This window comes from Aeribacillus sp. FSL K6-1121, from assembly GCF_038003725.1.
In the GTDB taxonomy this organism is placed as follows: domain Bacteria; phylum Bacillota; class Bacilli; order Bacillales; family Aeribacillaceae; genus Aeribacillus; species Aeribacillus composti.
This window is the reverse complement of the sequence record NZ_JBBOPS010000001.1, coordinates 3,892,056-3,949,726: the sequence shown is the minus strand read 5'-3', so window position 1 is coordinate 3,949,726 and position 57,671 is coordinate 3,892,056. Positions and strand designations below refer to the sequence as shown.

Here is a 57,671-nt window from a genome sequence, read left to right as displayed (position 1 = left end):
TTCCACACAGATATGAAAGAATCATGAAAATTCTTTAAAAATACAAGAATTTCGATTATTTTCCTTTAGTTTGACTGAGTTTCTTTTGTGCTGATTCTCCGGAAATTCCCCAGTTTTCCGCAGGAAGCTCTTGAATCAGTACACGAATGGTGCTTAATGGCACATTTAAGGCATGAGCTGCTGCGTCCGATGTTTCTTTTATTAACGTCTCTTTTTGTTCTACTGTAAGACTTCCAAACAATTGAATTTGAATAATCGGCATGTTTTTATCCTCGCTTATGATCAGTTGTGCTTTTTCTTACGTCAATGCCTTGGCGAATGACTCCGTCAACTCTCTTCTGTGATAAAAAATTCCTTGACCGATTTTGTCTTCAGTCCATGTTATAGTTGGAAAATCAGGATAAGTAATGTAACCGCTCGCAAAAGCTTCATTGCGATTGCCTGAAGGATCAAAGAAATAAGTTGTTTGTCCTCGCGTAATGCCATGGCGTGTCGGTGTAACATCGAATTGGACATTATTTTTTGATAAAATATCTGCTGCCTTTAGCACATCATACCAATTGTCAACATAGAACGCGACATGGTGCATCTTCTTGTCCGGTCCTTTAATAAAGGCAACATCATGCGGTTTTCCATTTCTAGCATAAATAAAGCTCCCCACCATTTGTTCTCCATCTACTGTTGTAATTTTTTCACTAACGAACATATCCAGGACTTCAGTGAAAAATCTCGTTACAGTGTCTATATCATCTCCTGTTAATGCTAGGTGATCGAGACGATGCGGCGCAATTCCCCGCAGTCCATCCGGCCATGGGTGAGGATTCCAATCTCCTGTTTTCGTACCGACACGCTCGATTTTATGATACAATTCAACTTGGTGGCCTGTTGGAAGTTCAAAACGAATTGCTTCTCCTTCCGCAATTCTTGTTCCTTTTGAAACCCGTTTTAATGTACACCCGAATTGTTCAATCTTCTTTTCGTACTTGGCTAAATCTTCTTCGTTTTCTACTTTAAAAGCAATGTGATCAAGGCCAGGAGAGTCAGCCTCCTGAAGAATAAGGCTATGATGATCGAATTCATCCCACGCCTTTAAATAAACTCTCCCTTCACTTCTTCTCATCTCTTCAAGACCAATTACATTTGTGTAATACTTGACTGATTCTTCAAGATCCATGACTCTTATTTCAGCCTTGCCAACCCGCATAATAGCCATTTCAACCACTCCTTATATTGGATTTAATTTATGGAATAATTTTAACAATTTTTATTTTCTGATTATACAAACAATTGTGCTGTTTTACCTTTAAATTCTTTGCCATTTTCGCAATAATGTACTAAATTTTCATGTGGAGCTTCGAGAAATACTGAAAAACATATACTTATATGGTAAAAACGAAATCATTGATGATATGTTTGATAAATCCCTGCTGCTTTCAGTTCCTAATCGAAATTAATAAAAACGAAAAATATAATCGAAGTTTAAATTTGTAAAATATATGAAAATATTGGAATTTTTTATAATAGTGTGATATACTACTGAATGTTTGGAAATTTTGAATTTGTATAAAGTGGGGTAGAAAAATAATTTAAGTAAAAAGTATTTGTTTGTTCTTCTAAGTATTCCTTTAATATTAGTCTCATTTCCGGTTTATGGTTCTGCCGAATCAAACAATACTGTAGAAAAAAATAATTCTCTAGAAAACTACACATATTTATTAAAAAGTCCTAAACAGGCTAAAGAAGTTTTAGAAATTATGAAAAACCAATACCCGTCTTTGAATGTAACAGCAATCGAAGATATTGAATTAATATATGTAGAGAATTCTAAAAATATAGATGTAAATAAAATTGAAAATAAAATAATAGAATATATAGATGTACAAGGGGAATTACCAGATCTCATTTCCCCTTACGAAGATGCCGTTACACCAAATAGAATTCTAAACGAAGTGAAGCAATTAACACTCGATGAGTTTAAAGAATCTAATCAATTTGACACTAATATCGAGTTTCCATCACTAAATTCTGAAACATTTACGCCTTTTAATTGGTATTTAAAAGATGTGACAAGTGATTATAAGAATTTATCTATTGATACAGGGGAACATTCCACAATTGCTTTAATAGATAGTGGAGTAGATATAGAACACCCATTGATAAAAGAAAATATTGATTTAACATTAGCAAAAAATTATGTCACAAATGACATGGATATTACTGATGAATTAGGTCATGGCACAACTATTGCTGGGATAATGTCAAGTATTGCTCCAGAGACAACAATTGTTCCTTACAAAGTTATTGGAAATGAGGTAGGGAAATCAGTATGGGTGATAGAAGCTATTATTGATGCAGCTAATAATGATAATGATGTGATCAACTTAAGCGTCGGTACTTATTTTATTAAGTCTGAAAAAGAAGATAAGTTACTGATTAAGGCATATAAAAAAGCTGTAAAATATGCAGAAAGTAAAGGGGCTTGGAATTCCTCAAGGATACACACTAACTGAAGGAACAAGTTATGCAGTAGCACAAGTCAGTGCTACTGCAGCTCTTATTATTTCAGAGTATACAGAACGAACAGGTAATAAGCCTTCTGTTAATAAAGTGCTTAAATATCTAGAGAAGGGAAGTTCTGATATCGGTAAGCCTGGTAGAGACAATTATTTTGGAGAAGGAAAAGTGAATGCATATAGTTCCTTAATGATGATAAATAAATAAAAATTAGAAAAGAGACTTTCTCAGGTTCTTTATATATATAAATCATTTTTACTAATAATTGGTAATGATAATTACCCGTTCTAATTTAAAATATTGAGAAAAATAATTTGAAGGAGGCAGTTCATATCAATAAATTTAAAACTGTTGGTATCTCTATTTCTATCGTACTGATAATATTACTCTTTATTGCTTTTTTTGAATACATCATTTTAAGAATAATAGGTTTCCAATATAATTCATTATTGGATTTAGTATTGTTCTTTATTTTGTATTTATTCCTTGAAATACCTCTTGCTTTTATTACAGATGCAATACCAAAAGCTTTAAAATCTGTTGGCATACTTCAAACGAGTAAAGGATGGCTACCATTTATTTTGAATACAACTCTTACCTTTTTATTGATTGAAGTAATAGATAATTTTATGGCAAATATTGAAATCGAATGGCAAGGTTCACTCATATTTGCGATGGTTACTGGATTTATTGGTTGGAAATTAAGAAAAGATGAGGATGAACCACCAGATATTGATAGTGAGGAATTTAAAGAAATAGATAATAAATTTAAACCCAAAAAATAAATCATTAAACATATGTGAATGCTTTATACAAATCTAGGTAACATAAAGCCAACTATGGGAAGTAATGAAAACCGCCAACCCCTTGATACGCAAGGAATTGGCGGTTTTCTGTTTTGACTCGTTTATGCAGGATTTTATACATCGTTGATGGATCAAGGGTTTCCCCTTTTATGAAGCTCTAAATCTTGCATAAAAAAGGCGGATTTTATGCAGTCCTTCTCTCCCTTTTCCTCCTTACAGAACAGGTAAATAAATTATATCTGTCGAATGCTTCTAAAACGGATAGGAGAGACGCTCTATATCCCGTCCCATCCCACTAGGAGGTTGAACGAATGAAATCGCAAGAACAAGCTTACAGTACCAAAGAAGTGAGCCATACCTTAGGAATTGGCGATAGTACATTACGAAAATGGTGCCTAGCTATTGGAAAAGAACGGTTATACCTTCATCAAAAATGACCGTGTACAGCGATTATTTATTGAAAGCGACCTGGCAAACTAAGACACTTTCAAACCCTTGTTCAACAACACAACATGCAGTTAGAGAACTCCGCGATCGTTGTCGTTGACCGGTTTGGGAAAGGGGCGTTCGAAGAAGTAACGGGCCACGTTCCAGCTGAAAAACCAAACGAAAATCGTTCGTTCCCTCATTCGGATGATCACATTTCTAAATTATTGAAACACATCGAGCAGCAAGAAACATTCAATCAAGAATTATCCTTCCAAGCTAGAAATATTTCCATAGCCTCTCACTCCTCGTATACTAAGTTTCAGAAAGTTTTTTTTATCGAATTTCCAGTCCATGCAACAAAAATAGAGTATGAACTTTTCAATTTAAAATATTTATTAATTTCTAAATTATATAAAAAAGATAATTTATGTAAATGCATCTTAGTCTAATTCCAATAAAGAAGCGGCCAGCTCTTACTTCTAAAATAAAAAGGATGCCCTAAAGTTTTACTTTTTGGGACACCCCTAACTAATTGACTCGACCATTAAACTGTCATTTTCGCATGACTATTTTTTTAGATGCAATATTTCCCTTCATCTACAGTGTCTCTCCTATTTTAGCAATTAAAGTATTTTCAGGACGTTTTAGCCCTAAATGTTCTCGTAAAGTATTGCCCTCATATTCCGTGCGGAACAATCCCCGTTTTTGCAGTTCAGGTATCACTAAGTCAACGAAGTCTTCAAGTCCTCCGGGCAAATATGGCGGCATAATATTGAAGCCATCAGCTGCCCCATTTTCAAACCATTCTTGCAGTTGATCGGCAATTTGTTCAGGTGTTCCCTTAATTTCTCTATGCCCTCGTGCTCCTGCTATCCGTTGATATAGCTTACGAATCGTTAATCCTTCACGCTCAGCAAGGTCTTTTAACAGCTTAAAACGGCTTTTCCCTCCATTTATTTGTTCCAAATGAGGCAAATCAGGCAAGGGACCGTCGACAGGATACCCTGATAAATCAACACTTAACATTCCAGATAAAAGAGCAACTCCTGCTTCTTCAGGAATAAGTTCTTCCAGCAGCTTCTTATTCTTCTCAGCTTCTTCTTCAGTTCTTCCGATAACAGGAAAAACACCTGGCATAATCTTCAATTCATCTGGTGAACGCCCATATTTTTTCATTCTTCCTTTCACATCGGCATAAAAAGCTTGAGCCTCTTCAAGCGTCTGCCACGCTGTAAAAATAACCTCCGCGGTACGTGCGGCCAGCTCTTTTCCAGCTTCAGACGAACCTGCTTGGATCACAACCGGATGGCCTTGAACAGGACGGGAAACGTTTAAAGGTCCTTCTACAGAAAACCACTTTCCTTTATGATGAATGGCCTGTATTTTTGAGCCGTCCACAAATTGAGCCGATTCCTTATTAATCACTAAAGCGTCATCTTCCCAACTATCCCATAGCTTTTTCACTATATCTACAAATTCTTCAGCACGATCATAACGCTGTTCATGCGGAAGATGATGCTCTAAGCTAAAGTTATGAGCTTCTGCTTCCGTATTGGATGTGACAACATTCCATGCTGCCCGGCCTTTGCTCAAATGATCAAGCGAGGCAAATCTTCGCGCTACATTAAAGGGTTCATTAAATGTGGTCGACACGGTAGCTGCAAGCCCAATGCGTTCGGTCACAGATGAAAGGGCTGATAACAGAGTAAATGGTTCAAAAAGTGTATTCACTGTCTGCTCAAATGCCTTTTGATTCCCTGTTCTTACTGCATACGTGTCCGCCAGAAAGATCATATCGAACTTTCCTCGTTCAGCCGTTTGCGCAAGCCTTTTGACAAAATCAAAGTTCATGACATTATGAGCTTCTGCATCAGGATGCCGCCAAGCTGCGACATGATGCCCTGGGATCATGAAAAATGCACCTAATTTCATTTCGCGCTTATTTGCCGTCATTTAATTTTCCCCTCTTTCCTTTATTATTGATTTGTCTTCCAAGCAGAGAACCGTTTTTCCAAAGATACTAAAATATAATTTAATACAAAGCCAAGTATGGCAATGGTAATAATACCGGCATACATTTCGGGAATTTGAAAATTCATTTGAGTATAATTAATTAAGTATCCTAATCCTTCTTTAGCCCCTACCATTTCAGCAGCAATTAATACGAGAATGGAGGCTGTTCCCGCCATACGTATTCCGGTAAAAATAGTCGGAATAGATGCAGGCAAAATGACTTGATAAAACAATTTATATGGCGGTAATCCCATTGATCTTGCCGATTTAATAAGTAACGGATCGACATTTCGAACGGCACTAATAGTATTTAGCAGAACAGGAAATGTACAAGCGAATAAGACAATCGCTACTTTCGATGTTTCACCAATGCCAAACACTAATATAAATACAGGCAATAACGCTAATGCAGCTGTGTTTCGGAATAATTCCAGCACCGGGTTTAACAAATCGCTAACGATCGGGTACCAGCCAATCAATAATCCGAGAGGAATAGCAATAAGCAGCGCAATTCCAAATCCAATAAATGAACGTACAATACTCGCTTGAAAGTGAGCCAATAATTCACCTGAGACAACTAATCCCCACCAGCCTTCAACTACTTTTGAAAAAGGCGGAAAGAACGTCGGATCGGTCACTCCAATGCGAGGCGCCACTTCCCAAAATAAAAGCAGCAGGATAATAACGGCTGTTTGCTTCACAAGTTTTTGGATCCAGTGAAAAGAAAAACGGATATGTTTTCTCGTTTCATATGTAGTTTGAATGGATTTGCTAACACTAGCCAATGTCATCACTCCTTTTATTAAATTTCCTAAGCTGAATGCTCTTTTTTATGATCATTTTGCGATTTACTGACCTCATCCCGAAGTAAATCCCAAATTTGATGGCGAGTCTTTACAAATTCCGGCGTGGAACGCGCATCGTCTTCCTTTGCTTGGGAATGAGCTGAGTTTGTAATAATTTGTTTTATCGTCCCCGGACGTGAAGTCATTACAGCGATACGCTGTCCTAAGTACACGGCTTCATCAATTCCATGAGTAATGAACACGATCGTCTTCTTTGTTTTTTCCCAGATACGAAGCAATTCGTTTTGCAATGTTTCGCGTGTTTGAGCATCCAAGGCCGCAAACGGTTCATCCATTAATAAAGCGTCAGGGTCAAAAGCCAAACTTCTAGCAATAGCTACACGCTGCTTCATCCCGCCTGATAGTTCGTGGGGATAACGTTCTTCAAAGCCGGACAAGCCGACTAGCTCCAAAAAATGACGGGCGATTTCCGAACGTTCCTTTTTTGGCACACCTTTCGCTTTTAAACCAAACTCAATATTTCCCTTAGCTGTTTTCCAAGGAAACAAGGCGTACTGTTGAAAGACAATTGCTCGATCTAAACCGGGGCCGTCGATTTGCTTCCCATCTATTAAAATTTTCCCAGATGTTGGTTGAGATAATCCGCCGAGAAGATCAAGCAAAGTTGATTTTCCGCATCCTGACGGCCCGACTAACGTTAGAAATTCTCCATTTTTAACGGAAAAATGAACGTTCCTCAATGCGGTAAACTCTTTAAAGCTTCCTTTTCCCTTTTCAACATCCCGAATTTTAAAAATTTTTGTGACATGGTCAAATTGAATTTTATCTGTCACCTGTTGAACACCTCCTAAACATTTTTGTTCAAGCTTCCTTTAGTAAGGGTTGAATTCATTTGTGTATAAGTCATCCAGCCCAATTTCGCCTTTTTTCAACTCACCGCTTTTTATTAGCCAATCGATCCACACTTGAAAATCTTTCTCCTGTATATAACCTCCTTTCGAGCCGATTCCTGTACTTTTCCAAAATTTAACTGTTTCACCATCTTCTTTTCGTTTTCTTTTTTCAATAATTGCTTCATAACGTGCAATGACTTCTTCTCTAGGGGTTGAACGCGCCCATTCAATTGCTTTCGCTGTTGCTTCAACGAATTTTCTCACAGTATTCGGATTTTCTTTAATGAATTTCTCAGTAAAAACATAACTGCCCGCATTAAAAGCACCAAACAAATCATAATCACTAAAGAGCTTCCGAATCCCGCCCCTTTCTAATGCCCGGTCTCGCAGCATTCCGCCTAACACAGCTACATCAATTTGTTTATTACGCAATGCTTGTTCTGCATTGACTGGCGGAATCACCACTATCGTTACTTTTTTAATTTCTTCCTCTGTTAATCCATTTTGACGCAAGTATTCTTTTAACACGAATTCATGGTGTGCACCGAGAGTATTCATCCCGACTTTTTTGCCAATTAAATCTCGCGCCTCTTTAATCGGACTATCCTCTAATGTATAAAACCCACTGAACGTATCTTCATCGCTGCCGTAATAACTGATCACGGCTTTAATCGGGGCGCCGCTGGCTTTTAATTTAATAATTGCTCCATTAAATGCACCGCCAAAATGAATTTCCCCTGTTGCAGCTGTTTGGATATCCTGTGGTCCACTCGTTGTATTTCCAACCCATTCAAGTTTGATTGGATCTAAATAACCTAAATCTTCCGCCAATTCCGGGAAAGTGACTTGTCCAGGAGATCCTTGATAGCGCAGTGTCAGCGTCTCATATTTGCCATCACCTCCGGCTTTGCCTTCTTTTTCAGCAACTGTTTTGTTCTGGCAGCCAGCAGATAAAACAACTGTCCCTACTAACAATAAAATTCCTATCACTCTGCAATTCTTCAACAACTTCATCTTACTCCTCCCTTTTGATTTCAATTGAATAGGAAGAGGTGACTAACCCCCGACCTCTCACACAACCGCACGTACCGTTCGGTATACGGCAGTTCAATTAAGTCCATGCCAGCCCGCATAAAAAAGGTCTTTACATTTTCTGTAAAGACCTCCAGTGTACTGGTCGGCATATTCATCTATTAAAAAAATGCCGGAGACATTTTGCAGCAATGTCTCCGGTTGACCGGTGGGAACAATCAATTAACCGATATTTCCTATTGAATTAGTATCCATTAGTTATCCTTAATGTTACTGAGCAAATGAAAAATAGTCAAGCTAAAATTTACTGTAAAATATTAATTTTTTATAAATAAAAAATTTTTAAAATTTAATATTGACATTTTTTTCTTGCGAATCTAATATTTTTACTAAACCGATATGAATTCATAGGATTTACAACTGGAATAAAAAGCTGACCAGCCATCTGGAAGCCGGAGCTCATCTGCTCTGGCTTTCTTGCTTATTATCGGTTTATTAAAATGGCTCACTCAACGAGTAAGGAGGTGGGGCTTCTATTAAGTGCCGATGAAATTTTGAGAAAGATGAATATTCCGTAGAATCATAAACTTTCTTGAGGAGGCGATCTCTATGACTGATGTCAAACAAGTACAAAATGAATCAGAGATTATTGTCAAACCAGTTGCCGGACGAATTGGCGCTGAAATATCAGGCATCAAACTTTCCGATGAACTAGATGCTGAAACAATTCAATTTATTCGCGAAGCGATCTTAAAGTACAAGGTAGTTTTCTTCCGAAATCAGCATCATCTAGATGATGCGGGGCAGGAAGCCTTTGCACAGCTGCTTGGCAATCCTGTTGTTCATCCAACTGTTCCAGCAAAAGACGGCTCCAATTATATTTTTGAGCTAGACTCTGATCGTGGCGACCGGGCCAATTCATGGCATACAGATGTTACATTTGTAGATGCATTTCCGAAATTCTCCATTTTACGGGGGGTTGTGATCCCTGAAGCAGGAGGGGATACTGTTTGGGCGAACACAGCTGCTGCCTATGAAACTCTGCCAACAGAACTGCGGAATCTTGCTGATCAATTGTGGGCAATCCATACAAATGCCTATGATTATGCAGCACTGCGATATAATATATCTCCTGAAGCAAAAAAGCACTATGACGAAGTATTCACTTCCACTTTATATGAAACCGAGCACCCCGTTGTCCATATACATCCTGAAACCGGTGAACGCAATCTTTTACTTGGTCATTTTGTCAAAAAATTTGTCGGACTTTCCACCTTCGATTCAGCCCAATTGTTCACTGTCCTGCAGCAGCATATTATACAATTAGAAAATACAGTTCGCTGGAAATGGAGTGCAGGAGATGTTGTGATTTGGGATAACCGTGCAACCCAGCATTATGCAATAAATGACTATGGCGACGAACAAAGAGTTGTGAGAAGAATTACAATTGCAGGAGATGTTCCTGTTAGTATAGACGGCCGCCGCAGCATTACACGAAAAATAGAAAAATAGTCCCATCAGGATTTTTCTAACCAATAATTTATAAAAGCCTTTCAGTTAAAAAGTTAAACTTCAAAAATTTTTATAACCAAATAAAAACGGCATCTCCCTTATGTGAATATCAAGCTATATAAGTTCGGAACCGTTTTACGCAGAATCGTCATCCTCTGATGCGAACACTGCCTTTTATCTAATAACCTTGGAATCGTTTTTATCGCTAATGACTTTTGAAAATTGGGCATCCCCCCTATTGCCCGGAAAAGAAAGTTTATTTGCAATTGGTCGACCATAAAAAGAAATGGATTTCACAATCTATTCAACAATCGTTTGCGGCATCAAAGAATACGGAAGAATCCGTTCACCACGTGAAACAGCGATGCCGCAATTTTACCTTATTACGGAATTTTTAAGACATAAAACTTAAACAGTAGAATAACGATCTAACAGCTTCTTTTTATGTGAATGAAATACTTCTTCCAAAGGAATATTGTATTTGTTTGCAATCACTATGATGTTTCCTAACACATCTCCCAGCTCTTCGATTAATGCCTGTTTATTTTCCTCAACTGAACCTGTTGATTCGTCTGGTCTGTCTCTGCCAATTTCAAGCGCTCTTATAGCTCGGGCAACTTCCCCCGTTTCTTCGGCTAAAAATCCAATGCGGACAAAAATATCTAATTCAGCCCAGCCCCTGCTGTCATAATACTCCTTCACCCATTGTTGAAACTCATTGATATCCATTTTGTTCACCTGCCCTTTCTCTCTTAAAAGAGTCAACATGAAAACTCTTTTCTTGTCAATATTCAAATGAGAGAATTCAAATGACTTTTGAAAAGATGGTAATTATGACCATTTTATATTGTGGTACTGTCAAGAATTTTGTATAATCTAAAATGAATCAGTAAATAAACGGTAAATTTTTTTGAGTTAAGTTAGTTATATGAATAACTAATAAGGAGTGATCATATGGCAAAGCCGAATGTTATTAGTAAAAATGAATTAATTCGTTCCGCGAAGAAGTGTTTAGTCAAAAACGGAATTGAAAAGTTCACATTGAGGGCAGTCGCCGAAACGGCAGGGGTTACGCAGGGGACTGTTTATTATCATTTTCGAACAAAAGAACAATTATTATTGGATATTGTAAAAGATATTTGCGACAGTTCTTGGGACGAATTATCGAAAAGTGACGGCAACATCATTAAACAAGCGATTGAGACAGCGAAAAGCCGTTGTTCTCATGATTCTTTTTTTCATAAATTGTTCTTAACACTCGTCGTTTCAGGTTTTCATAATGATAAAATCAGGGAACAGCTTGAGGGGATTATTTTACAAGAAAATAAAGCTCTAGCGGAAAATTTATTAAAAATATGGCCTTTATCACCAATTAAAGGAATTTCGCTTGACACATGGGCGATCATTTTAAACGCTGTTGTAGACGGAATCGCCTTACAGGCTCTATTGTCAAAAAATTTTCCGGTAGAGAAAACATACGCAGAACTTGAGAAATTATTTATAGCATTGAGCGGCTTACAAGAGGTGGAGAACAAATGAAGGGATATTTGCACACAGCATGCTGGAGCGTTTTTGTTTGGTTTTTTGCCACAATGTTTTTTGTTATGTTTGGGGACAGCGTTCTTTTCAGACCGGGTACAGCGGAGTTTGCTGTCAGCCTCTCTTTGCTAATAGCTGGAACAGGGGTGTTATTGGCAGGAGCCACGTATTTATATGTATTGTTTGACAAAGCCGAAAATGCACCGCTGAAATTTGGATTCATCGGTACGATCGTTGGTTTAATTTTAGATACTTTTTCTTTATCCAACCACCAGCTGATTTTTCCTAAGCTTGATGAGCCGCAGGTTATCGCTTTTGCAGCATGGATGTCTTTTGCCTACGCATTGTATTTATTAATACCTGCCATAATAAATGAATTAATGAAAAAGAAGCTTAAAACCGAATGAATTAAAATGCAATCACAAAATGGGGGTGTCTAATAAGTCGTTTTTACGGCTTATTGACGCCCCCATTAATGTTTTAGAAATGTTGATATATCGTGGTTATCAATGACGATTTGACTTTCTAAGACAGCCCCTTTAGGGCATTGTATGACTGTTCGAATTTAAAGGGATTTCGTCTTATCAAAACGTAAGTTTTTTCTTTTCCTTATTTAAGTAATCCATGCTGCCGCCTGCCTAATAACCGAATCAACATTTAGAAGAAAGCAAGATAGATGTTGAGGACGTCTTTCTCATTAAAAAGAATTTCAAAATGTCCTTTTACGCTATTTATAAGCTGCCGTCTACCTGATAAAGCTCCGAAGAACCTTTTATTTTAACTTATACGTTTGGATCATCAATTTTATCATTGAAGCTAGACAAACTGTCCCAAATAAAACAACATATAAGAAGGCCGATTACTAAAATCATTCGTATTTAGAACAGCAAAAATTAAAGCTGTAAAAGTGAGAGCCAGCAAAAAATACAAACTATATTTACCCAATAATTTTGAAGTGAATCCTATTCCAACAACTAACAATAAGAATATGCCAATCTGGCAAAAAAAATTCCAAGCTCCTCACTTCTCGCATAAAGTTTAGAATTCCAGCTGATGGCACTTTTCTAATCTTTAAATTGTTTTTCTTTTACAGGAAAACCAAGTGCACGGATTAAGATATTTTTTGTACTTGGCAGCGACTTCCCGACCTGCGATTGCCAGCCCGGCCCACCAAACGATTTCGCCAATTGCAATCAGCGCCGGAACAGCCGCCGTTTTTTGAGTAAGAGTGAGCGGAAGCAATGGGACAACGGCGGCTAGTCCATACAAAATAAACGAGGCAATAATAAGAATGACAGCAATCTTGCGGAGATAGCCTCTTTTATGCCTATTCGGCTTTTGCTGTCCGCCATCCTCTGTCCTGTAAAAAAATTGTTGAAGCATTTTTCCATATTTTTTCATCATGATAGCATCAGCCAGCTTCGGCGATATGGAGTTAAGCTTGGCAAAAAGGATCGTGGACATCCCTCCCATAATTCGTACTGTCTTCTTTTTTTCAATTGTTTTAAGCAAATCCTCTGCCACTTTTTCAACAGGCATAATGGAAACACCCATTTTCCTCCAAAGCGGATGAAATGGTCTTTCAGCTTCAGTATCTGCAGGACTTGGCGAAAAAAAGGCAACCCTTGCTTGACTGCCTTCCAACTCCAATTCACGGTTTACAGCTTCAATAAATGTGAACAGCCCTGCACGTGATGCAGCATCGACACTATAATAAGGAAAAGCCAAGCGGCCATCTGCAAATCCCCCGATATGCACAATCGTGCTGCCTGTTTGTTCTCTCATATGCGGCAGGAATGCCTTCGTTATAAGAATCGCTCCTAAAAGATTGATATCAAGCGTGTTCTTCGCTTCTTCATAACTATGCTCAGCTAAAGACTTTCTCACGTCATAACCCGAAGCATTGACGACAATATCAATATGGGCCGACCACCTTTTTACAATATTTTTCAGTTCTTCAATCGATTGTAAATCAGTAATGTCAAAAACGGCTGTTGTTATATCTCCAGTTATTTGCTCTGCTGTGCTCTGCTGTCTTTTTAAGCTTTTCTTCATTCCTTCCAACTAAAAGAAGCCTTGCACCTTTATCGGCAAAAGCTTTTGCAAAGCTTGAACCTAATCCCCCTGAAGCGCCTATGACAATAACAGATTTACCCTCAAAACTCCTTTTCATGAACAGCTCCTCCATGTAAAAATGTATATGATGCATTAGCGATCTGTTTTTTGCAAATAACGAACGATTTCTGCCAATAAAGTTTCCAGAAATTCATATTTATGATCGCTTCCTAAACACTCTTTTATTTGCAAGTCAATTTTCTTGTAGAGCTTTTCATCACCTTCGACAATGTTCTTTCCTTTTTCTGTAACACTTACATAATAAACTCGTTTGTCCTCCTGCGATTGTATTTTTTCTATAAGGCCCATTTTTGACAGCTTTCTAATCATCGCTGAAACAGCCGGCTTCGTGAGGTTCAAAGCTTCTGCCACCTGAGAAAAATTGGGTTTCCCCATATAGTAAATAGTCGTTAAATAATAGTAGTCATTGCTGCTGAATTTTTTAATCTCTGCCTCCGTCAAATGCATATGTAAATTTTTAATCGATTCCCTCCACAAATAATTTGCAATAAACGCAATGCTGTCTTTAACCATAAAATCCCCCAATAAATAGTTAAATATATTTAATTAAATATATTTAACTATTTACCATTATTTTTTGTCAATCACAAAAAAATTTCCCCAAACATAAGCGTGGGGAATAGCACTTGTCGTTTCTCGTTTTAAAACATTATCTCATTCGGTTTCATATGCGCACAGTGATTGCATGATTCTTTGGCGGAGACCGAAAATTGGCTGGATAAAATTTCAGCTAGGAAAAAACTGTCTAAAACAAATTTTTTTTCATCACAATTCGATTGTTATTCACAGCATAACCATTTTTTCTGTAGAAGCTTTCTGCGAGTCCTCCAGTGGATGTTAAGAGGTAAATGCTTTTAACTTGTTTCTTTTGTAAATCTTTCTCTAAATATTGGAGAAGCTTGGAGCCATAGCCTTTACCTTGAATTTCATGATTGATGCATAATTCCGCTAAATAAAAAGTTGTTCCTTGATATGTTTTCTTGCTGTTCCCTGCTATAAAACCAATGGGAGTTCCATCGATTTCCCAAAAAAATCCTGTAAATTTCGGAGTATGCAGCAAATCTGTAAGCCTTTCTTTAGCCGTTTCATATGTCCAGCTTTCATTCCAAGGGTCACGATTAAAAACTTTCATATATAGTTCAATACATTGTTCCAAATGTTTTGCCGTCATTGGTGCAATTGTTTCTGCCACAAAAATTTCCCCCTATAGTAAATAGCTGGGGAGTGCATCCTGACTCCCGTCTGTTCGAAAACACTCCCCATTAAACTATTCGATTTGGTGTTGCCAGCACAGAAAACTTTCTCTGTTGTTTTTGCTTACCATTTTCTATCTATTTTAAATCTTAAAATCATTTTAATAGAAAATGGCCTTCATGTCATTTGCGAATTCTAGTCTTTTCGGCTAATTTTGTTTATGCTTCCGTTTCATTTTGTACATCTTTCGTAAAATCTTCAGAATTTAAATAGCCTGGTTCTAGGATAAGTTCCTCATCATCATAAAAAAATCCAGCGAACGGATACCGCTGACGGACTGGCTGCACAGCCTATGCTCATAATTAAGAAGCTTAATAAAGAAGGTGAGGCGAATTTTTCCTGCTGGCAGCTCTGCCTTTTTCCTTTCAAAACACAGCCAATTCCAAATAGCACAAGAAATATCTCAATGAATCTCGGAAAAAATGGCGCCTGACAATATATTTTTGCTATAAAAATCAGGGAAATGGCAAGCGTCGGCGCTAAGGCACATCAGCTCATATATAAGGGTGATAGAGTTTTGCTTTCATTTACCGATAAGAGGCCGAACAATACAGTGGTGAACCCGTCGATTTTTTCTCGGAAATAAACTTAAATGTCATATGTTAGCCGTTATCCCTCTTTGCGTTTTCTAAAGTCTGCTCGACACTTTGTAAATGCTTCTCCATGCTTTTCCTTGACCTAATTATGTCGCGCTTTTTGATCATTTCGACAATTTCTAAGTGCTCCAGCCACGAATGGTGCATCCGATCAGGTATTTTAGATGTCTCCACCCTGATATTGTTAAAAAGGCTAGTGAGACTGTTCATTATCCGATAAGCAATTGCGTTCTTGGAAAGCTCCGCAATTCTAATATGAAATTTGTGATCTCGTTCAGACAATATCTTTTCATTCACTTTATTTTCGCTGATTAATTGTACAGTCTCTTTCACAAACTGATACAAAACGTCAATTTCCGAATCGGATGCCCGTTCAACAGTCCATACTACCGCTTGCGTTTCAATGAGCATTCTTATTTCAAATAAATCTGCAAATTGGTCGCTTTTGACAAAGTAATGATTGGCTAATTGAGCTAAATTATTCGTTCCATCCGCTACAAAAACGCCATTCCCCTGTTTAATTTCAATAAATCCGAGCGTAGAGAGAACTTTGTAAGCTTCCCTTATTGTATTTCGACTCACATTTAATTTAAGAGAAAGCTCTCTTTCTGACGGCAGCTTTTCCCCGGGTTTCAACTTATTTTCTTGAATAAGTGATTTCAATTCTTCAACAATCTTATTCGGAACAGTGGAACGATCAAAACGAATATTTTCAAACATAATGATCACCTGTGGTAGGAAATTCCAAATGCAACTGATTAGCCAGCTGCACTAAATCCTTTTCAACTTCCTGAGATAAATGAATACCACAATGTAATTTATGAATATAAGATTGTTCTCTTCGTTCCCCAGGGTACAAAATTGTATGGACTTCTTCTTTTTTAGGAACAGCTTTCATTTCCAAAAGCATTTTTTGCAGAAGAGAGGTAAATTGATCGACAGGCATAAATTTTTCTATATCGATTAAAATAAAAAAATGCCCTACATTTGCTATTTGGCCGTTATCGTCATATATATTTTCGACATATGGGCCGTAAGCAGCACCTGTTAATATCCCTGTTAATATTTCCACTGCCAAAGCCCAGCCATACCCCTTTACTCCTCCCGAAGGAAGAACGGCTCCGTTTAATGCTGCTGCAGGATCTTCCGTATCATTGCCTCTTTGATCGATTGCCCAGCCTTTTGGAATGGCTTTTCCTTCCTTTGCCGCTTCTATAATTTTGCCTCTTGCAACGACGCTTGCAGACATATCGATAATAACATCCGGTCCGTTTTTGACTGGAAAGCCAAATGCTATCGGATTCGTTCCAAAGAAAGCTTTTTTGCCTCCCCAAGGCGGAATCCCAGGCGGAGAATTTGTCATCACAATTGCTGCAAGATTTTCATCGCAAGCTGCCTTGCAATAATATGATGCACATCCAAAATGGTTGCTTTTTCGAATGGCGATGGCAGCAACTCCCGTTTCTCTTGCTGTTTTGATTCCCTCTTTAATGCCATAATATGATGCAATCTGGCCCAATCCGTTATCTCCATCGACAGTTAAAATGGATAACCCTTTTTTTTGTATTTTTATGGACGGGGTCGGATTAATCCGCCCCTCTTTTAAACGTTTTGAATAGATCGGCAATCTGCTGATTCCGTGGCTTGTGATACCTTCAAGATCTGCCCTTATTAATGAATCTGCTACAACTTCAGCATTCTCTTTTTTAACGTTTTGCTTCACCAAAACATCTTCAACAAATTTTTTTAGAGCTTTCGCATCATAAACAGTCAAACTTCACTCACCCTTTAAAAATCAGATGAAACTAAAAATAGTGATTCTTTTCCCTCAAGTACTTTCATAATTTCATCTGAAATAATGTTAGTGATTCGTTCTTGGGACTCTTCTGTTAATCCAGCAATATGCGGAGTTACAGTAATCTTGCTGCTGTTTAATAGAAAATAGTCTTTTTCGACCGGCTCATTCTCAAGTACATCTAAGTAAGCACCAGCTATTTGCCCGGATTCCACCGCCTTGAATAAGGCGGATTCATCAACAATTCCCCCGCGAGAAGTGTTGATAATAATTGCATTTTTTTTCATTAAGTTAAATTCTTTCGTACTAAGTAAATTTCTTGTTTCATTCGTTAGCGGAACATGAATGCTTACAAAGTCGGACTCTTTTAAGACCTCTGCTAATTCAACCTTTGTAATCCCCGTTTCAGAAAAAGGATAATCGAATTCTCTTATATAAGGATCATAGCCGATCACTTTCATTCCAAATGCAATGGCTCTTTTAGCAAGCCTGTGGCCAATCTCTCCCGTTCCGATTAATCCCAATGTTTTCCCGTATATCTCATTTCCCGTAAATAATTTCCTATTCCAATTTCCTTTTTTAACGTCTTCTCCGGCTTGTATGATAGGCCTCGATGCCGTTAAAATAACGGCCATAACATATTCTGCTACTGAAACCGAATTGGCATTTTTGGCGGAGACGATTTTTACATTACGTTGTTTTGCTGCAAGTAAATTTATATTATCAAGCCCGACTCCTAATCTGCCGATTACCTTTAATTTTTTCCCTGCATCCAGTATTTCCTGATCAACAATTGTCTGGTTTCGAACGACTAATGCGTCTGCATCTATTATTTTGTTTATTAATTCCTGTTTATTTCTCCATAAATCCGGATTGTATTCGACCTCCGCTATTTTCCTCATCCTGTTAATCCCGGATTCAGGCATATATTCAGAGATTAGTATTTTCATTACTTTCCTCCGCTCATGCACTGCGATAAAGTTTCGTCAAAACAAATTCTCTATGCCCTAATGTTTCCGCTGCAGTTAAACGTCCGTTTATTGTTCGGATCAAAATATCAAGCAGCAAATCGCCAGCCTGCTGGAGATTATATTCCCGTTTCAATAATCCTGTAACGTCTACATCGATATGCTCTGACATAGTAGAAACTGTAATTGGATTTGCCGAAAGCTTAATAACGGGTACTATTGGATGACCAATTATATTGCCTTGACCGGTAGGAAAGAAATGTACGACTGCCCCTCCAGCTGCCATTAAAGTAATGCATTCAGCTGCTGCAGAGGAGGTATCCATAAAATTCAATCCCGCTTTTACTGGAGCCTCCGCAGGTCCTAAAGCATCAACCACCGGTTTTGTGCCTGTTTTTTCGATATTGCCGAGCGCCTTTTCCTCAATTGTTGTGAGGCCGCCTCTTATATTTCCTTCTGTCGGCTGGCTGCCAAGCAGATCAACACCTTTTGATGCGATTTCTTCAACATAGTTTTGATAAAGGCTTAAAAATTTTTGTTTTACTTCTGGAGTGGCACAACGCTCTGCAATTAAATGCTCGCCGCCAGTTAATTCGGAGGTTTCACCGAACAAAACAGTTCCGCCTTCGTCGATTAAACGATCAACTACATTTCCTACCGTAGGGCATGATCCTAACCCGGTTGTCGTATCCGACTCTCCGCATTTAATACTTACTAAAATTTCTGATAATTCCACAGGCTCTCTGCGAATTTCAGAAGCATCCTGCAGAAATTTTTGTGCTGTTCGAGCTGCTTTTTCAATCGTAGACAAATCGCCATAACGTTCAATTGAAAATCCAGCTACCGGCTTGCCTGTTTTTTGTACCTCCTCAACAATTCGATTTGTCCAGTTAGGCTCAATACCAATCACAACAACAGCTGCTACATTTGGATTAGAACAGTTACCGATAATCGTTTTAAAAAACAAGTCTAAATCCGGCCCATATTGTAATCGCCCGTATGCATGCGGGATCGCTAAAGTACCAGGAACAATTTTAGCAACCGCTTCTGCTGCCGCATTAGAAATGTCATCGACAGGCATGATCACTACATGATTCCGAATACCAACTCTTCCGTTCTCTCTGCGATAACCCCAAATTTTATTCTCCATATTTCCACCTCGCCGTTTTTAAATTATGAGTATGAACATAGCTCCCTTTATAGATTTTTTTTGTAGTTACACCAATCGGTACGCGATATTCAATTACTTTGCTGTTTTCATCCAAATCCACTAAAGCAATCTTATGACCAAGAGGAATAAAATCTCTAGACTCTACTGAAACAACTGAATCGTCTTCTAAGATGACCCCTTGGATTTGCTCGCCTGCTTCAATGTCTTCTATTGCGACTCCCACAGAATCGCCGACATTATGTACTAAAAACTTGTGTGACACTATGAACCACCCCTCCATTTCCTTTTTTACAACGCATTTGGTTCAGACATTCAATGGTCCAACCAATTTCTTTAAATTAAATAAAAACAGGCCTTGCACGCCTGAAAATATATTATTTCCAAGCATTGCAAGGCCCTTCAGTCGTCTGATCGAACCTAAATTATTCCTATTGATTTACTGCGGTTTAAAGATTACCATGGATTGAATTTTTTGTCAATATTTTTTCAAAAAAAATCAATTAAATTATGTTCAAGATTGGCTCCGTTCCGGGAATAATCATTCAAAAATTCCACTCTTGCAATCTTTTCAACAACTCGAGAGCCGTTTATGGCGAATCATTAAGTTATGATTTTCATAAAATGGCGAAAAATCGTTACCGTTCCAGAGCCCGTTCCGCCTTGCCCAGCCGCCTTATATGCTTGATTCCGATGGAAGTAATGAAAATCAGCTGATAGAAAAGGTTCAGGAATAACAACAACGGCGCAGGCTGTAAAAAGAATAAAAGAACGTCTTCAAACGGCCTTGTGAATATGATAGCTGACCACAAAAAAATGAAATACGTATATAAAATCCAAATAAAGATATGAAAGGCAATCCGCACAAAAGCATAGAAGGAAAGCAAATTAATTTTCAATTTCTTTAGTTGATCTATTGCATTTTTCCACAAATTCGGCTGATTCAATAGATCAACGATCATCCAGTAGCCGTCTCCAGGAAGCAGCGGGAAAATCGCAAACAGCATTCTAAACATATGAACAATAAGAAAGGACCAAATCCATGGTGAAAGCTGTGCAAAGCATAAGCCGATCACTGATGTTAATCCGCATACAATCAAATCTGCCGTAAAGCCCGCGATGTTGATCCGCATGCGCTGCCATTTTGATAGCTTCCAAGCTTCATTGCAAACAATGCTAAATAACGGGACAGGCCCGGACCATTGAACAGAAATGGAAATGTTCCCTGTACGCGGCATTGTTAATAAGTGCCCAAGCTCATGGATGAGGACTGAAAATGTTAAAACTCCGGCGATGATCCATTGACCTTTTAGATCAGTGACGAGAAAAAATGGAGTGTTGATCATGAACAAAACGGTGCTGATGATCGAAATCAAAACAGCACCTGCGGTAATCCAGTTAAACCATTTACGCTCCAGCCAAGGATTGTAATAGGTTATGAGCGGCTTTTGATCCGGCTCAAAATCAGATTGTTTTTCTTCAATAAGGGAAAAGGCTGCATCCTTATCGATGCCTAACTTTTCAAGAAATAGTAAAATTTCCTTCTCCGATACTTCCATTTTATCTGCAATAGAAGATATAGGCTCTTTGTTTGCCAACTGCTCCAACAATTTTTTTGAATAGTTATCTATTTGCAATAAAAGTCCATCCGGTCGTTCAATCCAGTACCGATCTTCTTTTATCTTTCCTATTTTGTATACTAACGGTTTTTGAAATGACTGTGAGTAATTCACAAATACTCCCTCTCCAAACGTCAGTTTCTCACTTTCAGTTTATTTTCCTCTTTAAGAATGGCTTGTTTGATCAAGTATGAAGCCAGCTGGGAAACAATTGAAACAGGGGCAACCCGATCGAATCCTTCGAACATTGGGCTTGGATTACATTCAATGCATATAACAGAACCGTCTGGACGTAGTTTTAAATCAATTCCGCTGAAAATAAGCCCTAATGTTTCGCATGCCTCTATACATAACTGAGCGATCTCTGGCGTTATCTCAAAGGGTTTGACTTGATGGGCGCCTTCACGATAATCAATTCCTTCTCCCTCAATGATAAATGATGCGATGACTTTTCCGTCCAGGACAAATACACGTACATCCTGGCCTTGTATGTATTCTTGGAATTGCACCGGTGCTGTGCTCAATGCTTCTAATCTTTCAGGTTTTTTATCTTCCTCTGTCAATAGACGGCACAATGCTCCTCCAGCAACGGGTTTATAGATGACATCGCAGTTATGGCTGAATTCCAAAACTTTTTCCGGATTGCTGGTTACTAACGTTTTAGGAACGGGAATACCTGCTCTTCTTAGACACTCAAGGTGATAAGGCTTTGCAAAATGAATGAGCAGTGTATCAACAGGATTGACGATGAGTCTGCCGAAGTAAGAGGAAGATTTTAACCAAGACAGCCAAGCAGCATATCTCTCCCGCTCCGCCGCATATGCCAAAAATCCATTCTCCTTGATTTGTTCCTTTATTTGAGAAGTATCGAATGCAGGAGTAGGAACAAATAATGCTCTCAAAAAGTAAACGTTCGTTTCCGATAAATCACGGTTTTCATAATGGCTGTCTTCACCGCCAAAGCTTAAGGGGTAGGGGACATCCGGCGAATTATCTAAAATGAATGCTTGGGCGCCTTGTCGAACCAATTCCTTTTGTAAATAAAGACAATGCCTTTCAAATTGTGAACCGATAATACCAACAGATACTTCCGCCATTTCGCACCTCCGATGAAATAAATGAGAATTTTCCGAATTTTAGCGCCCCAGAAAACATTCTCTGGGGCGCTTGTCCAACTTTTGCAAAACCTATTTTATAAAACCGCCTTCTTCGCCAAGTGCATATGTGGTAACAATTGGTCCGCCTTCTTCCCCGATAGCTTGAGTTGTATATCCTCCTTCTTCGCCTAAAGCTAACGTTGTGGCATATCCCGGATCCACAATAGGGCTCACAAATAACGGAGAGCTAGATTGCCTTACTTCCAATTCTTCAATAAACAATTTCTTTTTCATTTTTGATTCCTCCTATTCAAAATATTAAAAAAATTTTCTGTTTAAAAATAACATATTTACCTTTATCTTCCTATAGATAAAATGTCCTATTCTGAATAGTGCTTAAGAATGAAATTGAGAGAACAAATAGGTCTTTTTGCTAAATCCTCCACCTAGAAAAGTCAAGTTTATACATTTCGGCTTTAAAAAATAAGAGAATCACTATGTTTGATAGACACTCTCACACACGGTACAGCGGTTTTGTTGTTTAAAGCGCAATTGAGTTCAGACACAATATCTATGTCTTGAATACCTACATGCTGGAATGTAGGCTTCCGATTTGGACAAAATATATCGATTTTAAATAGTTTTTAATAGTCCTAGTTTTATTCCTTTTACCACTGCACCAACTCTTGAGTACACATTCAGCTTTTTAATAATTGATGAAACATGGTGTTCGACCGTTCTTCTGCTTACCATCAAAATATCACTGATCTCTGCGTTCGTTTTATCTTCAGAAATCAGCTTTAAAATTTCTAACTCAGTTTTGGTTAAATAGTGATTCTGATATTCTATTTTTTTTCTAGGAATGATATTGTTGCCCAAAAAACTTTGTCTGATCGCATTTGCAAGTTCTGCAGCAGAGTTTTCCTTCGTAATGAACGCATAAGCACCGGCATGATAAGATGCGTCAATATATTCATCATCGTTATAAGCTGATAAAATGACAATCTTCAGATTCGGATAGCTTTCGATTAATTTCTTTGTCAACTCAATTCCATTGTAGCCTTTCATTCTTATGTCCATTACCACAACATCCGGATGATTTTTTGATATTGCTGCATTGATGCCGGCAGGGTCGCAAATGGTATTTACAACTTCAAGATCTGATTCGTGTTCTAATAATTGTTTGATTCCTAACAAGACTAGTAAGTGATCATCTACCAGTAGTACTTTAATTTTCATTTCAATCATCCTAATCTCGGCAAAGTTATCAGGAAGTTACAATGCCCAGTTCTGACTGCATTTAAGCGTAGCCATCTTCGTCGAAGATTTTAGATCGTCACTCACCCTAATTGATTTTTCCGGAAAACTCAATATAAACACCCTTTTATTTTTAAAGCATTTTATAAGTCTAAAAAACATTGAAGAGAACAGATGTGAGAATAATTCACAAAATTTCCATCAAAAGAATTTCAATTAGAACAGAATGTATTTAGACTAGCTTCACTAAAATCAGATGAAAAAATTAGCGATTATAGACTAAAAGCGTATACACATCTCGAAAAAAATAATCTTCGTTTCCAAATCATTTTCCTCTAAAGGCGCAACAGTTTAAAGATGCCTTTTTTCAAGCTTAGAGCTAAACAAGTGTTTTTTTCAAAAACTCATTTACTTTTCCGTTAACTGTCCGTCTGTTTTTCATATATACACAAGTGAGAGAACACATCCAAATCCAATCTTTTCTTTTGCGAATGCAAAGTTCAGTGAATCCTATCGATTCTCGCTTTTTATCCCTCCTTCAACTAGTATTTATAGTAAAAATTTTACACTAAATGACAGTTTTTTTCATTGTTTTTTCTAAAAATAGGTATTTTCCACATCATTTTTTGTGGAAAATACCGATGTTTTTTTAGAAGATTTGTAATATATTTTGAATTAAGAAGAAGAAATTGTAAATTCTACCAAAAATATATCAATTCTTCTCTTCTCTCTAAAACTTTAAACAACAAGCCGGAGCATTGTGATCATATGAAATATTGACATTGTTTTTTAGCAAATAAATATCTAGAACTCATTAAATTATGTAAGCAGGTGATTTGATAATGCGTCTTGAAGAGCAAGAGCAATTGGTAAGAAACCCTAGTCATGTTTTTATCAAAAGGATATTTTATCCATTTAAAATCATTTATTCGCCGCAAAAAACTTTATTGAACATACATAATGAAAAAAAACTAGGAATACTAGCTACTTTGACATTAGTTATATTGTTTGCCGCAATAAGTATTGTTATAAGTCAAAATTTATTACAATCCGAATATATAGCAGATCTTTTAGGAAACAATCCATCACAATCGTTTAAAAATGCTCTTACTATTTTTGCTGCAATTATGCAAGTCTTCTTATTTTTCGTTAATATTCTTTTACTTACAGCCTTAATAAAAATAGTTCTCTCCATCGTAAAATTGAAAGTAAAATTCAGGGAATTATTGAGATTTGTCATCATCGCTCAATCCCCTGTTGTTTTGGGGCTTGGTATAAAATACGTGTTATCTGATCCGTCTCAATATCATATTCCTGTCACCAGCTTGGCCTACCTATTTTCAGGATTAAACATGAATCAATTTCTGCAAATATTTTTATCGAAAATTGAATTATTTAATTTGTGGTCATTATTTCTAATTTGTTTAAGCTTAACAATTGTTACAAAGCAGTCTTTAACAAAGATAGTTTCCATATTATTTCCAGTAACAATTATATTTAACACACTAATTGAACTTATTTGAAAGGAGGTGAATTATAATGTTGGAACTTGATCTTTTAGTTGCTTATGGCATTAATGAAACTACTGCAAATACTATTGCTGCATTTTTGGACGCCGGTTTAGGAATAGCTTCATTCTTGACATTGATAACCGGAGCAGGTCTCACATTAAAAGCCTTGCAGATAGCTCTAAGAGCCGGAGGCAAAAAAGCTGTAGTAGCATAATGTTTTTAGGATAGGATAGAGAGCCGTTAGTCTTTCTCTATCCTACCTTCTATTTAATTTAAGAAAAAGTTAGCGAGTGAGTGATGTTGAACTATTTTTCCCGTCTACGAAACACTTTTATCCTTTCTGCCATTGTATTTGGCATAGGTTTAATTATTGGGGTCATGATAATTTTTTCGACTTCGCCTCAAATGGAGGAGGCAGCTGAGCTCCAAAGAACTTATAAAGCTGGCTGGTACTCAGCGTATTCTATTTTTTTAAATAATATACTTGTTTGTCTAGTTTTAATGCTGGGTTTATTTACATTTGGGATTCCTACGTTTATTTATTTACTCTTTAATGGCATATCTATCGGAGCAGGTCTAACTCATCTTATTTTATCTGATCAACCTTTATTAAATATATTTTTAAAGGTTATACCTCATGGAATATTTGAAATCCCCTTTTTTTTATTAGCAGGAGCTATCGGCTTTTTAGGATTTACATTTTATTTTAATAGAAAATATGGGTTGAAATTTTTATTAAAACATGTCGTAATGGTAATTATAGGAATCCTTCTAGCTTCCATTGTAGAGGGATTGATTACATTAAATTTATGAAAGTCGGGAGTCAAAATGAGAGCAGCATGGATTAAATGGAAGATTTATATAAGATGGAAAAATCAATGGGGTAAATTTTTAAATAGAAGAGGGTATTCAGGATATATATTTGCGATCACAGCTTTTTTTCTTGATGTCATAGAGGCTATTTTTTATTTTTTTTCTGCATATGCTCTATTAAAATTGGTAATTATGAATGAATTTTTACATACAGCAACGACAGGTGCGCCATTTTTGGACTTTTTATTGCAAAAAATTTCCCAAATTAACAACAATGTTTATATTCTCTGGCAGTTTTATTTTGTATATGTAATAGTTTTCTCTGTTATTGTTGGCATAAAAGCTTCCAAGTGGAATTTAAGCTCAATGGACATGGAGTGGCTGTTGTCACATTTTAAATTGAGTTTAAGTAAAGCCAACTCTATGGTTATTTTCGAAACAATCTGCTGGAACATAAGAAGTTTCATCATACATATTTTAACATTGCTTTTTAGCTTATCATACGCAATCGGTTTAAACATATCTATGGTAATTGGATTAACACTGCTCAGCTTTTCTTTATATTTGTTTGTCAGCATTGCTGTCTCTTTTTCGCACACATTTTATGTATACAAGTTTATAATAGAAAAACCTTTCGTAAACAAAGTAGCCAAAATTGTCATATCAAGAATGATCATATTTTCAATAGGCTATTTTTTCGCTGCAAAGTTTACAGGATGGATTATTGATATTCCCTTTATTAAAGAAAATCCCACATCCGAGTCATTTGAAAAATGGTCTAACAAAGGTTGGGAAATTCTGTTTGACAGTGTAACGACGATCAAAATCAATTTAAGCTTTTTTGATATTTTCACTGCTGATTCTCTATATACATATATTGGCACGATATTGATGTGTATGTTTACTATGGTATTTTACTTGTTATTTATCATTCTTTTTAAAGAAAACCCCAACAGGCGATCAGCGGAGTATTTTGATCGGCTGCCTTCCCCGTTATTAAAAGTGCCGTTTTTAAAGAAAAAAGCTTTTACGATTCTTTTATTTATTAGATCGAGCTTTTTTCAAAAGAGGCTTCCGTATATGTTTGGCGATTTCGTTTATTGGTTTTCTGTTGGCATATTTAGCGGATTGCTCGCCAATTTAGATGATGAGTACAAAGTGCAGCAATTAGTACTTTCATTTTTTATTTTGTACCATATTTATTTTTTGGCGGAACGTCATTATCAGCATTTTATAGGGGGAATGGCCTTAGAAAGTGATGGCACCAATGTCTTAATTTATTTAAATGCTGGAAAAAATCTTTGGTATGTATTTAAACAAAAGTTTTTTGTTTACATCATCACGTTAATTCCTTTAATCATAATAGGTGATTTCATTGTTTATATACTCACTCCCATTTCATTAACTACTATTATATGGTTGCTCTCAATGCAAATTTTAGCTTTAAATGCTTTTGGCGCTTTAAATTATATTTCCAGCGCCTTCTATCCTCATTTTGAATTTCGAAACGCTGAAGAATTGAATGAATTTGGCGATAAAAAAATGGTCGATTCTATCTTAGATGCAATGTCTTTATTTATCATACTTCCTAGTATGACAATCCCCATGGTTTTATTTATCATGGGTTATTTAACAAAATCACAATATTTGTTCATCAATCCTATTTTTCTTGCTATTTATCTATTCGGAATGCTCTTTATATCACTTTTATTAGTAAAAAGAAAGCTAAATAAAAAACAATTTATTTATTAGGAGTGAAAATCCAGTGGGAGCAGCATCTTCTGATTATTTATTGAAAGTCCATAATCTGACCAAAATTGAAAATGGGAAAAAAATATTAGATCAAGCAACGTTTGAAATTGCTGAAAATAAAATTGTCGGATTTCTCGGGCCAAATGGAGCGGGGAAAACCACAACCTTTAGAATTTTATCTGAATTGACCGGCTACGATGATGGAGAAATTTACGTCAATGGTGTAAAACTGTCAGATCTGGATCGAAAAGAAATCATGTTACTTCCTGATGCCCCATTATTATTTTCCGTGCTGACCGGAAAAGAATATTTAAAATTCATGAGCGAGTTATTAAATTTTGATATAGACAGTCCGGAAATTAAAGAAATGCTCCAGTTATTGGGATTATTAAATTCCTTAAATAAGCAAATTTTCAATTATTCGCTTGGGATGAAAAAGAAACTCAATCTTATTCCATTATTAATGAAAAAACCGAAGCTGCTTTTGCTAGATGAGTATTTATCAGGAATTGATCCTGTCAGTATGAAAGATATTAAAAACATCTTAATTCAATACGCACAAAATGGATGCAGTATTTTTATGTCTACACACCAACTAGAGGTTTGTGAAAGATGTTGTGATTCAATTATTTTAATTTCCAATGGGAAAATATTAAAAAATAATATATCTATTTCCGAGATCAAAGAGACAGCTAGCAGTCTTGAGGAATATTATTTAAATGTATTTTCAACTGAGGAAGGATGAGGAATGTGTTCAAATATATTGGGGATATACTTCTCTTTATACTTTTTGCATTTGCCTTTTATTACGCAATTAAGGGATGGAAAGAAAACCGAAGCGAAAGTATATGGTATCTCATATTTAGTTTATTTATTTTGGGAGGAATCATCGTTAGATTCATATTTTAAATCGCTACCATTGCAAATAAATCCGATGTTTCCACCACACTAACAATGTTCAAAAATGATAAAGTACATAACCCTTGGAAAAGGTGGTTCCTATTCGAAAAGTTACACTTAATCGAACAATAAAATGAAGTTCTTATAAAGTTAAGAAAACCATGGGGAAAAATCTTTCATGCACCACCGATCAAACGAAAAACTTTACGTTGAGTGGTAGGTAAGCTAACAAGGCTGAATTAGCTAACTGTCTTCCTGGCTGAAAAAGCATACACAGTGGCTCAAAATCAAATCGCAGTATGTTCCCGTCTGCTTCACCTTAATTCATTAAGGAGACGATACAAGTCAAGTTTCAATGACTTTCGGGACAATCCCATTGTGGAAAAAGAATCCTTATTTTAGTCATAAATATTCACTATGATTCGGCAAGGAAATAATACTGTTTTGTTCATATCATAATTCAGAAACTTTCAATCTCCCTGGGGTTCTTCCTGCGAGAAATAAATTACTTAATAGTGCCAAAATGATTGTTCCAATTGTTAAAAAAACGACACCATGCCATCCGTAATTTTCCCATAAAAGGCCGGGAATCCAACCGCCAAGGCTTCCTCCTAAATAGAAAAACACCAAATATAAAGACGTAGCAGCTCCCCGTGAATCGGCGGCCATATCTGTCACATAAGCTGTTGTTGCTGATTGAGAAGCAAAATTTCCGAGCGTCAACAATGATGATCCCACAACAAGCGCAGGAATCGTTGGCCAAAGCGTTATGAAAATACCGATTCCGCCAAGAATATGCCCCATACTCATTGTCCAACGCCGGCCAATCTTATCAGATATCATGCCGGCTATAGGAGCGGAGAAAATGCCGAACGCATATGTAGCATAAAGCAACGAAATTTGTGTATTGCTTAACTGAAAAGGAGGTTGAGCAACATAAAAAGGAATATATGTGAAAAAGCTAATAAATGCGAAGAATTGCGAAAAACCTATAGTGAATGTACCTATCAGAGCAGGATTTTTAAAATGTATGCCAAAACTTTGTTTCTTCCTTTCTCTTTGATAGTTAGGTTTAGGGAGATATTTCCAAACTAAAAAAGCAACGACCATGGAATACACCGCGATTATTGAAAAAACAGTCCTCCAGGAAAATGTGTCGGCTATCGGTCCAGAAATAACCCGTCCCAGCAATCCGCCCGCCACATTAGCACTTACATATACTCCCATCACTCTTCCACGTTGATTTAGAGGAAATTCTTCAGATACATATGCCATCATCACAGCCAAGATGCCAGGTATGATGAGACCATACATACATCTCCAAAATAAAATTGATGAAAATGATTCACTAATGTAAATCATCATACTCGGAAAAATTAATAATATACTTGCAAAAAGAATAACTTTTTTTCGATCCCATTGGTCCAATAATTGAGCAAATACAAAAGATGACACGGCTAATGAAATAATGGTAATCGAAATAGCTGAGCTTGCCGCTGCTATCGATATATTAAATTCTTGAGTCCACAACGGGAGTAGAGGCTGTGGTGCATAAAGAACAATGAACGCATTTGCTGTAGCTACAAAAATAATGAATAAACGTAACATATAGTGACTACTCCTCCGCTATCTTTTATTGTTGAAGTCATCTTTTTAAATGTTTACTGAGAGCATCGGCCGGTTCATATTCAATAATGCAGCCTATACAATGAATGACATCCTTATATGGAAAACAAATTACCGAGGATGAGAAGAGTTCTTTTCGTTTAACAAAAAAGAAACTCTTTTAAATAATTCGAGATACGAAAGAAATATCCTTCATTTTTTTATCCTCACGCCTCTTTCAATCTATAATCGTTCCAAATATATAGAAAAAAGAACAGCCAACCATATGAATGCGGCTGCACTTTCGAATCCTATTTAATAGAATCTACTTTTTTCGAAAATACAAATTCAGAGTCGCCAACGCCACTTATTCTATAAATCGTATCATTTTCCTCAAGAACAATATTGTCTCAGCCAATTCACTTGAAATAACCGTTACTATCAGAGCCTGTATCAACCAATATCCGATTGTATTTGATAATTGAATTTTGAGCCACTCCGATCTAACTTTGCAACTGGTAAATCTGCATAAATCTTGATGTCAAAAAAGCTTCCTTGTCTTATAATAGGCATAGGGGGTCAACCTTAAGTCGATAGATTGTTTGGCCGCTTACTTATTTCGACATTTTCGGGAGTACTTCTTATTTAGTGCTTAGAAATCTTTGAGTCTGGAGGATTAATATTTATAAAATTCATTCAATTTATTATTTTTAGTATTGTTCAAAATTAATGTAATATTAATGATGAAGAGAAAGGTAAAATTACAATACTAAACTCATACACTTGCTTAAATGCCTTGAACAAGAAACTTATTACAAAGCTTTGATTTATTTAGACTGCTAGCTTTTATCAGTATGGGAAACTTATTTGATATACCCAAAAACGGTTAATTCCAGTAAAAATATCCAAAGTTAAGGTAAAAGAAAGTCATTCCAAAATTATCTAGGTAAGCTACCTTTTATCACGGATTCAGGTATCTATAGGATATATGGGTAAAGATATATTTTAAACATTACAACTGCTTATAAAATTCTTAATAACCCAAAAATCTAAAGGAAGAAGGGAAAGCATTGAATTACTTAGTAAAGCAAAAAAGATTTGTAGCTAATTTGTTTAAAGCTAGATTCCCATTTATATATATTCCAACTTGGGAAGAGCAAAGAGCACTAGCACTTATTAATGACATTGCCTATGATCAACAGTTGATTAAAACAACAAGAAAATTATTTACTTGGAAGATTACGGAAGGGATTGTAGGAGAGGGTATACGCAAAGACGATACGAAGGTTCCTGTAAAAGCATTAGAATTTATTGAAAAGTATGATGAGCCCGCTATTTTTGTACTGCAAGACTTCCATGTTTATTTTGGTGATCAAGGAAGATTACCAGATCTTCTTGTGATAAGAAAACTACGTGACATTGTAATGAGTTTAAAACAAAGTGTTAATCCAAAGAATATTGTATTTTTATCTCCAATTCTTAAATTACCGCAAGATTTGGAGAAAGATATTACAATTGTTGATTTTCCTTTACCAACCTTTACTGAAATGAAGCAACTGCTTGATGAAATGATTGAAGTAAACCGACAAACAGGAAGAATTGAAATTAACTTAAATGAAGAAGAAAAAGAAAAACTCGTAAAAGCATCATTGGGTTTAACACTTTCGGAAGCCGAAAATGCCTTTGCACGGGCAATGGTTGATGATGGAAAATTATCAATCAAGGATGTTGAAGTAATCCTTCAAGAAAAAGAACAAATCATTAAGAAAACAGGGATACTAGAATTTATATCGAGTAATCTTAATATGGATGAAGTCGGTGGATTAGAAAATTTAAAACGTTGGTTGAAAAAAAGAGATAAATCTTGGTTAGAGTCTGCGCAACAATATGGTTTACCAGCTCCAAAGGGTGTGCTCATTACAGGTGTTCCAGGTTGTGGTAAAAGTTTAATAAGTAAAGCGATTAGTGGAATGTGGCAGCTTCCATTACTGCGATTAGATATTGGAAAAGTGTTTAGCGGCATTGTTGGTAGTAGTGAAGAAAATATGAGAAAAGCGATTCAAACAGCTGAAGCCATTGCTCCTTCCATCTTATGGATTGATGAAATCGAAAAAGGATTTAACGGAACTAGTTCATCTGGAGATAGCGGGACAAGTTCTCGTGTTTTTGGACACTTTTTAACTTGGATGCAAGAAAAAGAAAAATCCGTATTTGTAGTTGCCACTGCAAACAATATATCGGCACTTCCTCCTGAAATGTTGCGAAAAGGTCGATTTGATGAAATTTTCTTTGTTGATTTACCAACACATAGAGAACGTATTGAAATCTTCCGAGTTCATTTAAAGAAAAGATTAAATAACCCAAGCGTAAAAGGTAATTTTGAAATTAGTACTGAAAACCTGGAAAAATTGGCTGACATGACGGAGGGGTTTGTAGGAGCAGAGATTGAACAAGTTGTCATAAATGGATTATTTGAGGCATTTTATGAAGAACGAAGTGTTCAATTTAGTGATTTTGAAAAAGTTTCGAAATTAATTGTACCACTTGCGGTGACACAGGCTGAACAAATTAAAGAGATTCGTGAATGGGCTAGTGTTAGAGCGGTTGCGGCTACGCCTAGAGAAGATCGAGCGGAGTATTGCGAATCAAATAGCTCTAACATGGATATGGATATTAAGTCCACTCGTGGCGGTCGTGCGATTGACTTTTAATAGAAGTAGGTGAATGAATTGAGCATTGAACTTTTGTTAGTTCCAATTGGTATTGCAACAATTAGTTCGATTAAAGCCTTTGCAAATCAAAAAAATGATTCCTTTATCATTCCAACGATTATGAAGAAAGAAGATTTACTTCAAAAATCTATTGAACAGTATGGTTGCAAAGTGACAAAATTGACTGAACAAAATTACCAAACGACAATTGAAGATCTTCAAATTTATTTTCAACTAACTGAACAGGGGTATTTTGAAGCGATATTTAACAATAGTGTTGACACACAAGCTGCCATGGAATTTATTGAAAATTTACAGACAGAATACAAATATCTAATACAACAAGAAACTTATCAACATTTACTTAAACAAGCAGCAGAACATGGCCTACATCTGGAATCGGAAATTATGCAAGAAGACCGAACAATTGTTTTAACTTTTAATGTCAACAATATTTCTAAATAGGTGATGCTATGGGAACCAAAAAAATACAGATCAAATTGACAGAAGACGGTAAAATCTTTGCGGAAACAATTGGCATGAAGGGACAAGAATGCATCAAGTATATTGACCTTTTGGAGAAACTACTCGAATCGGAAACAGTTGATTCAAATTATAAAGAAGAATATTTTCAATTTGAAGAAACTATAACTGAACAAAATAAATTGAAGCTAAAGGAGGAGTGAATGATGCGGAGTATAACCGAGAAGGGGATAGGTTGGGAATTACGTAACTCCATCTGGATGCTATGGGTCTTTTTCCCTTTTGCTTTTTTTAATTACTCAACTTTCTCACAGTAAATTGGATTTCTAAGCCTTACGGTTAATGGGTTTGTTGGTTGTTTCGAATACTTCTTGACATAAAAATTTGCAAAAAAAAAACACCTCAACTTTTGGTATAGTTTAATTGTCCAGAAAAAACATTACCAAAAGCAGGTGAGGTGTCTCTTATTATGATAACGAATAACAGACTGAACAATCAACTACCAAAAGAAGTAAAAGCTATATTTGATGAACTTGAAATCTTAAAATATTTAAGGAAAGTGGGAATTAACAAGGGTTTCGGTTATTCCTGCGCCTATTTATTCCAGCTAGTTTTTAGTTTAGTTTTTGAAGGCAAAAATTTGTTTCGACTTCTTCAAAGTAAAAAAGCTAAAGATTTGCCGGAAAAAAACGCTATTTATCGCTTCTTAAATAACCCTCAATACAATTGGCGCAGGTTTTTACTTGTTTTGAGTACTTTCACCATTATGAAGGTAAGTAGTTTAACGAGACACGACCGTCCGAAAGTGCTGATCGTGGACGACTCATCTTATGAACGAAATCGCAGTAAAAAGGTTGAACTGCTTGCTCGCTGTTTCGATCATTCTTCTCAAAAAATGCGTTATTACAAAGGATTTCGTATGCTTACACTCGGCTGGTCAGATGGTGCTACATTTTTGCCTATTGATTTTGCTTTATTAAGCTCTACGAATTCCCAAATCAATGGGATTGATAACCGAATCGATAAGCGTACATCCGGTTATAAGCGGCGTGTCGAAGCTTTACAAAAAGCGCCGGAAGTTATTCCCAATATGATTAAACGGGCACTTTCTCAAGGAATCGATGCCTCATACGTTTTAATGGATACATGGTTTACCCAACAGCCTTTGATCAAGTCCATTGTGGATCAAGGGTTGGATGTTATTGGAATGGTGAAGGATACAAAACAAAGATATCAAGTGAACGGTGAATGGGTGAGCCTAAAAAAACTATACCAAACAGCTAAACCATCACAACATCAAAAGGGTATTTTGCGCTCTATTCACACAACGATGGCAAATGGCGTACCTGTTAAAGTGGTATTTGTCCGTAATCGTAATAAAAAGAGACAGTGGCTAGCTATTTTGAGTACAGACTGTACTTTATCGGATCAAGAAATCATTCGTATTTATGGGATACGTTGGGATATTGAAGTATTCTTCAAAACAGTCAAATCCTTATTGAAACTCCAAAAAGAGTTCCAAGGAAGATCTTATGATTCCATGATCAGCCATACCACTATTGTGTTTACAAGGTACATTGTTTTGTCTTGGCAAAACCGAGTAAGTACAGATTATCGAACATTAGGCGGCATTTTTTATGAACTTTGTGATGAAATCGATGAACTAGATTGGGCCTTTGCACTTCAACTACTCATTGAAATTCTTGAAGATGCACTTCAAAATGTAAATCAAAAGATTAAAAAATTCATCGAAAGTCAATTACGTAAATGGATTGTAGTTTTGCCTAATTATATCAAGGCTTATTTACCAAAATTGAGCTGCGAAAGTTGAGTAATTATATTTCTTTTTTCTATGCAGCTTTCAGAGTAAGACAAAGAAAATGGTTTTTTGCAGGACTCATATATACTTTACCTTTTATCATATTTTTAATTGCAGAAGAAGGACATTTCTTATTTGATATCGCGTTTGCATTAGCACTTATTAGTTGGGTTTCTTCCATCTTTCATGTTTTTAGAATTAGACCTGAATATTTACTCCGTCTTGAATCACAGCAAAAAGTACAAGAAAAAAATTTAAAGCAATTAAAAGAAGCTATTGCGAAAGAACATATCCTTGAATCGAATGATGAACAGCAAGTGATTTCTCCAAAGGAAGAATTTATAAACCCAATGCAGCCATCAATTGAAAACGAAAGCGTAAGTAAACGAATCGATGTCAATCATGCTTCAGCAGATGAAATTGCAAAGGTACCTGGGGTTGGATTGATTTTTGCGAAAAAAATACTTGCAGAGAGAGAAAGGGTAGGATTCTTTCAAAATTTCGAACACTTTATCCAAGTTCTTGGGATTAAGCCTCATGTAGCTGAAAAAATGAGACCATATTTACAGTTTAATACAGACGATAATAATCAAGGAAATCAAAAGAAAAAAATGGAACGAGGAAGAGTTGTGGACTTTTGATGGAACTGTACATACATCGTTATATTCCAGTTACTGAAGTGGAAGGACCAGGTAAAAGATTTGCAATTTGGGTACAAGGTTGTTCAATTCGTTGTAAAGGGTGTGCCGTTCCTTGGACTTGGGTAAATGAAAACGGTACAAAAATGAATGTGGAGAATTTATTTGAATTCATTAAAGATAGTAAAGAGCAAAACGAGATTGAAGGCGTCACATTTCTTGGAGGAGAACCGTTTGATCAAGCTGAAGCCTTAGGGGAACTAGGAAGAAAAGTGAAACAGCTCGGCTTAACAGTTATGACATTTACAGGGTATTTATATGATGATTTGAAAAAACAAAAACAAAATCAACAGCTGCTATCAGTGACAGATTTGCTAATCGATGGACCTTTTATCGAAGAAAAATTAGATTTAAGCCGTCCTTGGGTTGGTTCATCCAATCAAAACTATCATTTCCTCACGGACGTTTATAAACATTTAGAAACGAACTTTCATCAATTCCAAAATAAAATTGAAATTCGAATTTCTCAAAATGGTACAATCTCAGTGAACGGAATGGCAACGAAAGATACATTGAAAGAAATATTGAATCAGCACACTTTTAAACGTATCCGATCAAATACTTAATTTTTATTTGTTAGGTGCACTTGATAAAGAAACAATAGATAATCCCCTACCTTTCAGGTACCGTCAAAAATTTTGTGTAATACAAGATAGATAGGGGGTCTCTGAAATGGATTTGGAATGTTTCTCCACACGGGGCTGTCCAGAAAATCAAATCCCCATAAAAAACAAAAAATCATAAACATCGATATATCAACGTTTCTAAAACATCAAAGGGGGCGTCAATAAGTAGTAAAAACGACTTATTAGACACCCCCATGTGGAAAGTGGGAATCCTCCTATTTTTTTGATTTGCATTATTTAGTTCTTCAAACATTTGCTCGAGGGCTGCTTGTACTTCGGCCAATCCTGGCAACTTTCGCTCTGCCCATTTCTCATTAGCTGATACAGGATTAATTTACCAAATCCTCAATCATAAGGTTGTGGTTGCTAGGTCATTTTCGCCTAGGCAATCGACTACTTTTCGTATACCAACCGGCGGCAGATGTTATTGCGAAGCTTTATAATACAGGATGATAGGCTTATTTTTTTCATTGTTGCTTTATATAAACTAATTTCACCAGTTGTATGTTCGGAGTCTGCGGAATCAGCCACAAGGATTTTCATTTAATGATATAGTCCAAATCTCTTCGTTATGTCTCATTAAAACAACAGCAAGAGTGCCAAACTGAGTAATATGATCCCAGTAAAATAATTTCCTTTTTACCATTATGAGTAACAGAAATTCCTTCTGAATTGCTCACAACCTCAACGTTATTTCCTTGCCATCGACCATGGATTTCAGCCCCGACATAATAATAGAACCTTCCGTAACCGCGATCACCATAAGTCCCGATAAATTGTTGAATCGTATGATCAACGGTTTTATATGTAACGACGGCAATAACATTCGCTAACCATTCCACTTTAAATTCCCCATCTGTTTTATAGGGAAGCCTTTCTTTTGGGCGAGACAGAATTCCGTAATAAGACCTCAAGTAAACGGCATCCCCACTCTCCGTATTTTCTTTAATTGATAATACATGTTTAAAATCAGGCGATATACTTATGATATTTTTAACTTTTTTACCCTTTGCAACAAACAATCCCTCATTGACTACTTATTCCATCCAATTTCTGGCTGACGCGCCTCAAATCCTAGGATATTTTACTTAAAATAGAAAGTTTTAGGTAGATTATTTAAATTTTTCCTTATAATCATTTAACTATTTATTTATTAAATGATCTTCAGACAAATATTCTATAATCGACAATAAATACGAACGTTTGGTGTGTCCTAATTTTTATAATTCCTCCATAAGCGATCAGGGGCTGGATCTCCCGTTAAGGCAAAGTGAATGAAATCCAAATGATTTCGAAATCAAACCATTGTGTCTTGCCTTCTTTCTCTTTCTCACAACTGCTGCTTTCACCTGAACTTTGTAAATAAAGTTTAACGATGATGATCATGTATCTCTAAATCCATTTTCATGAGCATTCCCGCGTCGTAGAGCAGAAGGTTTATCGGGAGATGGCTGAAAATTGCCAAGGATGCCTGATATTCGGGATGGAGGAAAAAATCCATCAGCACACATTGTGATAACAAATCCTGGTGTCCTTCAAATTTTTTCAAAACGGGTTTCTGATAGGGACCGGATACTTCCACCTTCTGGGGAGAGGTGTTCAGTCCTTCTCCCGTTGCTTTTAACACCGCTTCCTTTCTTGTCCAATAGGAAAGGATGCCTTTCAGCCTTTCCTTTTTCGGCAAATTGCTGAGGTGAACGGCTTCCTTTTCGGTAAGAATTCCTTCTATCATATGTGTGGTGTCATAAGAAATGAACGGCCGGATCCATTCCACATCCACTCCCACCAAAGCATTTACTGTAAAGGCAACCAAAATGATCTCCCCTGAATGAGACACAGACCAGTGCAGTTTGTCATCAGGCAGCCGAGGCCTGCCATGGGGCTTCTGGCATTTGGGACATGTCCTGTCTATGGGCACTTGATGCGGCGGCATGTTCAATTGTTCCGCCAACACGAGTCTGCTTAGTGCACAGCCGATAATGAACTGGATCCGGTCTTGCTCCTTTCGAAAGGATAGCGCATATTCCAGCTCTGCATTACTAAGCAGCTGAAAATGCCATGGCTGAAAATCAGTCGTTTTGGCCAAATAAACATGGCATGTGTCATTCCATAAATGGGGAACAGAATGGATCACTTCCCATTGTTGCATGTCTTTTTTCTCCTCCCCTATACAGCCATTTTTCTCCATGCATCAATCACCATCGTTCTTTTTCCTCATATAAAAGTCGGCCGCCTTTATTGATAAAAAAAATTAATGTCCATGAGAGCTTTTAAATCTTAGCCTACTTTTGCTCTCACTATGAGCAAACATAAAGCAGTTGGAAAAAGCGGCACGGTAACGGATCACAGCAAGTTTTTTTCATTTTTACAACCGCTTCATGGACATTTCATTCTTTGCCACACCCATTGGCTGTAAGCACGACTGCCATTCTCCATCGTTCCTCATACCGGCATTTTGCTTTCCTCTGTCTTTCTAATTACTTCACAATGCCATGGGTTTGCTGTTTCAAACTGGCCGGGCGCATGTCTGTCCAATGGGATTGAATATACGCCAGGCAATTGGCGCGGGTATCTTCTCCAAAGACGATCCGCCAGCCGGCGGGAACGTCTATCGGAGCAGGCCAAAGCGAAAACTGCTCTTCCTCATTTACTAACACAAAAAAGGACAACTGTTCATTTTCGAACGGATTCTTCATTTTTTTCCTCCTTCCATTTCTGGATGTTTCCGTTTTCCTGCAAGAAATCAGCCAGTATGCGTCCGATTTCCGCCAGCGGGCCTGGTTGACACATATCTTTATGACGGCAGCTGATCGGATATTGAATCAGCTTCCCGTCCACGTAGTTCTGCCATGTCTCTGGATCGATGGGGTCAAACCAGTCCGGGATGATGGTTGACCGGAAGAACAGCACATCTCCCCGATAGCGGCGCGGTACATATTCGCTTAAAATTTTGACGGAATTCACGTACGTATTTTTTAAATCTAAAATAGTTGATTCTTCCAAACTCGCCAATGCACTGCCTTCCTGCCGCAGCATGGCAATGGTATTCTTCAGATTGAGCGGTTTGCCATCCATGTTGTCCGGATCATAACCGCCTAACGCGAGGAGGGCTATCATCGCTTCTTCCTCATCGGGCGCCTGGGAAATAGGCAGCAAATGGCTCGGATAGGCATCCAGCATCACTAAGAGTCCCACTTCATCACCTTGTTCCTGCAGCTGTGCCGCCATGGCATGGGCCACATTCCCTCCGAGGGACCATCCCAGCAAGTAGTAAGGACCCTCTGGCTGTACAGTTTTGATTTGCCGGATATAATCTGCGGCCATGTCATCCAGTGTCTCCGGCAGCTTCGCTTTTTCCCCGATACCACGGGCTTGCAGTCCATAGATCGGATAATCCGGCCCCAATGTATTCATGAATCCGGCATAGCACCAGCTGAGTCCTCCCGCCGGATGCACGCAAAAGACCGGCGGACGGCTTCCGGATGTTCTGAGCGGCAGCAGCACATCGAATGATTTCTGACTGCCTCCCATCTCAAGTTTTTCCGCAAGGCTGCGGACCGTCGGCGCTTCAAATAAAACTCCAATATTCAGTTCCAAGCCAAAGGTTTCCCGAATCCGGCTCATCAATTGAACCGCTAAAAAGGAATGTCCCCCCAGTTCAAAGAACCCGTCATCAATCCCTACGCGGGGAACTCGAAGCACCTCCATAAACAATTCACAGAGCATTTCTTCTTGGGGAGTTCTCGGTCCGCTCTTCGCCAGGTCGATGCTGATTTCCGGTTCCGGTAATGCCTTCCGATCCAATTTGCCGTTAGGCGTTAACGGGAGGCGATCCATTTTTACATAAGTGAAAGGAATCATATAATCCGGCAAGCTTGCTGCGGCATGTCTTCTCAATTCGTCCGGTTCCACGTCATGTTGAGGCACCACATATGCAACAAGCCGCTGATCTCCCTCCTGCAGCTCCCGTACCACCACCGCCGCTTGGGCAACATCCGGATGTTTTACTAAAGCTGCTTCAATTTCTCCCAATTCAATCCGGTATCCGCGGATTTTCACTTGATGGTCGGATCTTCCAATATAATCCAAGGAGCCGTCTTCACTCCATTTCGCTAAATCCCCAGTCCGATACATGCGGCTTCCCGGCGGGCCGAAAGGATTTGCCACAAACCGTTCTGCTGTCAATCCGGGCTTTCCTAAATATCCTCGCGCCAAGCCCGCACCGGCCACATACATTTCACCGACAACGCCCGGCGGCACCGGCTGGAGATATTCATCTAACACATACACGTTTAAATCAGGAATACCCGCGCCGATGAAGCTATTTCCTTCCATGGAGAGATGGCTTCGGTTCAGTGCAAGATAGCTGACATGAACAGTTGTTTCTGTTATGCCGTACATATTAATCAGAGTTGGCTGTTGATCACCGTTCCGTTCATACCAATCTTCCAGCCGACTGAGCTCCAGCGCTTCTCCGCCGAAAATGACGTAGCGCAAGGCCAGCTGTTTGGATCGATTCGGATATTCCTTGTCCGCCTGCATCAGCTGATAAAAGGCGGAAGGGGTTTGATTCAGCACTGTTACCTGTTGTTCCACAAGCAGCTGCAAAAATTCCTTCGGCGAACGGCTGATTTGATGGGGTACGATGACAAGACGACCTCCGTATAAGAACGCTCCCCACATCTCCCAAATCGAAAAATCAAAGGCATAGGAGTGAAATAAGGTCCAAACATCCGCTGCCGTAAAATGGAACCAATGGTCCGTTGATTGAAACAGACGAATGACATTTTGATGCGGGATGAGCACCCCTTTCGGTTTTCCCGTTGAACCAGACGTGTAGATGATATAGGCTGTATGAAGCGGCGACAATGGTTCTGTGCGCATCGAATCATCCGGATTAATATCCGGATAGACGGCTAAAAGATGTTTGGTCCGTTCTTCATCAAGTATCAGCCGAGGAATTTCTTTCCCTTCCGGCAGTTTTGATGCGGCATCTCTTCTAGTGATCACATACATCGGCCGAGCATCCTCCATCATATATTCCAGCCGTTTTTTCGGATAATCCGGATCTAGCGGGAGATATGTGCCCCCAGCTTTCAGCACGGCAAGGATTCCGATGATCATGTCGAAGGATCGGGGTAATGCCAGTGCCACCGTTTTTTCAGGACCGACACCTTTTTCAATCAGGTAATGGGCAAGCCGGTTGGCCTGTTCGTTTAATTCCCTGTAGCTCAGTACAGCACCGTCATAAACTGCGGCAATGGAATCGGGATTTTTTTCCGCTTGGTTTTCAAACAATGCTGCAAGACAGTCTGAAGACATTACAACAGACTGACGACTTTTTTCCAAAAAGAGCGTGCGTTCTTCCGGCAGAAGCAAATTGAAATCACTGATGGGCCGGTCTGGATTTTCCGAAATGGCCGCAAGAAGCAGCAAAAATCGTTTCGCAAAACCTTCCACGCTTGTATGACGAAATAAATCACAGCTGTACTCAAACAGACCGGTCAGCCCGTCCGGAGAACCGTTTTTGGTCCTGTGTTCCTGAAGCTCCAGCGTTAAATCAAATTTCGCCGAACCGACATTTTGAATCTCCAATTTGCTTTCAAGACCCTCCAATTCCAGCTTCGGTTCCGGCGTATTTTGGAAGACGAACATAACCTGGAATAACGGATGCTTCGATTTTGATCTTGCCGGATTCAACACTTCTACCAGCCGTTCAAAGGGCAGATCCTGATGTTCATAGGCGGATAGATTAACCTGTCTCACCCGTTCCAACAGTTCCCGGAAGCTTGGATTTCCTGATGTGTCCATGCGGAGAACGAGCGTATTGATAAACAATCCGACAAGATCCTCAAGCGAATCGTCATTTCTACCGGCAATGGGGCTGCCAATCGGAAGATCCGTTCCTGCCCCCAGCCGTGTAAGGAAAACCGCAAAAGCTGCCTGAAGAACCATAAAAAGGCTTGCTTTGTTTTCCCTTGCCAGTTCTAACAGACACTGATGAAGATCTGAATCGATTGAAAATTTTACGATACCGCCTTTATAGCTGGACTCTTGCGGACGCGTATAATCCGTCGGCAGTTCTAGTTCTTCCGGTAAATTCGCTAATGTTTTTTTCCAGTAATCAAGCTGTGTGGCAATGAGACTTTCTGGATTGCTTTCATCCCCCAGCAGCTGTTGCTGCCAAAGGGCATAATCCGCATAGGTGACCGGCAACGGGTTCCAGGATATTTTTTCATTCCGGCAGTGTGCCTGATAAGCTTTAGCCAAGTCACGGGTTAAAGGGGTCAGCGACCAGCCGTCAGCAATGATATGATGCAGCAAGATTAAAAGTACATGCTTGCGAGATCCGAGTCGATACAATTGGACTCTGATTCCCGGTTCATTGGCCAAATGAAAACTGTATCGGACCGCTGCCTGCAATTCGTCGGCAAGCTGACTTTCACTAATGTCTTTCTTCATCCATAAAGGCCCAACTTGATGGGGTTGTAAAATCACTTGTTTGGATGCTCCGGCATCGTCTGGGAAAATCGTCCGCAACGGTTCGTGCCGCTCAATGACATCATATAGTGCTCTTTTCAGCGCATTTTCATTGAGATCACCCGTTAAAGAGACGACCACCGGTATGTTATATGTAGGGCTTGGACCTTCCAAATGATATAAAAACCATTGCCTGCGCTGGGCAAAGGATAGGGGAATTTCCCCATCATGAACTTGCGGTAAAATAGGCGGCTTTGTTTGTTCTGCCTCTTCCACATGTTTCACAAGTTCTGCGACCGTCGGTGATTCAAACAATTTGCCGATCGGAATGTCTGCACCGAACACATCCCGAATACGGCTTAACAGACGGGCGGCCAATAGTGAATGTCCGCCCAATTCAAAGAAATGATCATCAATCCCAACGGAAGACAGCTCCAAAACTTCTCCAAATAACTCACATAAGATTTCCTCCTGGGGCGTTCTTGGCTTGCGCCCTTTTGCTGTGATGCCGGTCTCGGGCGCCGGCAGCCTTTTTCGGTCAATTTTTCCATTGTGAGTCAACGGAAATTCATCTAGTACCATAAAAGCGGATGGCACCATATAATCCGGCAGTTTTTTACTGACAAATCGGCGGAGTGCCGTAACATCAAAGCTGTCTTTCCATCTTTCATGAGGAATAATGTAGGCGGCTAGCCGCTGATTCCCTTGATAATCTTCATAAACCGTTACAACGGCGCGGTCCACACCTTTAAATGCCGATAGCACCGTTTCGATTTCGCCGATTTCGATTCGGAACCCCCGAAGCTTAATTTGATGGTCGGTCCTGCCGATATATTCCAACGCCCCATCCTTCCTCCATCGGACCACATCCCCTGTTCGGTACATGCGGCTTCCCGACGGACCGTAGGGATTGGCTATGAAACGCTCGGCGGTTAAATCCGGACGACCTAAATATCCCCTTGCCAGCCCGTCACCGGCAATATATAATTCACCAGCGGCTCCGGTCGGTACCGGCTGAAGCCGGTCATCCAGTACATACACTTGAGTATTCCAGATAGGACGGCCGATGGAAGGCACTGCGTTGTCATCGGCATGAAGATACGAATAGGTGGACCAGATCGTCGTTTCCGTCGGACCGTATAAATTGATGACCTCTGCAGAAAGATGTTTTAGCTCCTTGGCCAGCCCGCTCGGGAGCGCCTCGCCTCCTGTTAAAACCCGAAGGTTCGATATGCATTCCGGATTATGTGATACCAGCATATGCCAATGGATTGGTGTTGCCTGCATTATCGTGATGTTTTCCTTTATTATCATCTCCGCCAAGGCCTTCGGATCCTTTGCCGTTTCTTTCTCCGCCATGATTAATGCGGCGCCGCAAATCAATGGCAGATACAATTCCAATGCCGAAATATCAAAGGAAACCGTCGTAATAGTAAGGAACCGGTCCTGTTTCCCTATCCGCACCGTCTCCTGCATGGCAAACAAAAAGTTGTTGAGGCTCTGAAAGGGCACTACCACCCCTTTTGGTTTTCCGGTAGAGCCTGATGTATATAAAACATAAGCGGGATGATTGGCTGAACGGCTTATGTCTACATTGTGATCAGGCTGATCCCGCAACGTTTTTTCCGTTTCCGGATCATCCAGCAGGATCATAGAATGAGCCGGAGCATGGCCAAGTTTTTCTTTAGCAGCAGAGGTTGCCACAATGCGGACAGGGTTCGTATGTTCCAGCATATATTCGATACGGTCTTTTGGAAAATCAAGATCCAGCGGCAAATAAGCCGCTCCGGTTTTCAATACGGCCAGCATCGCCGCCACCAAAGATGCGGATCGGGGGAGGGCCAGCGCAATGAATGATTCCGGTTTGGCGCCTTCTTTCATGAGCAATCGGGCCAGTTTGTTCGCCCTTTGATTTAATTCTTGATAGGATAGCACCTCATTTCCACAAATAATGGCCGTAGCATCCGGATGATCGGCTGCCTGTTTTTCAAAAAGCTGCAGAAAATGCTCATCCGGCATGGAACGCCAAGTATCGTTCCATGCAGTCAGTACTTGATGCCGTTCCTTTTCAGAAAGAAGGTTAATCTTTCCGATGCACATATCCTCTTTCAGTGATGCCACTGTTTCCAGCAAATGCACAAAACGGGTTTGATGGGCCTCCAGCTCATCGATCCGATACAGTTTCGGATTTGCATCAAAATCGATGCGCAGCCCGTTTCCATCCGCTCGATCATATACTTGAATGACCAAATCATCCACCGGTCCTGCAGCTAAATTACGGGGAATACCGATATGGCCGTCGAAGCTTAGGTAATAGTCAAAAGGCATGAGATTCACTTGAGGGCCGAACAGCCGTTGATGTTCCCCTAAAAGCTTCAAATCCCGCCGCAGTTGTTCATGCCGGTATTTTTCATGTTTTTTCGCTTCAGCCATTTCCTTTCTGACTTGACGAAGAAGATCGGACAGTAAATCATCCGGATCGAGCTGCAAACGGAGAGGTACGATGTTCATCACCATGGCGGGCACATTCAAGGCCACAGATCCTAATCGGTTCATCATAGGCAGCCCGAGGATCACGTCCGTTGTCCCCGTAAACCTATGAATGTATAGGGCTGCCGCCGCAATGAACATTTCATGCCATCCCGCGTTCAGCCGTTGAGCAGATTGTTTGAAACGCTCTGTATCGGACGACGATAAATGGAACGTTCTCCGAAGAAACGTATCCGAAGTCCGTGCCGTTTTCTGGCATAGGCTGACCACATCGGGTTCATCTTGAAACCGATCCATCCAATAGAATCGATCCGCTTCATACTGCGGGGACGCTTCATACTCTTTTTCTTCCTCCAATATCTTCTGGATGGAGCCGAATGCTTCCCCTCGAATGGATCGTCCGTTTACAAAAGCCGTGTAAACTTGAGCGACTCTTTGGGCAATCAGCGAAAAACCAAATGCGTCAATGGCAATATGGTGAATGCGCTGATACCAATAATAGTGCTCCTCGGAAATTTTGAATAACGCTTCGGTATACAGAGGATCGTTTGTCAAATCAACAGGCGTCGATAAATCTTGTTTCATCCACTTTATTGCTTCTTCATGAGGATTTGCTCTATTGCTCACATCAACATATTGGAAAGGAATCTCCTTCGACGGGGAAATTATTTGAAACGGTCCGTTCTCATTTTCACTAAACCAGACATGCAAAGATTCCACTTCCGAAAGGACCTTTTCCAGTGCTTTTTCAAACAGAACAGGATCCACCGGACCTTTGATTTCGATATATTCACCGGTGTTAAAGATAGGGTTGCCAGGATCCAGCTGCTGGGCAAACCAAATACCTGCTTGAGCTTTGGATAAAGGCATGTATTGATCTTGACAATGTGACATGGATATGCCTCCTTTATTACGAATCTTGAAGGGATTCGATCATACTCGCTTTGGACAATAATTCCCACCATTCTGACAGAAACGGACGGACGGCAAGGCGCGCAAAGGTGATCTCCGCCCCTGCTCTTCTCCATTTCTCTACTAACACCATCATGCGGACGGAATCCAATCCTCTGTGGAACAAGTTTTCATCAACGGAGATATTTTCCGGTTCTTCCTGTATCAATTCCGCTACTTGTTTCCGCATCTCTCCTAAACTCATTGGCAACGAATGCCGAGGGGCTGACTGTTCTTTTTGAAGCAGGTCCAATGCATGTTCGGTAGTCAGCGTGTACGCGCAGCGGCTCGCCGCATATCGTACGGCCATTTTATGCTCCTCAAGGGAAAAATCGGCCACCGCATCGGCTACAAAAAACGGCTGTATGTCCTGCATATAGGCATCCGCAGCGGTTAATAAGCATCCAATATGGGCATACACACCACAAATGATGAGCTGATCCCTTTCATGCTTTTGTAAAATTTCTAACAAATTAGTTCGTTTAAATGCGCTGTATCTCCATTTAGTCAGCAAAATATCTTGATCCCCTGGGGCAATTTCTTGACGGATAGCCATTTGATCAAGATCTTGTCCGATCCCGTCTCCCCAAAAATCTTGGAGAAGACCCCTCTGTTCTATTGTTTGGCCCCCGGGCTGGGCGGAGTAAATCACCGGTATGCCCCACTCTTGGCACACCTTTTTCAGCCGCTGAATATTCTCGACTAATTCTTTGATCGGGGAAGCATTTGGGGTAAATTTGTCTAGAAAATAATTTTGCATATCATGAATCAAAAGGGCTGAACGCTTCGGATCCAGTGTCCAGGATACTCTGTTTTCGATTAATTCCGAAAGTTCAGGTATCGAATAAGACGGAATATGAGGGATTGCCATTTCATCACTTCCTTTCAACAAATTCACTAGGTTGTACCAGTGGTGACAGCTTTTCTGCAACAATTTTCCTTAATGCCCGTTTATCAATTTTTCCTACCGGGGTTTTTGGAAAGGAATCCACGAATTCAATCCGGTCTGGAATCTTAAAGGAGGCCACACCTCGTTTTTCCAAAAATAACTTTAGTTCAGCTGCTTCCAATGCGGAATCACTAGGGATGACGAAGGCACAGGACCGTTCACCCAGAAATTTGTCAGGGATTGCCACAACGGCCGCATCTCGAACGGACGGATGCTCCAAAAGATGATTTTCCATTTCCTCCGCCGCAATTTTTTCACCCCCCCGGTTAATTTGATCTTTAACCCGACCTTCCACCACAAGGTAGCCTGACGGTGTCAGTTTCACCAAATCACCGGTTCGGTAAAATCCATCCGCAGTAAAAGATTTGGCATTTTGTGCCTCCGCTTTATAATAGCCGCGAATCGTGTAAGGCCCCCTTGTCAACAGCTCACCGACCTTGCCGGGCCCCACTTCGTTTTCCTCTTCGTCCACGATTTTAATTTCATCGTATGGGCTCATCGGTCTTCCTTGAGTATTGATAACAATTTCGTCGGGATCATCCAGTCTTGTATAATTGACCAACCCCTCTGCCATCCCGTAGACTTGCTGCAGTTTGCAGCCAAGCACGGGCTGTACCTGTTTGGCAACTTCAGGGCTGAAATTTCCTCCGCCCACTTGCAGGACTTCCAAGCTCGATAAATCATATTGGCAATCTGAATAGGCATCCAGCCAAATCCAAACAAGAGGGGGAACCAATGACGTAATGGTCACTCTTTCTTTCTCAATCAAGGCAAAGGCCTCGTCCGGGATGGGACTGTCTGCCAGCACCACTTTTCCTCCGGCGTAAAGTGTTCCCAACACCCCCGGCGAGCTTAAAGGATAGTTATGGGCAATGGGCAGAACCCCAAGATAAATGCTGTCTGGATGAAGCCGGCAAATATCTGCACTCAGCCGGAGGGTATAAATATATTCATCATGGGTGCGGGGAATCAACTTCGGCAATCCTGTGCTTCCTCCGGACAGCTGGAGAAATGCCACATCACTTGACTGTACAGTTGGCAATTCTGCCGGTTCGGTAAACACGTTTTCATAGGATTCAAATTCCTCAGCTTCTCCAATTACAATCACGTGTTTCAATGTAGGGACTTCATTCTTCACTTGTCTAGCAAGGGAGCGGTAATCAAATCCTCTGTATTCATCTGGAATGATATAGGCCTTCGCCTCGCTGAATTCGCAAAAATGCCGGATTTCGTTGTAGCGATGGGAAGGTAAAGTAAAAACTGGCAATGCTCCTAAATAAAACAGGGCAAAAATGGTCTCAAAAAACTCAATTCGATTTGGCAATTGGATCACAACACGATCTTCCTTTTGAATGCCGATCCGCTGCAACCCGGAAGCAAGCTCAGTAGCCCTTTGATCAAGTTCCCGATAGGTCAATTCGCTCCCATCAAAGGACACCGCAACCCGGTCTCCATAATTCAAAGCACGTTCCCGCAGCAAATCGCCAAAGGTTTGTCCTGCCCAGCAGCCCTCTTTCCGGTAAAATGCAGCCTGCTCCTCCGGCCATTTTGTATATCCTTCTAACATCTGTCACCCTCCAATTTCTTTTATTTATGATTCCGTGCATATAAATATCCAGCCATGTAAAGGAATTCAAATTTTTCATCAAACGTTTTGTTGCGATTCCATTCGGCTGAAGACGCCATGAGGCTCTTCTGTTTTACTTTTCAGCATCTTTTCAATGCCAACGGAACTCAGAAAGCCGTCTATTTTACTTTTCGACATCTTTTCAATACGGAGCTAAGACAGAAGATGCCATGAAGCTGTCTATTTTGCTTTTCAACATCTTTTTAATGCCGACTGAACTGAGGAAGCTGTCTGTTTCACTTTTCGACATCTTTTCAATACGGAACTAAGATAGAAGATGCCATGTTTTGTCCAACCAGATACTAGTCAACTGCGGTCTGGTTTATGCTAGTGGCGACCTCTTTCCTACCATTGAAGTACTTTGCTTTATGCTAAATGTCATCGTCAAGCCCCAGCGCTCTCATCATGGTGCACAGTTTTGCCGATGTTTCCGACAATTCCTCCTCCGGCACCGATCCTTCCACAATGCCGGCTCCAGCAAAAAGGCGGAGGTTTTGTTCTTCCACTTCTGCACAGCGGATGGTGACAATCCATTCTCCATCTCCATCGATGTCACACCAGCCTACTGTACCAGTAAAGAATCCCCGTTCAAATGGCTCGATGTCCTGTATCGCCTGTTTTGCCAATAAAGTCGGTGTGCCGCAAACCGCTGGTGTCGGATGCAACGCTAAAGCAAGCTCAAGGGACGAAATGGACGGTGATAACAGTTCCCCGCTGATGACTGTGGAAAGATGCCACATCGTTTCCGTGCAGAGAAGGGACGGTTCCTTTGGTACATGCAATGTTTTGCAGAAAGGTTTCAGAGCTTTGGTCACTGCCTCAATCACTATCGCATGTTCATGGCGGTTTTTCTCCGAAATAAGTAAAGCATCTGCTCTCCTCCGGTCCTCTTGCGGATCATCCCTTCGGGGCGTTGATCCTGCCAACGGATTGACAATGACTTGACTGCCTGATGTTGACACGAGCAGTTCCGGGCTCGCCCCCAACAGCGTCCCCACCCCCTTTTGAGCTAATGTTGTGGGGAATGTTCGATCGGACCCGTCTCCCTTTAGCAGCGGTGCCGCAAAAGTATAACCATTTGGATTACGGATGGCCAATTTGTAGAGAAGCTTCGACACATCTGGCTTTTCCGTTGATGTCAAATGGACCGATCTCGATAGCACAATTTTCTGCAGTTCACCGTCCTTTATTTTTTGTAATCCTTGTTCCACAGCTTTTTTATACCCATGGGACGTCGGAACTGGGGTCACATGATAATGCCGGACCGCCGGCTGTTCCTCCTTTGTCAGCATATGATCAAAGGAAAGAGGACCTGACCATTTAACCTCTAAAGGCACCATCAGCCTGGCCGGATACATATCATCGAAGGGAATGGCCCCTGCCACCATGGGATGGGTACCTCCTTTTTCTTTTGCATCCTGCAGCAAGGTTTGAATTTGTCCAAGCAGCTGTTTTGGATGATGCCTATACCCCGTCGTCGGCACTGTTTGAACAATGCCTTTCGTTAACAGCGTTCTAGTCGGGGAGGCCATGAAAAAGGATGCCCCTTCCTGATATTCCGAAAGAATCTGTTCTGCTGATGCGAAATGCATGGTATTCATTTTCATTTGTCATCCCTCCCAAGAATGGTTAACAACCCAGTGTCGCTCCGCCGTCCACCCTTAAATCGTGCATCGTAATATGGCGCGATCGTTCCGAAACAAGAAATAACACGGCATCGGCAATATCCTGCGGCTGTGCGAGCCTTTTCAATGGAATGCCAAGACGGAACTCCGTTAAGGAACCGGTGATTACTTTTTCCGCACCGTTTTCATCGGCCCACATGAACCGCTGCATGTCCGTTTCCGTTGATCCCGGTGAAACTACATTACATCGAATCTGATACGGCGCCAACTCAAGCCCTAAACATTTGGTAAACATCGTTGCCGCCGCTTTTGAAGCCGCATAAGCCGACATGTACATTCTCGGCACCGTTCCCGCATTGGAACTTACCGTCACAATGACACCTGACCTGCGGGGAGTCATCCGGCGGCTGACGGAACACGAAACATGGAACACTCCTAAAGTGTTCACTTTAAACACCTCTTCCCAATCTTTATCAGAAAAGGTTTCCACGGCCCCCATCCGAAAAATGCCAGCTACATTCACCAAGATGTGGATGGGCCCCATCTTTTCTTCTATCTCATTGACGATACGATCCACTTCATCACGATCAGTCACATCCGCTGGAAATGCTTTGACGTCATATCCGCGCCTTGTTAATTTCGAAACGGTTCTGTCCAATTTCTCAGCATTCCGATCAACTGCCGCTATCTTTGCACCATGTTCTGCCAGCAGGCTGATCACCGCTTCTCCAATTCCTTGGGCAGCTCCAGTAACAAGAGAAATTTTCCCTTTTATCTTCCATTCATCCATCTGATCCCGCCCTTTCCAATATTGCAAACAAATCTTAAATGGAAATTTGTTCTGTTGAAAATGATAATGATTTTCATTATCATCGTATTTTTCATTATGAAAAAGAAAAAAAACTTTGTCAAAGCTTTTCCCGAAAAATAATTCATAGGCCCCAATGAATATCTGATTCTATTTCTTTCGTTTAGCTGATAAGTACTGACCACCGTTACAAATATAGGAAGATAGTACATGAGGCATCACTGTATGGAAACAACAAAATTGATCGCAGTTTTCCCCCTTCGAATACCTTTTGCCTTCGTAAACTCCGTTGAGCACGCCGTCCTTTTACAGGTCCGATATCAACAATTTCTTTTTTTAGGATAGGATCAAGATGCGGTAAGTATTTTGACAGAAAAATACCCCGAAATCAGAAATGTTTATTTTCCGAGATCGGGGTTAGAGTTTATTTTAATAGGGCATAAAAAAGAAAAGGGATTTAGAAGATAAGAAAAAACATGATGATATGATCCCCTTATAGTAGACAGAAAAAAGACAGGAAAGATTGCAACTTTGGGATGGCGTTTTAGTTGGAAAACGAACTCTGTATAGGTTGAATGTTTTAACTCGCCTAGTCTAGGATTAATTTACCAAATCCTCAATCATAAGGTTGTGGTTGCCAGGTCATTTTCTCCTAGGCAATCGGCTACTTTCTCGTATAACAACCGGCGGCAGATGTTATTGCGAAGCTTTATAATGCAGGATGATAGGCTTATTTTTTTTCATTGTTGCTTTAATAAACTAATTTCACCAGTTGTATGTTCGGAGTCTGCGGAATCAGCCACAAAATTTTCATTTAATGATATAGTCCAAATCTCTTCGTTATTGTCTCATTAAAACAACAGCAAGAGTGCCAAACTGAGTAATATGATCCCAGTAAAATAATTCCTTTTTACCATTATGAGTAACAGAAATTCCTTCTGAATGGCTTACAACCTCAACGTTATTTCCTTGCCATCGACCATGGATTTCAGCCCCGGCATAATAATAGAACCTTCCGTAACCACGATCACCATAAGTCCCGATAAATTGTTGAATCGTATGATTAACGGTTTTATATGTAACGGCGGCAATAACATTCGCTAACTATTCCACTTTAAAATTCCCCATCTGTTTTATAGGGAAGCCTTTCTTTTGGACGAGACAGAATTCCGTAATAAGACCTCAAGTAAACGGCATCCCCACTCTAATTGATAATACATGTTTAAAATCAGGCGATATACTTATGATATTTTTAACTTTTTTACCATTTGCAACAAACAATCCCTCATTGACTACTTATTCCATCCAATTTCTGGCTGATGTGTCTCAAACCCTAGGATATTTTACTTAAAATAGAAAGTTTTAGGTAGATTATTTAAATTTTTCCTTATAATCATTTAACTATTTATTTAAAAAGCCGATTATAAATAATGAAATTGTTTGGTTTTCAATTTAATTTTCACTTTGATGACTATTGTGTGCAGAAAAGCTTTGCGGAAGACCAACCAAATATGAACTCTGCAAGTTCCGATTTTGCAATTACGGTATGTCTGGAAGTAGGTACGCTTTTTACATAGCACGAATCACAATATTAATCTGGTCCAAACCCGTACTACTATAGTTCGTTTGTTGATACTTAAAAAAACAACACAACGCAGACTGGAAACTGACGATTTTAACTATGGCAATCACATTTTAATCGTCGATTTAATAACAGGTAAATCAATCGATTTCTTTAGTGCGTTGAATTTTTACTATGAAAGCAAAGTGGAACTATTACCTTCCATTAATTATTTAGATAGGAGGGAATAACCGTGAAAATTGATCTTGGATATATCGGAGCAATAGTCGCTCGAAATAGAGCCAAAATGCCACCCGTACACGAAATCAAAAATCCATTGGCCGGACAACAAGTGGAAGTCAACCGAAACGGACAAGCCTATAAACTTACGATTTCGGATGAAATCAAACAAGTTCAAGGCTTGATGGCCATACCGATGGAAAAGTTTTTTCACGTAGAAAACGCTGACCCTTCTGATATTTTCTCTTATCGGCCAAAGGATCAATGGCTTGTGTTCAGCCAATATTTATATGAATCCAAATACTTTGATTCGCTAAGTAATGAAGAAGTAAAAAAAGTAGAATCCATCTTACAACACATAACGGACGGAGTAGATAGTTTGTCGCCATATCTAGGGATTAGCCTTTTTGGAATTAGTAAAGAACAACAGCATTCTTATGAAGCCCATCTTGAATTGGCTTCTTCAACAGTTGCACTTCAATACTTCAGTGATACGTTTTTAAGCGGTGATGTAAAAAAAGGATTTGATCAACTGATTCAAGATTATGTCCGCCACAATACGAAAATAGCCATAAATCACCAATCGGTAGAGGAGCGATTCATCGCAGCACGAGCCAAAATCAGGTCACTAAATGCTCCTTTAACATACCAACAAAGCCGTGAGCTGTCCATGACAAATAAACTTGGGAAAACGGTTTATACACAAGCAGAAATTGAATCAGTCATCAAAAATTATCAAGAAATGTTTGAGAGCATTCAAAATGAGGAAGATTTGTCTGGAGTGCTTGCAAAAGCAAAAGAACAACTGCTTTCATTTGCTACGAAAGGCATCTCACCAAGGGATATAGATTACCAATTGGCAAGAGATTTTGTTGCACAGCGTGCCGATGACACATTCAATCGAATTGAGAATTACTGGCGTATGTTATTGCAAGAAAAATAAATTGTTCATTTGATCCGTGTTAAAAGATAGGGGGAAGTTTTTGTACTTTTTAACAAAAGTTGAGCAAAATATGGAAAAAGCTCAACCAACAGAAAATTGCTTGCAATGAAAATTACCGTTTAATAACTGAAGAAATCAATAATCTGCTTTCGAATAAACTGAAGCTTAAGCTGGAAAAATCTACTATCAATCCAAACGTGAACGAAAGAAATATGAGGAAAGACTACAAAATGATTTAATAGACATTTCAATGAACTAACTTCTGAGATGCTTCACCGTTTGGTTGATCGAATCGAAATAAAAGAAGATGTTTCACCAAAGATTTATTATCATTTCAAAAATGATGTTTTAAAAGAATAAAAGATATAGGAAAAGCACGTTTCATGATTTCCAGAAACGTGCTTTCAGCTTATCGACAAAGTCGACAAACTGAGATTAGTTTAAAAAACTAATCTTTTTGATTCCATTAAAAACGAGTTACGAGTGGCATAGGGGGATACCGCGATAATAAAGAAAAAGCTGAGGTTCTATGAATTAAGACTTCATATTTTAGTGTTTATGATAAATTAAATCAGTTTCGTAACTATCACCGCTGTAATTATTTTTTTAAATACAATCTCTTTAATTCTTCTGTTTCTTCTTTCTTTAATTTTAAATTGTAATGTGAAATGATCTTTTTCATTAAGGAGTCAAATTGCTTTAAATAAAAGCCATAATTATAAATTATCACAAATGCACTTGGCAATCTTTTGTTTCGGACAATTGGGATTATATTATTCTCAAGAGACAAGTAAAAAACATCACAACGATCGTCATTTATTTTATCAATATTTATTTTTCCAATTTCTTTCCTATACAAAGAAAAATAATTTTTCCCTATATGATCTTCAAGGATTTTATTTGCTTTATTAACATCTTCTCCTATATTTCGCAGCATTTTTCTTACGCTATTACTTGGTTTATCTTGATTAAAGTAACTATACACAACAATATAAAATGCCAATTGGCCAAATTCCGAATCGGCATATTGTCCAATCAAAAATTCTTTATTTCTTTGGACTTCATATAATCTCATTTTTTTGTTGACAATATTAGTTTTACATTTTATAGACATATCGAAATACACATTATCTTCATCATAATTTTTTTGATAGACAGAAACTTTGTAATGCACCCCTTTGTCAAGACACAAATTGATAATATTTAAGTTATCCATTCTCTCCTTTCGCTATGAATGTGGTGCGTGTGCAAAAAAGGCTTGACATGGAGCCTCTACGGGCACGATTTTTTGCGCCTACTTGATGTACTAATCACATAGTCTAAAATTCTTTCTTTCGATAAATAATTACAGCAATTAAATATGAGAGAGTAAATACAGTAATACCAAGTACTATAAATAAAATCGGAACTAATAAAGACGAATCTATGGATAACGGTAATTTGTCTATTAAATCTTCTACTAAGAATTTGATTCCATAATAAACAAATAGACCTACAAATCCTCCTCCAAGTACAAATGCATCAGATTTGTCTGCACCAAAGATATAGAGGAACGGGTATATAAGCGCACCTGCTAAAAGAACTACGAAAATTCCAGAAGAAATAATATTAATTATGCCATTTATTTGTGTTTCAAAAATTAGATCATATGTATAAATAACAATATATGAAAGAAATGCTCCGATAATCACAACCGATAAGTAAAAAATATAGTGACTTCGGACAATATTAGACCTACTAACCGGTAAGGTAAGTACATATTTATCATAACCAGACTTACTCTCTATTTTTATAACTTCAAGTGAAGGCAAAGTCATTAATAATATAATTAACATAGCGGCCACACCACTTACCATAGGCCCTGCAAAAAATAAAAGTACACCAGAAATCAATAATGCGAGACCTACATATGCAAAAATACTTCGATAAACTAGGTAATAGTTTGTCAATAATAGACCTTTCACTTAAATTTCACTCCCTGTTAGTTAGTAAGAGACTAAGTTCTTCCATTGAAATCTTTTTAGAGCTAAGGTCCTTTGGCAATTCCATTTTATTTGATACAAGTATTCTAGAATAAGAACCATAGTCCCTTTTTGCAACAACTATATTTCTATTTAGTAAAGATAATCGTTCCTTTTTGATATCAACAATTGCAAATTTTTCAAGAATCTTGTCCTTTCTCTCATTTAATAAAATTTCACCATTTTTGATAAAAACAATATGACTAGCAATTTTCTCAATATCACTCATAATATGAGAAGAAAGTAATATCCCACCACTACTCTCTCTCACAAAGCTTTTTAACTCACCTAAGACTTGTTCTCTTGATGAGGGATCAAGCCCTCCTGTTGCCTCATCTAGTAATAGTAGTTTTGCATTATGTGACAGTGCAACAGCTATAGAAAGTTTCATTGACATCCCACGAGAAAATTTATATATTTGTTTATCTTCGGGGAGAGAAAAAGAATTAACCAATCGGAAAAAATCATCTTGATTCCAAGTATTAAATATTCTCAAAAAAACTTTATTTAGTTGTTTGATTGTTAGGTGCGCCGGTAAATTCATAGCATCGAACACAACTCCAATTTTTTCCTTCATCTTAGGCTGTTTATGTATATTTTCTTTGCCAAAGATTTTAATTCTACCTGAATCCTGAGAAACTAGACCTAGTATTGTTTTAAATGTAGTAGATTTACCTGCACCATTATCACCAATAAAGCCAACTATTGATCCTGACGGAACATTGAATGTAACATTTTTTAAAACAACTTTATTGCCATATCGCTTTGTAATATTTTGAACATCTAATAAGTACGACATTTTCTCACTCCAACATATTATCTTAGTATATATATGTATTCTACTTACACCCGTTAAATCATTTATTTTTTCAAAAATTATCTTTCTATTCAGAATAATAATGTAGAATAATACATTTTAAAAGGGGCTTTTGAATCGTTTTGTTTTTTTATTAGGTCTAAGAGCCTATGTTTTTACTTATTTTTGTTTGTACATCCAAGGTTATGAAAATAATATAGAGAATAAATAGTATTTTTCCATTGATTGATGTTAAATTAATAGATGGATACTACCTTAACACTACATTAAATAAAAAAAATTTATAGAAAAATAACAAGTATCATTTACTTAATGATTAGTGTCGAACTCGATTCATCAGAAAAATGTAAGTGTAGTACTTCTTCTAGGTCCTTTTCGGTTAATTTTTCTAATATTTGTATTACGTCAAATAAATTCGTCCCATTGAAATGATAACGTGTGAATTGATTTGCAATAAATTGAGGCGAATTAATAGACCTTAAAAAGCAACCAATTTCCTTATTTATTACACGTTGTGCATTATCTCTTTTTATCGGATCCCTTTTAAATCTAGAAACCGTTTCATATACAGTATTAATAACTTCTTGAGGCTCTTTACTTTCCCCACTAATTATGGAGTAACCAAAATTCCCCTCAATTCCGCCGGAACCTTAACATCCCCAACCCCTTCCATGGCGAATCCTATTTGCCGGTCAGGGTTCGCATTTTTCAGATTTGCTATGGCGTTGTCTACGAATCGGCCGACTTTAGGCGCACCGTTTGCTGCGCCGGTTTTCAAATGCTGCAGTATTTCTAATTCATTAGCCT

52 protein-coding genes and 2 pseudogenes are annotated in these 57,671 nt (G+C 38.7%); 21 read left to right on the top strand and 33 right to left on the bottom strand.

The features are described 5' to 3' along the window. Positions 1-55: 55 nt before the first annotated feature. Positions 56-280, bottom strand: a complete 225-nt coding sequence (locus tag NSQ61_RS19145; protein ID WP_268753475.1) for a tautomerase family protein — start codon at positions 278-280, stop codon at positions 56-58. Between the two features lie 18 nt (positions 281-298). Further along, positions 299-1,213 carry a catechol 2,3-dioxygenase gene (locus NSQ61_RS19140; RefSeq protein WP_063388369.1) on the bottom strand — a complete coding sequence of 305 codons (915 nt, stop codon included), beginning with the start codon at positions 1,211-1,213 and terminating at the stop codon, positions 299-301. 388 nt (positions 1,214-1,601) lie between these two features. Between NSQ61_RS19140 and NSQ61_RS19135 the strand changes: the two genes are divergently transcribed. The 4 genes from NSQ61_RS19135 to NSQ61_RS19120 all read left to right on the top strand — a co-directional run bounded on the left by NSQ61_RS19135 (position 1,602) and on the right by NSQ61_RS19120 (position 3,757). Continuing rightward, the gene (locus NSQ61_RS19135) at positions 1,602-2,510 is read left to right on the top strand and encodes a S8 family serine peptidase (protein WP_063388370.1); all 909 of its coding nucleotides are present in this window, start codon (positions 1,602-1,604) and stop codon (positions 2,508-2,510) included. Beyond that, positions 2,461-2,721 carry a hypothetical protein gene (locus NSQ61_RS19130; protein ID WP_063388371.1) on the top strand — a complete coding sequence of 87 codons (261 nt, stop codon included), beginning with the start codon at positions 2,461-2,463 and terminating at the stop codon, positions 2,719-2,721. The genes NSQ61_RS19135 and NSQ61_RS19130 overlap by 50 nt, the downstream gene beginning before the upstream one ends. A 107-nt stretch (positions 2,722-2,828) precedes the next feature. Then, entirely contained in the window at positions 2,829-3,299 is a 471-nt protein-coding gene (locus NSQ61_RS19125) for a YrvL family regulatory protein (RefSeq protein ID WP_235600456.1), read from the top strand. Between the two features lie 332 nt (positions 3,300-3,631). Next, positions 3,632-3,757, top strand: coding sequence for a hypothetical protein (locus NSQ61_RS19120; protein ID WP_277874806.1), 126 nt, complete (start codon positions 3,632-3,634; stop codon positions 3,755-3,757). 589 nt (positions 3,758-4,346) lie between these two features. Here NSQ61_RS19120 and NSQ61_RS19115 read toward each other — a convergent pair. From NSQ61_RS19115 to NSQ61_RS19100, 4 genes are read right to left on the bottom strand one after another with little or no spacing between them, the layout of a single operon-like run. Beyond that, positions 4,347-5,702, bottom strand: coding sequence for an LLM class flavin-dependent oxidoreductase (locus tag NSQ61_RS19115; protein ID WP_339193326.1), 1,356 nt, complete (start codon positions 5,700-5,702; stop codon positions 4,347-4,349). Between the two features lie 23 nt (positions 5,703-5,725). Beyond that, positions 5,726-6,547, bottom strand: a complete 822-nt coding sequence (locus NSQ61_RS19110; RefSeq protein ID WP_232515604.1) for an ABC transporter permease — start codon at positions 6,545-6,547, stop codon at positions 5,726-5,728. Between the two features lie 26 nt (positions 6,548-6,573). Beyond that, a complete protein-coding gene (locus NSQ61_RS19105; RefSeq protein ID WP_340807934.1) occupies positions 6,574-7,401 on the bottom strand; it encodes an ABC transporter ATP-binding protein in 828 nt (275 codons plus the stop codon). Between the two features lie 39 nt (positions 7,402-7,440). After that, on the bottom strand, positions 7,441-8,475 hold the full coding sequence (locus NSQ61_RS19100; protein ID WP_063388410.1) for an ABC transporter substrate-binding protein: 1,035 nt from the start codon (positions 8,473-8,475) through the stop codon (positions 7,441-7,443). Positions 8,476-9,102: 627 nt separating this feature from the next. Here NSQ61_RS19100 and NSQ61_RS19095 point away from each other — a divergent pair. Next, complete coding sequence (locus NSQ61_RS19095) at positions 9,103-10,005, top strand: TauD/TfdA dioxygenase family protein (protein ID WP_186439284.1); 903 nt, start codon at positions 9,103-9,105, stop codon at positions 10,003-10,005. Positions 10,006-10,413: 408 nt separating this feature from the next. Here NSQ61_RS19095 and NSQ61_RS19090 read toward each other — a convergent pair whose 3' ends face one another. Next, on the bottom strand, positions 10,414-10,734 hold the full coding sequence (locus NSQ61_RS19090; protein WP_063388408.1) for a MazG nucleotide pyrophosphohydrolase domain-containing protein: 321 nt from the start codon (positions 10,732-10,734) through the stop codon (positions 10,414-10,416). A 225-nt stretch (positions 10,735-10,959) separates the two neighbouring features. Here NSQ61_RS19090 and NSQ61_RS19085 point away from each other — a divergent pair, with 225 nt between their 5' ends. Together NSQ61_RS19085 and NSQ61_RS19080 are read left to right on the top strand one after the other, a co-directional pair. Beyond that, positions 10,960-11,544, top strand: coding sequence for a TetR/AcrR family transcriptional regulator (locus NSQ61_RS19085; protein ID WP_144598172.1), 585 nt, complete (start codon positions 10,960-10,962; stop codon positions 11,542-11,544). Beyond that, entirely contained in the window at positions 11,541-11,951 is a 411-nt protein-coding gene (locus NSQ61_RS19080) for a DUF5367 family protein (protein WP_144598173.1), read from the top strand. Before NSQ61_RS19085 ends, NSQ61_RS19080 begins: the two co-directional genes overlap by 4 nt. A gap of 664 nt (positions 11,952-12,615) precedes the next feature. On the opposite strand, the gene NSQ61_RS19075 is transcribed toward NSQ61_RS19080, so the two are convergent. From NSQ61_RS19075 to NSQ61_RS19010, 14 genes are all read right to left on the bottom strand, one after another. Continuing rightward, positions 12,616-13,599 (bottom strand): SDR family NAD(P)-dependent oxidoreductase, encoded by a 984-nt coding sequence (locus tag NSQ61_RS19075; protein WP_340807929.1) that lies wholly within the window; start codon positions 13,597-13,599, stop codon positions 12,616-12,618. Beyond that, positions 13,526-13,717, bottom strand: a complete 192-nt coding sequence (locus NSQ61_RS19070) for an SDR family NAD(P)-dependent oxidoreductase (protein ID WP_327848705.1) — start codon at positions 13,715-13,717, stop codon at positions 13,526-13,528. Before NSQ61_RS19070 ends, NSQ61_RS19075 begins: the two co-directional genes overlap by 74 nt. 35 nt (positions 13,718-13,752) lie before the next feature. Then, positions 13,753-14,193, bottom strand: a complete 441-nt coding sequence (locus NSQ61_RS19065; protein WP_063388404.1) for a MarR family winged helix-turn-helix transcriptional regulator — start codon at positions 14,191-14,193, stop codon at positions 13,753-13,755. Between the two features lie 232 nt (positions 14,194-14,425). Continuing rightward, positions 14,426-14,872, bottom strand: a complete 447-nt coding sequence (locus NSQ61_RS19060; RefSeq protein ID WP_327848706.1) for a GNAT family N-acetyltransferase — start codon at positions 14,870-14,872, stop codon at positions 14,426-14,428. 220 nt (positions 14,873-15,092) lie between these two features. Further along, on the bottom strand, positions 15,093-15,221 hold the full coding sequence (locus NSQ61_RS19055; RefSeq protein ID WP_261308733.1) for a hypothetical protein: 129 nt from the start codon (positions 15,219-15,221) through the stop codon (positions 15,093-15,095). A 315-nt stretch (positions 15,222-15,536) separates the two neighbouring features. Then, positions 15,537-16,250, bottom strand: coding sequence for a FadR/GntR family transcriptional regulator (locus tag NSQ61_RS19050; protein ID WP_063388402.1), 714 nt, complete (start codon positions 16,248-16,250; stop codon positions 15,537-15,539). Then, positions 16,243-17,304: an Ldh family oxidoreductase gene (locus NSQ61_RS19045; RefSeq protein ID WP_063388401.1), complete on the bottom strand. Its 1,062-nt coding sequence runs from the start codon at positions 17,302-17,304 to the stop codon at positions 16,243-16,245. The genes NSQ61_RS19050 and NSQ61_RS19045 overlap by 8 nt, the downstream gene beginning before the upstream one ends. A gap of 14 nt (positions 17,305-17,318) precedes the next feature. Continuing rightward, positions 17,319-18,275: a hydroxyacid dehydrogenase gene (locus NSQ61_RS19040; protein ID WP_063388400.1), complete on the bottom strand. Its 957-nt coding sequence runs from the start codon at positions 18,273-18,275 to the stop codon at positions 17,319-17,321. Positions 18,276-18,288: 13 nt separating this feature from the next. Continuing rightward, a complete protein-coding gene (locus tag NSQ61_RS19035; protein WP_066248079.1) occupies positions 18,289-19,443 on the bottom strand; it encodes a UxaA family hydrolase in 1,155 nt (384 codons plus the stop codon). Continuing rightward, a complete protein-coding gene (locus tag NSQ61_RS19030; RefSeq protein ID WP_340807924.1) occupies positions 19,433-19,726 on the bottom strand; it encodes a UxaA family hydrolase in 294 nt (97 codons plus the stop codon). The genes NSQ61_RS19035 and NSQ61_RS19030 overlap by 11 nt, the downstream gene beginning before the upstream one ends. Before the next feature lie 373 nt (positions 19,727-20,099). Beyond that, on the bottom strand, positions 20,100-21,194 hold the full coding sequence (locus NSQ61_RS19025; protein WP_063388397.1) for a hypothetical protein: 1,095 nt from the start codon (positions 21,192-21,194) through the stop codon (positions 20,100-20,102). 20 nt (positions 21,195-21,214) lie between these two features. After that, entirely contained in the window at positions 21,215-22,177 is a 963-nt protein-coding gene (locus NSQ61_RS19020) for an ATP-grasp domain-containing protein (RefSeq protein ID WP_063388396.1), read from the bottom strand. 90 nt (positions 22,178-22,267) lie between these two features. Then, a complete protein-coding gene (locus NSQ61_RS19015; protein WP_063388395.1) occupies positions 22,268-22,471 on the bottom strand; it encodes a hypothetical protein in 204 nt (67 codons plus the stop codon). A gap of 339 nt (positions 22,472-22,810) precedes the next feature. Continuing rightward, entirely contained in the window at positions 22,811-23,416 is a 606-nt protein-coding gene (locus NSQ61_RS19010; protein ID WP_339197380.1) for a response regulator transcription factor, read from the bottom strand. Between the two features lie 860 nt (positions 23,417-24,276). Between NSQ61_RS19010 and NSQ61_RS19005 the strand changes: the two genes are divergently transcribed. The 5 genes from NSQ61_RS19005 (at position 24,277) to NSQ61_RS18985 (ending at position 28,255) form a co-directional block, all read left to right on the top strand. After that, a complete protein-coding gene (locus tag NSQ61_RS19005; RefSeq protein WP_340807921.1) occupies positions 24,277-24,957 on the top strand; it encodes a YIP1 family protein in 681 nt (226 codons plus the stop codon). 16 nt (positions 24,958-24,973) lie between these two features. Continuing rightward, entirely contained in the window at positions 24,974-25,159 is a 186-nt protein-coding gene (locus NSQ61_RS19000; RefSeq protein ID WP_063388392.1) for a hypothetical protein, read from the top strand. 83 nt (positions 25,160-25,242) lie between these two features. Next, positions 25,243-25,758, top strand: a complete 516-nt coding sequence (locus NSQ61_RS18995) for a stage II sporulation protein M (RefSeq protein ID WP_340807919.1) — start codon at positions 25,243-25,245, stop codon at positions 25,756-25,758. A 15-nt stretch (positions 25,759-25,773) separates the two neighbouring features. After that, complete coding sequence (locus NSQ61_RS18990; protein ID WP_340807918.1) at positions 25,774-27,510, top strand: hypothetical protein; 1,737 nt, start codon at positions 25,774-25,776, stop codon at positions 27,508-27,510. A 13-nt stretch (positions 27,511-27,523) separates the two neighbouring features. After that, entirely contained in the window at positions 27,524-28,255 is a 732-nt protein-coding gene (locus NSQ61_RS18985) for an ATP-binding cassette domain-containing protein (protein ID WP_066248071.1), read from the top strand. Positions 28,256-28,863: 608 nt separating this feature from the next. Here NSQ61_RS18985 and NSQ61_RS18980 read toward each other — a convergent pair. Then, a complete protein-coding gene (locus tag NSQ61_RS18980; RefSeq protein ID WP_340807917.1) occupies positions 28,864-30,018 on the bottom strand; it encodes an MFS transporter in 1,155 nt (384 codons plus the stop codon). Between the two features lie 1,067 nt (positions 30,019-31,085). Between NSQ61_RS18980 and NSQ61_RS18975 the strand changes: the two genes are divergently transcribed. The 6 genes from NSQ61_RS18975 (at position 31,086) to NSQ61_RS18950 (ending at position 36,292) form a co-directional block, all read left to right on the top strand. Next, a complete protein-coding gene (locus NSQ61_RS18975; protein ID WP_130157217.1) occupies positions 31,086-32,726 on the top strand; it encodes an AAA family ATPase in 1,641 nt (546 codons plus the stop codon). Between the two features lie 18 nt (positions 32,727-32,744). Beyond that, a complete protein-coding gene (locus NSQ61_RS18970) occupies positions 32,745-33,191 on the top strand; it encodes a hypothetical protein (RefSeq protein WP_066248066.1) in 447 nt (148 codons plus the stop codon). An 8-nt stretch (positions 33,192-33,199) separates the two neighbouring features. Next, the gene (locus NSQ61_RS18965; RefSeq protein ID WP_066248063.1) at positions 33,200-33,412 is read left to right on the top strand and encodes a DUF2997 domain-containing protein; all 213 of its coding nucleotides are present in this window, start codon (positions 33,200-33,202) and stop codon (positions 33,410-33,412) included. 266 nt (positions 33,413-33,678) lie between these two features. Next, complete coding sequence (locus NSQ61_RS18960; RefSeq protein WP_094245809.1) at positions 33,679-35,040, top strand: IS4 family transposase; 1,362 nt, start codon at positions 33,679-33,681, stop codon at positions 35,038-35,040. Continuing rightward, a complete protein-coding gene (locus tag NSQ61_RS18955) occupies positions 35,037-35,669 on the top strand; it encodes a helix-hairpin-helix domain-containing protein (RefSeq protein WP_340807916.1) in 633 nt (210 codons plus the stop codon). Before NSQ61_RS18960 ends, NSQ61_RS18955 begins: the two co-directional genes overlap by 4 nt. After that, positions 35,669-36,292 (top strand): 4Fe-4S single cluster domain-containing protein, encoded by a 624-nt coding sequence (locus NSQ61_RS18950; protein ID WP_066248060.1) that lies wholly within the window; start codon positions 35,669-35,671, stop codon positions 36,290-36,292. Before NSQ61_RS18955 ends, NSQ61_RS18950 begins: the two co-directional genes overlap by 1 nt. Positions 36,293-36,921: 629 nt before the next feature. On the opposite strand, the gene NSQ61_RS18945 is transcribed toward NSQ61_RS18950, so the two are convergent. From NSQ61_RS18945 to NSQ61_RS18910, 8 genes are all read right to left on the bottom strand, one after another. Further along, the gene (locus NSQ61_RS18945) at positions 36,922-37,374 is read right to left on the bottom strand and encodes a hypothetical protein (RefSeq protein WP_340807914.1); all 453 of its coding nucleotides are present in this window, start codon (positions 37,372-37,374) and stop codon (positions 36,922-36,924) included. A 347-nt stretch (positions 37,375-37,721) separates the two neighbouring features. Then, positions 37,722-38,501, bottom strand: a complete 780-nt coding sequence (locus NSQ61_RS18940; RefSeq protein ID WP_327873421.1) for a 4'-phosphopantetheinyl transferase family protein — start codon at positions 38,499-38,501, stop codon at positions 37,722-37,724. A gap of 328 nt (positions 38,502-38,829) precedes the next feature. Then, positions 38,830-39,048, bottom strand: coding sequence for an MbtH family protein (locus NSQ61_RS18935; protein ID WP_063387831.1), 219 nt, complete (start codon positions 39,046-39,048; stop codon positions 38,830-38,832). Next, complete coding sequence (locus NSQ61_RS18930; protein WP_340807909.1) at positions 39,026-46,216, bottom strand: amino acid adenylation domain-containing protein; 7,191 nt, start codon at positions 46,214-46,216, stop codon at positions 39,026-39,028. Before NSQ61_RS18930 ends, NSQ61_RS18935 begins: the two co-directional genes overlap by 23 nt. A gap of 16 nt (positions 46,217-46,232) precedes the next feature. Then, positions 46,233-47,144: an isochorismatase family protein gene (locus NSQ61_RS18925; protein ID WP_066248055.1), complete on the bottom strand. Its 912-nt coding sequence runs from the start codon at positions 47,142-47,144 to the stop codon at positions 46,233-46,235. Between the two features lie 4 nt (positions 47,145-47,148). Beyond that, positions 47,149-48,789: a (2,3-dihydroxybenzoyl)adenylate synthase gene (locus NSQ61_RS18920; RefSeq protein ID WP_066248054.1), complete on the bottom strand. Its 1,641-nt coding sequence runs from the start codon at positions 48,787-48,789 to the stop codon at positions 47,149-47,151. Between the two features lie 431 nt (positions 48,790-49,220). Continuing rightward, positions 49,221-50,456 (bottom strand): isochorismate synthase DhbC, encoded by a 1,236-nt coding sequence (gene dhbC / locus NSQ61_RS18915; protein WP_066248053.1) that lies wholly within the window; start codon positions 50,454-50,456, stop codon positions 49,221-49,223. Positions 50,457-50,478: 22 nt separating this feature from the next. Continuing rightward, positions 50,479-51,264, bottom strand: coding sequence for a 2,3-dihydro-2,3-dihydroxybenzoate dehydrogenase (locus NSQ61_RS18910; protein WP_063387836.1), 786 nt, complete (start codon positions 51,262-51,264; stop codon positions 50,479-50,481). A gap of 1,538 nt (positions 51,265-52,802) precedes the next feature. Here NSQ61_RS18910 and NSQ61_RS20410 point away from each other — a divergent pair. From NSQ61_RS20410 to NSQ61_RS20405, 3 genes and pseudogenes are all read left to right on the top strand, one after another. After that, a pseudogene (locus NSQ61_RS20410) lies at positions 52,803-53,094 on the top strand (hypothetical protein); the annotation flags it as partial. Positions 53,095-53,096: 2 nt separating this feature from the next. Next, entirely contained in the window at positions 53,097-54,026 is a 930-nt protein-coding gene (locus NSQ61_RS18905; protein ID WP_066248051.1) for a hypothetical protein, read from the top strand. A gap of 246 nt (positions 54,027-54,272) precedes the next feature. Beyond that, positions 54,273-54,386: pseudogene (locus NSQ61_RS20405) on the top strand (hypothetical protein); the annotation flags it as partial. Positions 54,387-54,624: 238 nt separating this feature from the next. Here the strand turns inward: NSQ61_RS20405 and NSQ61_RS18900 are convergent. From NSQ61_RS18900 to NSQ61_RS18890, 3 genes are all read right to left on the bottom strand, one after another. After that, a complete protein-coding gene (locus tag NSQ61_RS18900; RefSeq protein WP_066248049.1) occupies positions 54,625-55,242 on the bottom strand; it encodes a hypothetical protein in 618 nt (205 codons plus the stop codon). A 103-nt stretch (positions 55,243-55,345) separates the two neighbouring features. After that, on the bottom strand, positions 55,346-55,990 hold the full coding sequence (locus NSQ61_RS18895) for an ABC-2 transporter permease (RefSeq protein ID WP_066248048.1): 645 nt from the start codon (positions 55,988-55,990) through the stop codon (positions 55,346-55,348). 7 nt (positions 55,991-55,997) lie between these two features. Continuing rightward, the gene (locus NSQ61_RS18890) at positions 55,998-56,846 is read right to left on the bottom strand and encodes an ABC transporter ATP-binding protein (protein WP_066248045.1); all 849 of its coding nucleotides are present in this window, start codon (positions 56,844-56,846) and stop codon (positions 55,998-56,000) included. Positions 56,847-57,671 lie beyond the last annotated feature (825 nt).

Excerpts from the sequence above, each read along its gene's own strand:
- NSQ61_RS19140 (WP_063388369.1), bottom strand. The coding sequence starts at position 1,213 with ATGGCTATTATGCGGGTTGGCAAGGCTGAAATAAGAGTCATGGATCTT.
- NSQ61_RS19130 (WP_063388371.1), top strand. The coding sequence starts at position 2,461 with ATGCAGAAAGTAAAGGGGCTTGGAATTCCTCAAGGATACACACTAACT.
- NSQ61_RS19120 (WP_277874806.1), top strand. The coding sequence starts at position 3,632 with ATGAAATCGCAAGAACAAGCTTACAGTACCAAAGAAGTGAGCCATACC.
- NSQ61_RS19115 (WP_339193326.1), bottom strand. The coding sequence starts at position 5,702 with ATGACGGCAAATAAGCGCGAAATGAAATTAGGTGCATTTTTCATGATC.
- NSQ61_RS19100 (WP_063388410.1), bottom strand. The coding sequence starts at position 8,475 with ATGAAGTTGTTGAAGAATTGCAGAGTGATAGGAATTTTATTGTTAGTA.
- NSQ61_RS19095 (WP_186439284.1), top strand. The coding sequence starts at position 9,103 with ATGACTGATGTCAAACAAGTACAAAATGAATCAGAGATTATTGTCAAA.
- NSQ61_RS19090 (WP_063388408.1), bottom strand. The coding sequence starts at position 10,734 with ATGGATATCAATGAGTTTCAACAATGGGTGAAGGAGTATTATGACAGC.
- NSQ61_RS19085 (WP_144598172.1), top strand. The coding sequence starts at position 10,960 with ATGGCAAAGCCGAATGTTATTAGTAAAAATGAATTAATTCGTTCCGCG.
- NSQ61_RS19080 (WP_144598173.1), top strand. The coding sequence starts at position 11,541 with ATGAAGGGATATTTGCACACAGCATGCTGGAGCGTTTTTGTTTGGTTT.
- NSQ61_RS19075 (WP_340807929.1), bottom strand. The coding sequence starts at position 13,599 with ATGAAGAAAAGCTTAAAAAGACAGCAGAGCACAGCAGAGCAAATAACT.
- NSQ61_RS19070 (WP_327848705.1), bottom strand. The coding sequence starts at position 13,717 with ATGAAAAGGAGTTTTGAGGGTAAATCTGTTATTGTCATAGGCGCTTCA.
- NSQ61_RS19065 (WP_063388404.1), bottom strand. The coding sequence starts at position 14,193 with ATGGTTAAAGACAGCATTGCGTTTATTGCAAATTATTTGTGGAGGGAA.
- NSQ61_RS19050 (WP_063388402.1), bottom strand. The coding sequence starts at position 16,250 with ATGTTTGAAAATATTCGTTTTGATCGTTCCACTGTTCCGAATAAGATT.
- NSQ61_RS19040 (WP_063388400.1), bottom strand. The coding sequence starts at position 18,275 with ATGAAAATACTAATCTCTGAATATATGCCTGAATCCGGGATTAACAGG.
- NSQ61_RS19035 (WP_066248079.1), bottom strand. The coding sequence starts at position 19,443 with ATGGAGAATAAAATTTGGGGTTATCGCAGAGAGAACGGAAGAGTTGGT.
- NSQ61_RS19020 (WP_063388396.1), bottom strand. The coding sequence starts at position 22,177 with ATGGCGGAAGTATCTGTTGGTATTATCGGTTCACAATTTGAAAGGCAT.
- NSQ61_RS19015 (WP_063388395.1), bottom strand. The coding sequence starts at position 22,471 with ATGAAAAAGAAATTGTTTATTGAAGAATTGGAAGTAAGGCAATCTAGC.
- NSQ61_RS19010 (WP_339197380.1), bottom strand. The coding sequence starts at position 23,416 with ATGAAAATTAAAGTACTACTGGTAGATGATCACTTACTAGTCTTGTTA.
- NSQ61_RS19005 (WP_340807921.1), top strand. The coding sequence starts at position 24,277 with ATGCGTCTTGAAGAGCAAGAGCAATTGGTAAGAAACCCTAGTCATGTT.
- NSQ61_RS19000 (WP_063388392.1), top strand. The coding sequence starts at position 24,974 with ATGTTGGAACTTGATCTTTTAGTTGCTTATGGCATTAATGAAACTACT.
- NSQ61_RS18995 (WP_340807919.1), top strand. The coding sequence starts at position 25,243 with ATGTTGAACTATTTTTCCCGTCTACGAAACACTTTTATCCTTTCTGCC.
- NSQ61_RS18990 (WP_340807918.1), top strand. The coding sequence starts at position 25,774 with ATGAGAGCAGCATGGATTAAATGGAAGATTTATATAAGATGGAAAAAT.
- NSQ61_RS18980 (WP_340807917.1), bottom strand. The coding sequence starts at position 30,018 with ATGTTACGTTTATTCATTATTTTTGTAGCTACAGCAAATGCGTTCATT.
- NSQ61_RS18965 (WP_066248063.1), top strand. The coding sequence starts at position 33,200 with ATGGGAACCAAAAAAATACAGATCAAATTGACAGAAGACGGTAAAATC.
- NSQ61_RS18960 (WP_094245809.1), top strand. The coding sequence starts at position 33,679 with ATGATAACGAATAACAGACTGAACAATCAACTACCAAAAGAAGTAAAA.
- NSQ61_RS18950 (WP_066248060.1), top strand. The coding sequence starts at position 35,669 with ATGGAACTGTACATACATCGTTATATTCCAGTTACTGAAGTGGAAGGA.
- NSQ61_RS18940 (WP_327873421.1), bottom strand. The coding sequence starts at position 38,501 with ATGCAACAATGGGAAGTGATCCATTCTGTTCCCCATTTATGGAATGAC.
- NSQ61_RS18935 (WP_063387831.1), bottom strand. The coding sequence starts at position 39,048 with ATGAAGAATCCGTTCGAAAATGAACAGTTGTCCTTTTTTGTGTTAGTA.
- NSQ61_RS18930 (WP_340807909.1), bottom strand. The coding sequence starts at position 46,216 with ATGTCACATTGTCAAGATCAATACATGCCTTTATCCAAAGCTCAAGCA.
- NSQ61_RS18925 (WP_066248055.1), bottom strand. The coding sequence starts at position 47,144 with ATGGCAATCCCTCATATTCCGTCTTATTCGATACCTGAACTTTCGGAA.
- NSQ61_RS18920 (WP_066248054.1), bottom strand. The coding sequence starts at position 48,789 with ATGTTAGAAGGATATACAAAATGGCCGGAGGAGCAGGCTGCATTTTAC.
- dhbC (WP_066248053.1), bottom strand. The coding sequence starts at position 50,456 with ATGAAAATGAATACCATGCATTTCGCATCAGCAGAACAGATTCTTTCG.
- NSQ61_RS18910 (WP_063387836.1), bottom strand. The coding sequence starts at position 51,264 with ATGGATGAATGGAAGATAAAAGGGAAAATTTCTCTTGTTACTGGAGCT.
- NSQ61_RS18900 (WP_066248049.1), bottom strand. The coding sequence starts at position 55,242 with ATGGATAACTTAAATATTATCAATTTGTGTCTTGACAAAGGGGTGCAT.
- NSQ61_RS18890 (WP_066248045.1), bottom strand. The coding sequence starts at position 56,846 with ATGTCGTACTTATTAGATGTTCAAAATATTACAAAGCGATATGGCAAT.